Genomic DNA, 43,202 nt, shown 5'->3' on the forward strand with positions numbered 1-43,202 from the left:
GCCAGATCTGCGATTAATTGATTGTTGCTTTGCTCTAGCTGGCCAACGCGAACATTTGCCTGGTCGCGTTCGTCGGTGACTGTATCCAGCCGCCACAGCAAAACAGCCCCGGCGGCTAAAACGCCAACCGCCAGGAGCATACGAATTTTTGTTACCACCATAGGGCACCCGTTAACCATCCGTTGAAAGACACATGTCCGTTTCTTTCTGGCGGCGTGTCACCAAACCGGGCAATTTGACGCCCCCACCGTAAACCCATCGGTTTAATTGGCGGCAAGCTAAATCGTATTGACCTGTTCGAACAAAATGACCGATGCGCGTTTCGCTACCGTCTCGGTTATGTCTAAAGCGGGTACATCCCGTATTAAAAATAAAAGAGGTAAACGCATCGGTTTGGCCTTGTGAGAGCTCAGCATCACCACGCCAATCGTAAAGACAACGTTCAGCAGACTGGATATTTTTAACCCAGTCTTTCGCGATTTGCTCGTCGGTAACTGAGGTTTTAATGACACCGTGAGTATTTCCGACGCCATTGGTAATAAGCCCAGACGGGCAGCGATAAGGATCGCGGCGACACCCTTCGGCGTTACCAATCAGATCAAGTGCCCGAGGTGAGACGCGGAGTTCACCCAGCGATTGACCGGCGATTTCCACCTGGCCAACCGAATTCTGATATTCGGCATCACTTACCGTAACGCCGCCAGTGATCAGCGCGGCGACGGCCGTCACCGAGCAAAGTATTTTTTTGACTCTATTCATTACGCATCATCCTGTTCAAGAATGGCCGATACTGAACTTTGTCGATTCAGTTTCGATTCCAGCAGTCGATGATTCTTTTCTTTGTAATACCAAGTAAGACCAAAAGAACAGATACCAAGGATGATGCCGACTATGACGCCCAGTTCGTTAACTGAGAAAGCGCCAAAGAAAGCCGCAACCCCACCAAAAAAAGCAGTAAGACGATCACCTTTAAACGCAAAGAAAGCAGCGATCACCCCTGCGATGGCAGTAAACCACAATCGTTTTTTACTAAGCATTCTCGCCTCATGCGATTTGAAGGGTGTTTTTGAAACCTAAATTCAGACATCACCAAAAAGGTGACTATTCGAGAGGGGTTTAGGCATAAAAAAAGCCCACCGAAGAAATTGGCGGGCTTATAAAAGTTGGCTAGGTGAGCGATTCAGTCCGCCCTCTGGACGCACTAAAACCACGTTATATAAAACCATAAACTAATAGCTCAGGAAAAACAACATTAAGTTGTTATATCTTCGTTTGGTTGTTTGAACTTTGTCACACTAAAGCCCAAATCGAGAAAATAACCGCGTGACGGCTCACGCTTGCATTTATGTGTTGCCGTGATTCGTCACGCTCTGACTAGATGCCACTTTCTTAGGAGTAAAAAACTCCTTCATACGCTTGGCCGCTAAAGAAATCCCCTTGATACAGGCTTTCGCATTAAAAGACATCACTATCTTAGGCGGCTTGTTGGGGAAGATGGCAGCGTCGATTGTTTCATCCAGCAAGACCTGAGAAAGCCCAGTTCGAGCGCGGGCAAACAGACTCACCTTTTCGCCTGGCTGTAACAGTGGCCAACGGAATTTGATTCGATTCACCAGGCGCGGCTGGTAAGTGCCTTTTTTGTGTGCAATTTTTCGTTTGTGACTTAATCTCATAACATTAACTCTCTATATTGACGGGTGCGCCAGCAATCGCTATCACCATCGAACACACCATCACAGCCTTGCGGTAACGGTGACTTACATTTTCCACAACACCCCAGCGCGGCCACTTGCTCCTGGTATCGCTGTTCGTCTTGCTGGATCAACTCGGCGATGTATTCTTCCCTGGAATACGGTTCGCCAACGACGGCGCGGGCCTGACGCATGACATCAAGGCGATCACGGTCAGAAGAAGAAAAACTCAATTCCACTTTAGCCACGCCGAGCTGTTCTTCCTGCTTGGCTTTCTCCGCTTTCTTTCGCTCTCGATACCGTTTAGAACGGCGGCGTTCCTGCGCCCGCTTACGCTCTAGTTTGTCTTGTTCTGACATCTTGGCCACGGCATCACCCCGCTGGCCAGAACGAGTGGATAAAGGCTTCAAACTCAATCGCAGAGTTCAACCCAGCCCAACCACCAAAACCAACCGCAAAACCGCACAGGTAAAGAACAAACATGATTTTCACCATGCTTATTGCACTGTTAATCAACCAAACCAATAAGGTGAAAAGAATGGATTTCAGCGATAACACCACTGACCCCCAAGCGCGTTTTTTGATTGCATCGATGATCTGCTCCATCATTCACCCGCCTTAGCCTTCAACTGTTCGACAGGCACTTGAGAAAGCACACGTAACACCGCTACACCTCCAGCAAGGGCAGCATTCACCACCGCGTAAACCGTAACGCTCATATAATCCTGAAGCGATGGCAGAGCCGCCAAAAGCACGTTAACCAGAGCGATCGCCAGCGCACACTGAACACTCCACAACTTATAAGCTTGTTTCCAATTACCAATTAGCATGTAGCACCTTCCTATTTTTCCTTGTTACCCAAACGCGCGCGGCCAGTCGGTCCCTGGTCGGGGCCAATCTGCGACATAATGACCATTGATTCACGCTGCAAGGCTTCGATTTGCATCAATAGCCCGATGATCTGAAAGTTGTTATTCGTGACGAGTTGCGCTTCGACTGACGGGTCAGACGCAATGTTCAGTGACTTACGATTGATTTCTTCGCGTAGCTTTTCGGTGAGCGATTCCAGTTTCCAGCCGTTCGGGTTTTCTCGGGACATCAGAACCGACGGTTTGGTTTGCTCGCCAGTGATGAAAGACAGCACCACGACATAATCGTCGGAACGGTTAAATCGGTGCTCCAACAGGTCCGCGGGATGCCCCTCACCGCTCGACATCAGATCCGCATCATCTAGCAGGAACACGCGATAATTAGGCGTCGCGCTCCCTAACCGGCGAAGATAAAGGTTCAAATCATTTGGTCCCCACACATCAAAGGGTGACGCGTAACGCTTTTTAAATTCTCTTACCGCTTCCTGACTTCGCGTCACGATCACACCTGGAATATCTCGCGCGTAGTAACCCGCAGCCAAAGCCAAAAGCATCGTGGTTTTACCGGTTCGAGCTGACGAACGGATGTCCTGTTTTAATAACGGCATGTTTTCAAATCCTTATTCACCTTGCGGGTGATTAAATAACTAACTAAACAAAGCAGGGCCCACCTGGGCCATGTCATACAGATCTTCGCGCTTCTTCCCCTTCATGGCCGAGCTGACGTTCGCCGCTCGAAGCCGCTTTCGTACCGTGTCGCGACTCAGGTCGAAAGTGATGGCTATCTGGGTGATGTTCATGTATCGCATCGGCATTCATCTCACTAAAAAAGGATCGTTTCGGCACCGCTTAGCCCTTGCGGGATCTGCGATTCGTCAGGGATCTGGCGAGAGTGCTGACGGCGCATAGGAGATCCGAAAATTTCCCAAATACCGCGGGCCTCGCACCCGTGGTTGACTTTCAAACGCCCAGGGTCCCCGGTTTTTTCGTCATCACGCTCGGCGTGGTCATGCTGCTGAGTCTGTCTAACTCCTTGTTATACAAAGGACTATCAACGCTAATCCCTGCGACTCGCTTGTCATAAATCGCCAACGATACCGCCAGCGCGACGCTTGATATTTGAATGATTTTTTCCATGTTGTTTATTCCCCTGTGATAGATGGCTGCTTTTGTGGCTCAGGCCGCGCAGTCGCTTAACTGGTCGTGGTTGAATGATCCTGTCGATCTCGTCTCTGTCTCGGTGCGCAATGCTTGAAATCCTCGGGCGTCGAGCCAGGTGTGATATTGCGCCAGCGCCTCACGCATCGGTTGGTCATACAGCGCCTGATCATAGGCTTTGCGAATGCTGTCCATTGCGTGGTTGAGAATGCGTTCACTCACCGCGTCATTGATGCTTAATGCGTCGGTCATGATGGTTTTCAGCGCCTTACGGCAGTCGTGCGCACTCCAGTTCCCCTCACTCACTTGCTTAAGGAGTTTTCTTGATGTGCTGTAACTGATTGGCTTGGCGTGGCCATGACCCGGAAACAGAAACACCCCGCGATAGCCTTTCTTGGTTTGCCAGGTGCGGTACTGACTCAGGAACGCGACCATTTGCTTTGTGAGCGGCAGTTTGTGCCATTCATTGGTTTTGGTATCGCCCATCGGAATACGCCAATAGGCATCGGTTAAATCGATGTGGCTCCACTTGGCGAACAGGGTTTCTGTGATCCGAGTGCCGTGTCCGAGTAGCATCACGATCAAACATTGCGTGACACGGTCACACTCTAGGAGGCGGTCAAACAGGTTTTGCATGTCGGTCGCAAACAAACGGCCGTCTTTCTCTTTAATCGATACCGAAATGAAGTCAGAAAACACCACGCCCGCGAGGGGGTTGGACTCGATACGGCCCAACTTTTCGGCTTGCTTAAAGGCTTGTTTCAGTACCGCCATGACCGATTTAACGGTCGCCAATGAATGGTGTTCTTGCAGCGGCCAGATCAGCGCATCATCGAGGACCTGACGGGTTAGCGCATCGATGGCCAAGTCGCCCAGGTGCGGCTGTAGATGACACTTGATCGCGCTTTTGATGGTCGCTTTGCGGGTTTTAGAGCGGTGCGCGTCTTTCTCGATGCGCCCCTGATACCAGTTCAGCACATCGCCCACGCTCTCGAAATCGGTGTGTAACAGGTTGCTGTTGACGTTCACGGCCAACAAAGCCAGCTTTTCAGGTAAGACTTTCTTCACCGCCTGGACGGTCAACACAGGCCAATAACCCAGCAGATACCAACGGTCACGGCGCACCACATACCAAGATCCCGTTTCACGATTCTGGTGAAAGCGAAAGCGCAGCGGAAACGCCGGATCACGCAAGGTTCGCACGGCTCCAGATTGCTCGGCTTTGATGTTTCGCTCTGAAAAGGTGATGACTTTGGTTTTCATACTGGCCCCGGCTTAGGGTGCCAACCAACCAAACAGACCATAAACGGCCGGGAGGGTGACACCCAATAAGATAAGCTCTCTCAATTTCTTTAATTCATTAATTCTTTACAGTTCAAATTCAGCATCAAGGCGACGCTGTTCGAGAATGTCCTCGATACGGCGGCGACACTGGACCTTGCCCGGGTTCACTTTCACGATGGGAATGGTGCGAGACTGGTCACGCTGTTTGTGGTTCAAAAGATGACGTTCATCAGAGGTTCTATACATTGCCTTGGGTCCTTTTCTTGGTTAATGCCTTGATCACGTAATCGCGCGCTTTCTTCAAGCGGCGCTTATAGGTGGGCAAGCTGATCCCGACTCGGAGCGCCCGTTTAAGCTGGGTATCGTCGTTCATGTTGCCAACGGCCCCGTACTCCATGCGAAAGGTGGTTGCAGCTGCCTGATCTTCTGCCGCCAAACGTAACACCGCCGCCTCAACATCGGCCTCGATGCAATCTAAAACAGGGCCACCACCGCCACCGCCGCCGAACACCCCTTGACACTCGATCAGCTTGCCCAAAACAGATTGGCCACCGGGCACCAGTGCGCCCTGGTGAACCCAGCGCGCCCATTGGTCGAATATTTCATCCCAGTTAGCCATTAACTCGCCTTACTTCACTTCGACGATGAACATCGCTTCACCGCGTCCGTTCTTATGGGTACTGCGGCGCGCCATCGTGACCTGGCGGTTTTTGACAAACCAGGTCATACGGTGGGCAATGGTTGATCCCGTTCTGACGGGTTTAGCGCCATACAGGGCTTTTAATTGGTCCTCGGCATTCTGCTCACTGGTTGCCGCAAAACGGTTCATTGCACTCATGGGTGACTCTCCTGATCCAATGGTTCGTTGTTCATCCAACGATTGAACAAGCGAACGAGCGCCCGATAGCGGTCCGCTGCTTGGTGGTTAGTGTTTAATTCACGGCGGGAATGGACATCACAGAACGTTCTCACCGCGTTGGCCGCGTCTTTCTCATCCCTGACAGCAATCCCCATCAGATCCGACAAGAAACGGCGAAAACTGGCTTTCTGACCGAGCATCACAGCCCCGCGGGTCATGTTCATGCCACCGCCCTCTTTTTCTGGTTTCGCAACTTACGGCGGCGATCCAGCTTGCGGACGTAACATTCCGACCAGGCTTCGACCGCGCTCAACACGTGCGCCGGAGCATTCTCGGCCTCACTGACCATCAAATCGTGATGCTTGATGTCGAGACGGTCGTAAAACTCGGTCAGCGACCCGTATTGGTGACACACGAACGCCCCCAACCGGCGCAGTGCTTGCAGTTCTTCGGCGCTATTACTGCCAATGACCAAGGTGACAATGTCATCCGGCCAACGGCCCGACAGCTCCAGACGAAGACGACGTGCCCGTTCAGCCGGATCAGGCAAATAGCCCAAATACAACCGACGAACCCGACCCGCGCCGAGTTCATTCACCAACGCGAGGTATGCCGCCTCGCCGTCATCCTCTGTGCCGCCTAATAACGCCATTACAATCATGCTGCCCTCTCTGCTTGCGCTTGCTCGTACTCCAGATCGAACAGACTGAAATCGACTTTCCCGCCAGAGATGCGTCGGATCTTGTTTCTGCTTTGAGGTTTTGGCGAACGGCGAAAGTGAACCCACTCGTTCACCGTCTTCGGACTGACCCCCATCATCTGGGCCAGCCAGGTTTGCCCGCCGAAACCCTTCGATTTGATCCAGTCTTGAAACCTCATTTAGTTGTCCTTTCCGCGATTTGCGATACAGATTAACAACAAAACGTTGTTAAGACAATGATCAAGGCGTGGCATTTTCCGCAAAATGTGGTATTTTGTGGTAATATAAAGCTACGAAAGCCGTGATTAACGAATTAAAGAAATCACTAAAACGTTAACCAGGTAACAAAAAAGCCCATCAGACAGGGTGCAAAGAATGAAATCAGACATAAAAGAAATCATCGGCGACCGATTAAGAGAGCGCCGACTTTTAAAGAATTGGACCGCTCGGGAAGCCGCCGAAGCGGCGACCCGCGTTGCCCCTGAGAACATCAGTACCGGGCGGTGGCAGAACTGGGAATGTGCTCAACGTAGCCCAGGCGTCGAAATGTATCCGTATTTGGCCAAAGTGCTCGACACTACGCCGCAATACTTATCCGGTTGGTCAAACGAGCCTGGGATCGGGGTCGAAACCAATAAATACGTGGTGGCCAACGTCAACCAGGAGCAAGGCGGCAAAGATGACGAACTCGCGTTCAACGTCGAAGCGTTAAAACGCCACGGCCTGAGTGAGCATAACTTAAAGCTCATCACCGCCCCTGACGACGCGATGCACAAAGAATTTAAGCGCGGCGATTTGCTGCTCATCGATAAAGGCGCCAACGAGATCACCGGCGCGGGTATCTATGCCTTGCAAACCCAACACGGCGACCTGTATGTTCGCTATGTGCGGCGCGACATTGGGTCCGGTTACAGCGTCTACGCCGACGACGAACGCCACGCCCCAACACAGCAATTTAGTGAAGAAGACTTCGCCAGCAAACTGACCGTGATCGGCAAGTACGTCTTCAAAGGATGCTGGAATCTAGATCAGTAACACACGCTTTAAAAGCGCGGCCTTGTCGCGTTTTTTTACGGCACCATTAACAACATTTTGCAGTAACAAATAACAACGATACAGCAAAACGAACAACGTCTAAGGAATTACCATGCACGGCGAACTATCGTTGATCCACGTCAACACACCGACCGAACTGCGCATCGTACAGCGGCAGCAAAAACAAACCGTCCAATCGGCGACCGCCGACTTACTGGCGACGGCGTGTCTTTTGGAAAAAGCACTCGATGGCAATCTGGACGATGAAACCCACGCGCTGATCAATGCGGCGTATTTTCAGGTTAACCAGGTACAAACCACGTTCGACAAGCTGGTCGCCCAAATCGATAACATCCAACTGGAGGACAAATCCCGTGAGTAGTCTCGAACTGGTCCCAGGGATGGGGCTAAATCTGGATGAACTGGCCGTCTTAAAAGGCCACGCCGAAGGGAAACGCCCTTCACAACTCGGCAAAGAACTTGATCTCACCCCGCCGGAAATGAAGCTCATCGAGCAAGACATCCGGCTCAAGCTCCGCGCCAAGTCGCCCATGCACATGATCACCCGTGCGTTTGAATTGGGCATTTTACGCGTGATGTGTTTGGTCCTTTGTTTCTCCATTGTGGCCGACCTCGATGACCAGGCATTACGCCTAAGAACACGCACCCGAAACGAATACAGCCGCACCGTTCGCGGCGGCCGTAATGAAGCCACTTGCTAACAACAGGAACACAACCAATGGGAAGAAATCATCAACAACGCAGTAAAACCAATGAAGAATACCGCGATCAAACGTCCACGGTGCCGTGGCTGTTTGCCGCGCTCGATGCCGAGTTCCAATTCGGCATTGACCTCGCCGCGACCGACAAATCGGCTAAGTGCGCGGTGTACTTCACCCCAGAAACCGACTCACTGTCTCAGGACTGGCTGGCCAGTGTGCCACCCCAGGCGAACGCGACCGGATGGCTTAACCCGCCTTACAGCAACATTTTGCCTTGGGTGCAACATGCCCGCCAGGAGCAACAAAAAGGCTTTACCACCGTATTTTTAGTGCCGAACGACTGTTCCGGCGAATGGTGGCCAGAGGGTGAGCCCTGCATCATTCGCCACATTACCGGCTATTACTACGACCACACCTATAAATCGGGACCAAAAAGCCGCAAAGGCACCACCGTTAAAAAGTGGGCCTCGGGTCGTATCGAGTTCGTCAACGCGGAAACCGGCGAGATCATGAAAGACCCGCTCAATAAACCAATGTGCTTGATCATCTTTCCAGCGTTCTATTGTGGGCCGACGCTCCATCAACCGGTCACAAAAATTGAACTCATGGAAAAAGGCCAGACATGGATGGCCGAGAAACAACAGGCCGAACTGGCGGCGTAAGGGGGACACATGGACGCGATAACCCAACATGACGTGAGTTTAATGAGCGCGTTGTTACTGGATGGCATGGACCTCGACACCATCGGCGATAAATTCGAGATCCCGCCCTCTGACGTCATACAACACATTTACCCACCGAAGCAGTTTATCCCGGCATCACTGTTCGAAAGCCGGTCACGTCGAGGCACGGTTCGACTCGGTGAAGACTGCATCGAGAAACGTTGCTCGCGCTGCCGTCAATTTTTCCCTATCGCCTCCGAGTTTTGGCACAACTGCCGCAACAACCCGGACGGTTTTCTCGGTTGGTGCCGTGCTTGTGAAATCGACCGCGTCAATGCCAGACGTAAAGAATTAAAGAAATAACGAATTAAAGAGACTCACCAAATGGACCAATTACAACCGCTTGAACTCAACAACCACGCCGCTGACACCCTCGAAGCCTTTATCGGTCAATTCAATGACATGATTAAGGACTCCGACCGCATGGCGGAAACCATCAACCACCTAAACGCCAAACTGGAAGACTATCACCACCATAAGAACCGCGCCGAAGGTTATGCCAATCAAATCGTGGATATGGAAAAAGAGATCGGCGATCTCCAGGACGAACTGGAAGAATTGAAAGGCATTCTATTAACCGCCGAGAAAGTCGCCCACGCCAAAATGAAGCTGGAGAAAGACAACCAGGCGTTAAACCGTGAGCTGGAAATGTCCCGCAACCGTGCGAAAGAACTCCAGCGCCAGCTTAACGAAGTCAAAGGCGGCGACAATCCGAAGAAACTCCGCGAACAGATCAAGCGCATCAAAGAGAAAAGCAAAGAGAAAGACACAAAGAACGCGCGCCTGGAACGTGAGGCCAAACAGTACCGCCAGGAAATCCAAGGTTTGAAGGTTCAGCAGAACCAGGCGTTCGAGAAAATCAAACAGCTTAAGCTGGAAAAGCAAAACATGGACTTCACCGGCCTATTCCACAAAGACGACCACCATTTGATTTTATGGCCACAGGTGATCACCTCTCAGAACGCCGAAACCGGCGAGACTCATCAAAGCCGTGCCCTGTTACACATGCACCAATCCGGCACCGCGCGCCTGATTTCTTACGACATGGACAATAACGCCATTGTTACCCACAAAGCGCCAGCCGGTGGCGTCCGGATCCCGAAAGACGTGCAACAGTTCGCCGAGGACTGGCTATTCAATGTCAACGTTACCCAGGACGGCAATGTCACCCCACGCGACCTGGCACAAACCGACTTAAACAGCAAAGCAGCATAAGGAACGGCACCGATGAAAACTATTCCAATGATTTTTAATACTGACATGGTAAAAGCCTTGGTTAACGGTCGAAAGACCGTTACCCGACGCCCAGCTAAAGGCGTGACCTACTCGGACCGTATGGGCTTTGTTTTTAATGGTTATGCTCATGGCATTGGTTCAAATCACCGCGAGACAATGAACAACATAATAAAACGGCCCGTTAAGGCGGGCTGTCCGGCTAATGTCGGTGATTTAATTTATGTTCGCGAAACCTGGGCGGACGCTGGAGCTAACGCACCAGAACTTACCTTGTATAAAGCAAATTACCCGGAACACGTACCGGCACACTATGAGAACGTGCCGAGCCTGGCAGAAATAAAATGGACGCCATCGATCCACATGCCACGTTGGGCCAGCCGGCTAACTTTGAAAGTTACCGATGTGCGAATAGAAACAATGAAAGAGCTACGCCAAGACCACGAACAGATAAGCAGTGAAGGGTTTGGCAGCTTCCCACAGTTTCGGCACACCTGGCGCAAGATTTACGGCCAATGCGAACCCGGTGATCTTGTGTGGGTTATCGAGTTCGAAGTCATTCACCAAAACGTAGATACCTATCTAAAACAAGCGGCTTAAGGGAAAAATTAATGTCACAAAGAAATATCGAAGTGCCAACCGAGAAAGGCTTGGTTTTTGTGCCTGCAAGCAACCATTGTAACGATACTCCTTATCTGGCGGTCACGATGTGCGTGTTTGGTCAATTTGAAGTGTCTCATGTTCCGTCAGGTCGCCGCCTTGTTGGTGGCTTTGAACGAGCGGTGAATGCATTCGTGTCTATGTTTGAGTTGCAATTGGCAATCAATGAACTTGGTATCGATGCCAGTGGTGACAATGACGCCTTTCGCACTGAAATTAATGATAAAGATAAGCAATGTGAAGCGCTGGGCGGAATGACCATCAGACAATGGATAGGCATCAACACCACACTTGGCAATATTTGTTCAGAGTTCCCGTGGGAAACCGACCAAGAAGGTCCACACGCAGAGCTGGAAAAGCTCATGGCCAAGTTAAAAGCAAAGTAAGGGGTAAATTGCGATGCTTGTATCTCAGAAAGTAATAGATGGAATGGAAGCCAAAGGGTTCTATATGGCTGAAGGGGCGGCGGTTCTTAATGATGTTGTAGTCGTCGAACTTCGACACCCTTTCAGGTCAACGCGAGCTATGACACTAAAAACTCAAGAGTCAGTGAACGTATTCAATAACGAAGTTTCACCAGGGGCTTGGGCTGTTTTTCGCAAATATGATAACTAAGGATCAACACATGGAACCATTAAAAGTTAACTGGCTTAGTGCTTGCCCTCGATGTAATCACGAAGGGCCGCACAATGTTGAAACAAACAGCGCGAACCCTGACCTATTAAACGAAGGTGATGTCGTTACGTGCAGACAATGTAACCAGGGCGGAGTGATCGAGTTAGTAGAAGCCGGGATAGTTGAATGTTACTGGGCCGAAGATGATGGCCATTACTGCCAATGTGATAACCCAGATTGTGGCAACTGGTTTACGGTCTCCGAAATCGGAGCCACTTGTCAGGAATGCAATAAAGGCTCAATGCAGCCGCAAGACGTCGAACCCTACTAACCCACCTCAAAAGCGGGCCCGTCCCGCTTTCTTTCTTTATTTCTTTAATTATTTAATTCTTTCTTATTTACATTCAGGACTTTTCGTCCTATTATCTCATCACGCGTTAAAGAATTATTTAATTAACGAAAGGGATAACAACCAATGGGATACAAAATCGCAGTAGTACAACAAAAGGGTGGCGTGGGTAAATCCACTAATTGCCGCAACCTGGCAGCGGCTCACGCGGGCTTTGGCTGGGATGTAAAAATCGCCGACCTCGATGTCAATCAATCAACCAGCTTCACCTGGCATAAACGCCGCCTTGCGGCCGGAGTCGAACCGGTTGTCGCTGTAGAGATTTTCGGCAGTGCCAGCCAGGCTCTAAAGCAAGCGGATAACTACGACTTGTTTATCTTCGATGGCGCTCCAATGGCTAACCGTGCAACGCTTGAGGTTGCGCTAGTGTCTGACCTGGTTGTCATTCCAACAGGGCTAGGCTTAGACGATATGGAGCCTTGCGTCATTCTGGCCAACGACCTAGTTAAAAATGGTGTAGACCGAAGCAAAATTGTTTTCGTGTTCTGCCGAACCACTGGCAGCGATGCCGAACTCCAATACGCTATCGACTACATGGATCAAACTCCATACTTCACCGTACCGCACCCACTACCGGAAAAACCGTCTATTCGCGGCGCGCACGATCAGGGCCTTGCTGCTATTGAGTGCAAGTTCAAAGGCCCGAGAGAATCAGCCGAGCGAATGACTCAGGCAATCATCGATAGACTTAACGAATTAATGAATTAAAGATTTAAAGAGGCTTTCAGGATGGCATTAGAAGCACCTAAAAAACCCAAAGCTAACCCAAAAGGCAAGCCGCCAACAGGTAACACACCACCAAATGGCCAAGAGAACAGCAAAAAGGGAGAAACAGCTCCGCTTAACTTCAAACCTGATAAAGAGTTCGTAAAAGAGTGGAAAGTCTACTGTGTAACGAACGACATTTCTCAAATTGACCAATTCAAGAAAATGTTCGAGTTCTGGAAAGAACATCACGGCGGGTAATCCGTCAGAAGGGAACGCCGGACGGTTGAAGTATCTCACCCCTACAACCGCCGGCATCAACAACACAACCAATGGGATTTAATCATGTTGCAAGCTAATAATACCCTCTCGGGCGCTATGCGTCTATGTGACCTTATGTATCAACCAGCCGACCAGGTGATCGAGTACCTGAAAGATAAGCCCGAATTTATGGGCGAGGCTATCGCAAAATTGTGTTACCAGGAACTAGCGAGGCAAGGGGGCCATTCATGAACATAGCCAGGATGAGCCTACCCGATACGTGCTTTAGTTGTCAGCACTACAAGCAAACAGGCTGGAAACACGACCAGTTCGCGCCAAAGGTGGATAACTACGGTTTCAGCATTGATCCGAGAAAACAACGTTATGGCCAATGTACCAGGAACAACGCGGAGGTATTTTGGAATGAGAAGTGCCACTTATACACCCAAGACACCGACATCGATGTCCATCCCTGCCCGAAGCGGCCCGAACCGTTAGAGCCGCGTCAGGAATCACTGTTCTAAAAAGAAGCCCCGAAACCGGGGCTTTTCCTTACTCTCCATTCTCGACCAGTGCCGCGACATCAATCCTTAAGCCTTTGAGTAAAGCCGTCGCACAAGACATTTCATGAACGACACAGTCGCCCGTATTGGTTAGATCCTCCATTACTTCTAACAGAGCCGCCATTTGATTCAGCTTTTTGCTGATTATCGTTTTTTTCCTTTCCATTTAAAAACATACCTTTCCAACTGCAATATATGTTTTGTCATCACTATCATTGGTGCGACCAGTAGAATATGCAGTTACGCATACATGCTGTAAACAGCAATGGAAGAAACAGTCCTATACTTACTGATAAACGACAAAAATAGTCCTATCGAATGAGACGTAGGTCTAAATAATCAGGAGGGGAATCGATGTCACATGAACCACTAATCCACGCAATAAAGGAGCGCAGGGAGGCGGCGGGACTCACTCAGCTACAAACCGCCGACATGATAGGGGTATCGCTAAAAACCTATCAGCGTATCGAACGGGGCGAAACCGAAATGAAAATGTCACACTATCGAATCTTGATCGAAAAACTCAAGACAACGGATCTCGATATTTCTCTCGATATGTTGGGCCTAGACAAAACCACGCCCTGGGACGTTGCAGCGGCAGCAAGAACGCTACCGCCAGAAGTGAGAACGGTACTAGTATCCCTGCTCATGATGATCTACAGAGACAAAACATCAGAATAACTATAATTTTTCGATTTCTTTCATAACACCGATCAGTTGGCTTAACACCTCTTTATAATCTGAACCAGAATTCAACCTTTCGAACAACAGCTCGACCGACGCGCCGGCGCGATGAACATCCTCGATCACTCGCTCGACCGCAGCCACATTATTCGCCAGCTTATCCAAACGCCAAACCGCAACCACATCACCCTGTTTTAGTTTATCGATAACCAGGGGAAGATCATCACCGAACCGGATGTCATCACAACCGAAATCATTTAAAGCCTTTAGCTGCATAGCTAAATCATTATCACGAACCGCATAGCCATATTTCATATTATTCTTATTCCCTGTTAGCGTGACGCGTCACGCCGCTTAATTTTGTCACATAGTAAATCAGACACGTATCACAGGAAATGACAAAGGCGGCGTTTTTGGAATCAAGCCGCCCCATAAACCACGAACGCGGCCGAATTAACCCTTCGACCAACCGTTCAATTTTACACAATCAGCGACCAGGTAATTAATCTCACCATTGCTAACTGGCAAAGCCGAATTAATGCACCCCATTAAAACGGTGGCATTTTCTTTTAGCGCTTCGCCTTCGGTAAGGTCAGCAGCATTTAAGAACCCCTTATCCTGGAGCGACTTCAACCAATGACCAGCCGTCCCGAGCTGGGTCGGCTGATCCGCTTCGGTCCAGCCTTTACGGTCAAGCCCGACCGAATACCCCTTATTAAGCCATTCTGAATTTGGGTCACTGCACCCAACCAAGCCAACGACGGCCGCAACCGCCAACAAGGACAATTTACGCATTATTTAACCTTTTAATGATTATGGAGTTTTTCAGGGTATCCGATCCGGCTGGGCCTGGTCGAGAAGATCACCGCGAAAACGAAATCCACGCGGCACAAATTCGGTAGTCATTATGCCCATTATGTTAAATAGCTGATTTTAGATAGCATTACGCCAGTTTTGGCGGATTGAACGCACCAAGCCGCCAAAATTGACGGTTAAGCAGTGATCGAGGTGTGATTTTTGATGTTGTAAATTTGTTTCAATTTGGCGAGGTTTTCGGCTGGAAATTTGGCCGGATGATTTGGCGGCCGATTTGCGTCGAAACCGCCAAAAGATCAAGTTTTCTATTCTACGCCCATCTTATCTAAGCAATACTGTTCAAATTGATATAGCGCCTCATCATCGAAACGACCCGAATCGCGCAAGCTCATCATTTCCATGAACAGGTGACGGTTGTTAAAGTCCAGGTTCACGTAATCGTGTAGATGAGCCACGCGCGGCGTTTCTGTTCTTCGATACCAGTTGCTAAATGCAGTTGCGAAGAATAAGCCGGCGCGGCCGTCTTCTTCTATCTGTTCACGAATATCGGCTAAAACATCTTCCTGTGGTCGAGCGTTTGAGATTGTTTTAGGCTCAACCACAAGTGAGCGAACAGACTCTAAGATTTTCTGTTGTTGTAGCTTGCTGTATTGCGGGAATTGCTTCTCTAGCTGTTCGATGTACTCTTTCAGCATTGATTGTTCAAATGTCGTATTCATATACTAGCCTTACTATGTGTTATTAATCGACCTCTAGCGGCCGACTAGAGGATTTAATATTCATCAAATGATGAACCAGCAAAGTTATCAAAGCGGGAGTATTGCCCCTGGAACGTGAGCCTAACCGTTCCGATCGGGCCGTTCCTTTGCTTACCGATGATGATCTCCGCGGTGCCTTTGTCCTTGCTGTCTTCGTGATACACCTCATCACGATAAATAAACATGATGAGATCGGCGTCTTGCTCAATGGAACCGGATTCCCGCAAGTCTGAATTTATTGGCCGTTTATCTGGGCGGTTTTCCAACGTTCGGTTTAATTGGGACAACGCAACCACGGGGACATTGAGTTCTTTTGCTAACGCTTTTAATGACCGGCTTATCTCCGCAATTTCTAGCGTTCTGTTGTTCTGCAAGCCTGGCACCTGCATTAATTGAAGATAATCAACCATAATCATCGACAAGCCGCCATGTTCGCGGGCCATACGACGCGCTTTAACTCTGAGTTCAGTCGGAGTAATGCCGGAACGGTCATCAATAAAAATATTGTTCCTTTCCATTAAGTGGCCAGTAGCCGAAGCAATTCGCGCCCAATCTTCATCATCGAGCTGGCTCGTTCTTATCTTGGAAAGCTCAACACGGGATAATGACGATAGCATTCTCATCATTAATTGTTCGGACGGCATTTCCAAAGAAAAAATTAATACAGGCTTATCATTCTCCATCGACACGTTTTCACATATGTTCATGGCGAACGTTGTTTTTCCTTGAGAGGGCCGAGCCGCGACGATAATTAAATCGGAATTCTGTAAGCCGGCAGTTTTTTTATTTAAATCCATAAAACCAGTCGATAAGCCGGTCACGCCATCGATAGCGGTTTTATTTAATTCTTCCATGCGGTCGATGGTTTTCTCTAACACCGAACGCGCGCTTTGCATACTATCGACGCTCACCGAATGCTGATTCGAGATCGCCAGGACCTTACTTTCTAACTCGTCGATAATGTCCGTCGAGGTCGCGGCCTTTGAGTCGTAAGCCGAAGCGACGATTTCATTACCTACCGAAATCACATTCCTTAACACCGCTTTCTCTCTTACGATGTCAGCATAAGCGGTTATGTTTGCTGCGCTGGGCGTGTTCTTGGCCAAATCAGCCAAGTAAGCAAAGCCGCCAACATCTTCTAATGATCCTTGCTTTTCTAATAGTTCTGACAACGTAACCAGATCAAGCGGTTGACCGCCTTCAAGTAACTTTCTGGCGACCTCAAAAATAATGCGGTGATAACGTAGATAAAAATCAGGCCCCGCCACTTTGTCGGACACATCATCCCAACGGCCATTATCAAGTAGTAACCCACCTAAAACGGATTGTTCAGCTTCCATCGAGAACGGCGGCTTTTTTAAAGCTTCTTCATTTTGCATTTGTCTTTTCACAACCTTTAATCAAAAATGGTCACTTGCTCGTCATCAACGGGCATCACGTCCAGTTCTTCGCCTGTCCGTTCTCGGTAAACCTTGGCGGCCTGGTGACGGCCGGGGCGAGTAAGAGTAGCGGCCAAACTTAAATCTTTAGCGCGGGACAGTTCAACGCACCCCTTATCAGATAAGGCGTGAAGCCCCTTTCTAAAATTCGATGCATCGAGCTCACCCTCGCGAGACTGGGAAATCATGGTCCGCATTTTGGCCACTGGTATCGGCCCTGTAAATTGTTTGGTTTCCAAAAGCGCCAGGATAAAAAGGGCGTCATTCTGGTTTTTCGAAAATCGGGTTTTCTTCATTTCTTAATCACCTCAAGAGTGAATAATAACTAGCAATCATAGGGCTGGCGATTACTCTTTATTTGTTCTTTGCACTTATCCACCTTTTGAGTGGATAAGATGGGTACATCAGCCACAACCAGATCACAAAGCCGGTTAAACTCCGCTAGTGAAATCGGCTGTTCCCATCCCTTACTTAACTCGATGTGAAACGCTTCCTTTCTCATGGCCACCGCTCCAAAGGCCGCCGCAAGGGCGGCCCGTATCAATTAAAACAAGCGGGTATCTAATCCGGTAATGTCAGTAAAGACTGCTTGCAAGGTATCGCCATAAACGCCTGATTGGTTGGCCAGCTCTTTAAACTCATACTTGCGAGGCATCCACTTAAGACCGAGAACGGTGTAAGTGTCTGACGGGTTCAGCACTACCTGAACCTTATTAATTCCGTCTTTCACATAGTGACGGGTGCGAGGTAAGTCGAACTGGAGGCCGTTCTCGATAGCAACCATGTTTTTAGCGCCAGTCATAGCCATGAAACGACCGCCGCCTAGTTGTTCAAGAATGGTTTTTGCAATGATTTGATTGTTAGTCATCGTGATTTCTCTCGGTTATGGCCTTGGCACCTTGCCCGGCCTTCGAGATAAATATTAGGACTTTTCGTCCTAACTTGCAAGTGTTATTTTCTTTAATTCTTTATTTCTTTACGTTTAACAGTTCACCAGGCACAAAAAAACCGCCTCAATCGGCGGCTAACTATGAATTCAACTTGGCAAAACCCAAGGGCGCTTGTACTCCCCAGATAATAATTTATCTACCGAAGTGTTCATCGGCGCAAGGCCATTCAGAAATGCGACATAAAATCGCCAGATCTTGGCTTTTTGAATTTCCTTTATCTTAAGTTGGGCTCGCACATCAGCATCTGACATAAGACCGCCAATTTCTTCGCCCTTATCCTCATCAGGCCAATAGCGGTGTTCAAAACCCAGCCACTCAGATTCAGACATACAATACCGATGAATCAATTCATCGCGGCTCAATAACGGATGATGATCTACCGGATGGAATCCCCCGCCAGTTCTGGCGAAATAAGCACAAAAATCACGGTCATTTAATGCCTGGCGAATAAGCTCTTTCATCGATATTTACCTCGGTTTTGGCCTTGGCAACTAGCCCGGCCTTCGAGATAAATATTAGGACTTTTCGTCCTGATACGCAAGCATTACTTTCTTTATTTCGTTAATTCTTTATTTTTCCAGATACAACCAAAGCCGGCGCACTCCGCCAGAATCGCCCAGGCGGCGAACGGGATCCGCTGCATGTTCGTTTTTCTGCCTTCCTGTTTAGCCTTTTCCACCTCGACAGGATCAAACGCCGCCCATTTACGCACTGTACGGCCGTCAGAGATGCCCACTAGGGCCGCGGCTTCACTCCCGGTCAATTCACAGCGTTTAAGCATTTCACGCACTTCTGCGCCCGTTGGTTGCGCCCAATCATCACCAAACGGGACCAATGTTTCAGGGCGGATTGTTTCAAGTTCCATAATTCACCAGTTTGGGCGGACACGCCGCCCGGTTTTATCTTATGCGTTTACCAGGGCAGCAATGCCGCGCCAGCTCTTATAATTTTTCTCTACTTCTTCCAACGTCGCGAACTCTTTGATTCCCAACCCACGATACGCGCGATGGCTTGCGTTATCAGTGTGCATTTGCCAGTGAGTTCCCCACACATCGGCAACACGTGACAGTGTCATTTTGTTACCGCGACTCTCTAAATAAAAAGTAGTTTCGCCAAGTTGTTGAATAACGTTTCTCATCGTGATTTCTCTCGGTTATGGCCTTGGCATCTTGCCCGGCCTTCGAGATAAATATTAGGACTTTTCGTCCTAAATTGCAACCATTCTTTTTTGCGCCCAGAAGCGCACCCACAGAAGCTGACACGCGAAGATACTAGCCCCGCAGGGATAAGCGATGCGCTTGCGCAAGCGAAGCACCAAGCCGCTCGACGTTGTTTGATAGACCACGGAACTATATCGGCGCGGTTAGCTGCACAGGACATCGTTAAATCTCGCCTTACCCTCCTGCTAGACCTCGCGAAGCGAAAGAAGGCTAGGTGATGAGGTTGAATTGAACACAAAAGGTTAAGTATTGGGTCCACTGGATAATCGTAATTCTCGAAAGTATGACGGTCGGATGACAAAAGAAATGTTCAGCGCTGCCAGCTATAGCACTGAACGTATTATTTTTGCGTTCACTTGATGCTGGCAGTTGGGGCCCGTTAAATTGCTTAACGCTGATCTTATTGTTAGTACTGAATCTAAATAGCAATTTAATGGGATGTACCTTTATATCTGTAGCAAAGCGAAAGAGATAATAAGCCTCGCCTTTATGGCGGGCTTATATCCTTCCCTTTAGGGAAGCGGTTAGTTCAGGGCTTAGTTTCGAGGTTATTTTTTATTTAGCCGGCGATCGCGGACAATGGAGGGTGATAACGGTAGGAAATCAGACGAGAAACAGGATCCGGCGGATCATTTCTGTTTGTTTTTTGAACAACTTTAACCGCCAGGTACGGCAAAGCCTCCGCCATCAAGCGGATTCAAATAAAAAGAGGGGTTATGTTCGGGTTTCTAGGATGGCCAATAGCAAGGCGTCAAACTCAGGGCCGTTCGTTAGCCCATGCTCGGCTTTGATTTGATTTTTAGCCTGGTATACATAAACAGGCGGTAATTGTCCCTGTAACTGAATGAGGCGCTTTTCCGTATCACTACGTTGCGACTGTTCACGTTGTTCACGTTGTTCTCGTTGCTCACTTGCGCGCTTCTCAGCCTCTTTTAAGCGATGGTTTGCGTCCATCACTCGCTTAGTGTGCTTGTTCTCGCCGGTAAACTCTCGCTTGATACGGGCCAATAGATTACGCAATGAAGGGCGATCCAAAGAAGCAATACGATCAGACTCAGCCTGGCGCAATAATTCAGCTTGGCGCTTCTGCTTGGCCGTTTTAAGTAAGCCGTTTTTCTCCTGCCACTTACGAGCCATTGAAAGCATCGAACGAGTGTCGTCCATCGACAAGCCAAACCCTTTAAAAAAGTTAGGGCGGAAAAAGATCCGCTTTGCTTTGTTAGTTTTGCTTTCCTTGTCGAACTCACGAACAACGACAATCATTTCCGCCGCTTCCATGTCATCAATCGCACCATGAACGGGATCGCAAGACTTGCGGCCGTGGCGATATTGTCCGCCCTGACCGTCATAGCCTGGTTCGTATTCGTGGAGCTGGCCGATCATCTTCGCGAGTTCTTCCACGCTGGCCTTTACCTCAAACAAATAGTTTGAGTCCGGGCAATAATCGGCGCGGTAAATCATAGCTCTAACCAGTGCATCGAGGGTTTGTTCACGCTCAAGGCGGATCGAGGTTCGGCGCGGGGCAATGTGCTTGGTCTTCCAGGTGCCGTCCGACAATTTACGGCGCTTAAGAGTGGCACCGTCTTTACGCAGCTTGCGCATAAAACGGTTTCGGTTCCAGTTATGGCCAGATAGAAGGGCATCCAATCGCTTAGCGATAGGATGGTTAGCCATCGGAATGTCAAATTGTGGGGTATATCTACGCCAGCCGCTGCGGTCATCCTGCCACGCTGACGCGTTACTAAGTCCAATTACGCTCATTTTTTGATTGCTTTTTCGCTGTAAGGCTTGCAGCAACCGGGCACACGAAGTAAACTTAGTCTTGTGTTTTAGGGTTTCTTCTAAATTCTGTCGCCAAAACAAATTTAGAGAAGTGACTAGTTTACTTCCTGACCCGAATCTTGAACCCCGCTCTTGCGGGGTTTTGCTTTTTTAAGCCAGGTTAAATTTTCTTACTTGCCCGCTAAGTCGCCAAACCATAACGCACAAGCCATAAAACAACATTTCGGTGTAAGCCTACCACACGATGCGGAAAGCGTCACGCCAAAAAAGATCTGCAATTCAACTTTCGACGATCTCGCCTGTCTGGGCGGCGTCTTTTTGTTCAAGTTCTTTCGCCGTCAAACTCGCCTGTAAAATCGCCTGGTGCAATCCAGGGTCACACATATCAGGGTTTTCACTAGCCGACGCCAAAAAGCGCAGAAACTGCGCTAAGTTACTTAATGTACCGGATCGAGTCCCGTCATTTAAAGCGTTATGTGTCACTTTTTTCTCTCCTGTGATAAAAATATCACTGTATATCCATACAGTTTATTAGACCTCAAAGCCGCATAATCAGCAAGCCTATCAGTAGGATTCATAAGGAAATTTCAAACCAGGCGGTTTTGGTGGTTAATTTTTCGGGGTGATAAGCTTGGCGCTGGAGACGGAGAAACGGTCGGGTTCTATGACATGATCGACACTTTCTGCAATCCAAGTACCGTTAGCGCTGGCTTTATGGTTTTGCACAATGACACGCGCCTCGGCGGCCATTTCTGGCGTGAGCGGGCGCTCTAGTGAAAAGCTCTTTTTGCCTCGTTGTTGCTTGGCCAGCTCCGCGGCCGCGGCGTCCTGCGCTTCTTGTTCGCTGCCATATTGGCGGCGCATGGTAAACACCGGCTCACCCGAACCGGTTTGCACCGCTTTCTTTTTCTGGTCCTGTTCATCAAACCAATGCGCAATCACCGCCTGGTAGTCACTGCGCTCGGTAATGGTCACACGGCCGGAAGAATTGGCCGGATCAGAAATTACAATCTCCGTCATATCCTGACCGCTGGCGGTTTTCCCCTCCCCTTTCGGCGTGACCAGGAGCCTATCGGCGACAGGCTTTGCAATCGCGTCATATTGACGACCAAGGCGATTAAGCAAGTTCACATCTGATTCGGCTTTCTGGTCGATATGGTCAAACTCGATACTGGCCAACGCTTCACTAATCACGGGCGTCAGGCCATGTTCAGCGGCAACTTGGCCAACCAGTTCGCCATAAGTGATTTTGTCAAACGTGCGGTCTTTTGGGGCTTTGATAGTACCGCTTTTGTACGGTGCCGAGACTGCATGTATAACAAGCGCATCCTCATCGAGAGGTTCTTCTAACTCCGTAACCTGGTAGATTCCTTTAAACGTCAGGTCCTCACCAATCCCGATCCACACTTCTAACTTAGCTCCGGTTTCCGGCAATTCGACAGCCTGATCACGGTTATCGATTTCGATTGTCACCGTGTCAGACTTAACGCCTGGCGCGTCATGAACGGTTAGCCGCTCCAACCGGTCATTGATTTTTCGGGTGATGTCGTCACCATTAGCCAGGATTTTAAACGCGGGTGGTTTCATGGCTTAATCCCATAAGCTGATCCGGCTCTTGTTCTCTGCGGGTCCAAGGTCCGGTAAGTTGATGATCAGCCCAGCGGGTAACACTGGGCCATATTTGGCGAGGCCGGGATTGGCATCGAGCACAGCTTCAACCGCTTTCGGTCGCTGGCCATAATGTTGATGACAAACCCAATCGAGCATATCTCCGCGCCTGGTTTGGTACTGCACACCGTTAGAACTCATCTTTGCCATACTCCGAAATGGTCAGCGTCCCTTTAATCTCTAAAGGGATACCGTTATCCGTAAAATACTGATCGTTACGTTCCAGCGACTCGATACACCACAATCCAAGATCCGCGCCGCCGCTCGGCGTACCACCGACCAAACGACCCGGTTCGCCTTTATCTGCGAACGCTTTCATTCGGTCGAACTGATACAAGTCGGATTTTTTTTGCGGATAAATAGTGATGTTCAGCGTTTTGGTATCACTGTCTGGCCCATGAAACTGTTTAGCCGGCTTTCGGTTCAGGCGCGAACGTTTTGCCCAGCGCCATTTCATTGAGGTGCGTAGCTGCTGAAACTGAGGTCCGGAGACAGAAAAGAAAAAATCCCCGGAAGGGAAACTCAGCGCCAGCATGACGCCGTTTCTTAGTTCATCCATTGCTTAACCTATATCGTACAAAGCGCCACGGCGAGCCCTGGCTTTCTCTCGATCGCGGCGATCCAGTTCATCACGAACCTTACGCGCCACATCATCACCGCTTTCACCTGGTTGCTGCTCGATAGCAATTTGATAGCTGGACGTGTAATTCGCCGGCGCAGTATGCGAAGCGGCGATCCCCGTTCTCGCGGGCACCACACCGCCATAGCCGCCCGCATAGGCAGAGGGGCGATTGCTGTCCTGCTGTACGGTACTGCTGAGCTCTACAGCTTTGGTGACTTTGTCGTCATCGCCGAAGATGCTATCCCACCAACCTTTAACCTTGCCAACGGTATCCGTGACCCACTGCATCGCGGATTTAAACTTAGCGACAATGCCATCCCATAGATTGCTGAAAAAGTCGCCCAGCGGCTCCCAATACTTCACAATCAACGCGACCACACCAATCAGTGCCATAACAGCTAACACAATCAAACCGATAGGGTTAGCGTTAAGCGCCACATTCAGCGCCCATTGTGCCGCAGTCCACACCGCGGTCGCCGCCGCCATTGCCCGCTGCAATCCAGCCATTAACGTCATACGCTGCATTCCGGTGATCATGGCCATATTCCAGGCGACTTGCGCCATCTTGACGCCAATCATCACAGTTTTAAGCGCTATCAACGCCATCACGGCACCACCGACCAACTGAGTCAGGAACGGGAAACGTTCCGCTAAATCAGCAACGCCCATCGCTGCGCTACCGATCGTGTCCGTCACAAACATCATCATCGGCGCGAACACTTTGCCCAGCGTGGCAGTTAAGTTGCTGATCCGCTGGTTCATGCGCTCGACCGACTCATTCGGCCCCAACAAAATCGCCTGGGCCATTTCGTTCGTGGTGGCCATACCGCCCTTAAGCGCGCCGTTCATGCTGCCAATGTTCTGTTTTAGCGTGTCGATTTCCGGATAAAGCAATTTAATCATTGCCATCGCTTCATCGGTGCCAAACGCTTTTTTCAGTTCCTGTTCTTCGAGCGCGTCTATCGTGCTGCCATACTTGCCTTGCAATTCGGCAAGAATATCCGGCATCGATAACAGTTGATTGTTGGCATCAAGGAAATTCAACCCAAGCTTTTCACCCGCACCGGCGGCGCTGTTGAGAAAGGCTTTGTATTTTGTGGCGGCTTCACTGCCCGACATCGTCGCTTGGAGCTGGCCGAGGATCGATAACTGTTCAGCGAAAGAGACGTTCGCGGCCGTCGCCGTTGCGCCCAGGTTAGAGATCGCCGAGCTCATTTCCGAGCCGTTGGTTTTAAACGCTTTTACGCTCGATGCGATACCGGCTGAAAAGTATTCGCCGAACTTCATGTCCCGCTCAGCCGTGGACATGGTGTTCCAACCCTCGATCGTGGTCGCGCCGAACTGGTCAAACTGTTTTCGGTAAATACCGTAACCAGACGCAAACAAACTGGTCATCTGTTCGGTGGTTGATTTAGTTGCGCCGGCCGTCATTGCTGCAATACGGGTAAATTCTCCCACAGCGGTATCAGACAGCGACGAAATACCCGATTTGATGTCATAGCTCGCCGCTATGAATTCGGCTTGTGTGGTGCCGCTCCATTGGTTAGAGAAGTCTTTCGCCGACTTAGTGATCGCGTCGATACCTTCGGCACCGATCCCCAAGCTCTGGATCGTGCCCTGGGCGCTGGCAACCTGACCATAAGATTCGGTCAATTTAGCCAGGGCATAGGTGGCCGCACCGACTTTCGCGGTATCCATTGCCGCCGAGCCCATAAGCTGGCTGTTTTTCTCGCGTAACCCGGCGAGTTTTTTCTCTCGCTGGGCGACCGCTTCAAGCTGATTTTGTTGTTCCTTAAGCCGATCATTTAATCGAGCGGTATGCCGTTCGACTTGATTGGTCGCCTGGCGTAAGTTCTTCGTGCTGATCCCTGCCTGGTCGAGTTTATTTCTCAACTCACCCAGCTTTTGATTTTCGCGTTCATGCTGTTGGCTCAGTTGCTGCGCTTCACGCTTGGCCTTGTTGAACTCGGTCGTCATCGCGCGGGTAGGTTTTTCCGCAGCTCGCATCTGACGCGCCAGGTCTGCGACCTTTTTATTTTGCGCATCCAGGGCACGGCTGGTTTCCACGCTGTCGCGTTTCAAGCGCTTGAACGCATCGAGATCAGCCGTAGACTGAGAAAGCCTGGAGATCTGCTTTTGCGTCGCCTCGATCGCGGTGGCGGACTTTTTAGTCTGATCTGTCACTTTGGAAATTGGCGTCGTGATCTTGTCCACCATTTCCATGACAAACGATAGTTTGCTGGTCGTATCGCCCATGTATACCCCTTACAAACGAAAAAAAGCCGGGCAAGCCCCTTAGGACTGCCCGGCGTTTTCGGCTTGTTCCTGCGCCTTTTCGTGGCGCTGTAATGCGATTTCGTGCCAGCGCATTAACTCGGCCAGCGACATGCTGGCGGTGGCGCTGGGATTAAAGCCGGTGAATACCAGGAAAATATCCGCTTCGGCTTCCATCACGTCGGCCGGAACGGGGTTTATTCCGTGAAAAAACCGACCACCTCCGTTTGCACCGCAACCAGATCGGACGGCTTCAACATATCGAATTCGTTGGCGGTAATGTCACTGATACGCGGCACCAGTTGACGGTGGGTGTTGATGTCCATACGCAAGATCGAGAACATTTCTAAACCGCGGAGGCTACCAGTGTCCGGCTCACGCAAATTGATTTCAGTGATCTCATTGTCACCACGTTTAAGGGACTTTTTCAGTTCAACTTTAGCCATTGCTTTCGCTCCAAATAAAAACGCCCTGCGAACCACGCAAGGCGTAAAGAATTAAAGATTTAATGAATTAACGAGAATTGAGATTTACTGACCCAGCGCCTGGCGAATCTCTTTGTTGCGGTCTTTGCCGTTGACACGGAACACGTTGTTTAGCTTGTCAATGTGGAGGACCTCTTTACCATCAACTTCAAGCTCGAAGAACTCAACATCGATCACGAACTTGGTGGTCGCTTCCACGCCACCCGCGGCCCATTCATTGAATTCTGTTTCACGCCAAAAGCCAGCCTGACGAACCACAACGGATTTGATTTGACCACCGACATCAAGCGCGCCTTTTACGACGAACTGTTCGTCGCGCGACTCACGGGAACCAATCAGATCGAACACCTTATCCGAGTAATCAGAAACCGTAACTTCTGACTCCATTGCTTCTAGCTTACCAACATCGCGTTTCATGGTGCCACCAATGCCGGCACCGTCGAAATCAATGGTTTTGGTGACAATCTTCGGAATTGTCAGTTTGTTGGCCTGACCTGCAAAACTTTCGTTTTTCAGAAAGGCGTTAAAGTCCACAAGGACCGAGGGAATACGTCCCGCCATTGCTTACCCCTATTAATCAAAAATTGCTTCGTTGTACGTGTTGTTAACGTGTTGACGGAAAGTCACACGCTCGGCGACGTCATAGAACCCGAGGTCGTAATCAAAGAACACCTGACCCGTGCCAATCGCATCGATGTTCAGGTCCTTATCCGCCCAACAAACACCACCGCTGATCACCTTACGATTAACCAGACGGCGAAGGAACGCGTTTACACGGCCTGTTACGCTTTCGACATAGTTCTTAGTAATGTTCTGGTCTACCGCGTCAAAGTGGGCGTAAATAATGCTGTCGCCGACGATGTAGCGAACACGTTGATGCGGAAGCATGGTTCCATTGGTGAGGCGGTTGCCCCAGAAAAACCAACCACCTTGTTTGTTGACTAAGGTACACACGTTCATGCTGTTGAGCTGGTTAGCCATGCAGCTGATCGCACCAGGGCCCGCTGACACATACGGAATGTCGATCGCCGTGCCTTGAATACCGCTGATCTTGCGGTTCGATGGTGAGTTCCAGTAACCCTCCTCATTGTCAACGCGGACAATGTGACCGGCGACAATGGCCGACGCATGACGTTTCACATTGGCTTTCAGGTCAGAATCAAACAGTTCAATGCCGCCATGCACGAACAACGCTTCGGCAAACTGACGGGCACGGTTCACCACGGCGCTGTATCCGGCGTAGTGGTCCGAATCGATGATCGGTGTTGCGTTGAGGTTTTTAGCGACGCGCTCGACTTCTTCGCCAACCCCTGCCAGGTGCGAATACTCTGGCGTGATAATTAAACGTGGGCGCACACCGAGTTTACCCTCGGCCCCTTCCAGTGCTTTCAAGCCGGTTGATTGACTTGTCTCGGGATCAATAGTGCCGATCACGTTGGCTTTGGTCGTGTTCTCGTCCTGACCTTCCGCTACTCGAACCACAATCACCACCGCGCCAACCTGACTATAAATGTCTTTCAGCGCATCTTTCAGCGTGCCGCCCGTGCCCGCCTTGGCAATCATCTTGTCAGACGTGACCAGCGTCGGCACATTGAGCGGGAAGGCTTCATCCTCACCACCGGACAGGTAAGTCGGGTAAGCGTACGCCACAACACCAGAACCATCACCGCCCGCCGTTACAGATACCAGATCATTCGCTTCATCATGCGCATTCACAGCGGCAGCCACATCGGTCGAAGTTGAAGTAATAGACCCATCCGCACCGGTGGCCAAAAGTACGGTGATTTTTTCATCTTTAACCGATACCAATAACGCCGCATCATTCGCAGCCGGATCGACCAGTTCAACACTGATCCCGTTACCACGAATGCCCGTGTTAACCGCTTCGAACGTCAACGCGCTGTTGTCTTCCCCCAGGGCCAACGCTGCCGCGGTGGCTACCTGGGCATTCGGAGCCGTTGCCACCAAGCCAATGGTAGACGCGGCCAACACAGTGATCGGACGATTACCATCTTTGAGGTAAAACGTCTCGACGCCGTGGAAATAATTTCCTGACATGGGGTGTATTCTCCTTGTTTCGGATAATAAAAAGCCCAGCTCGAAAGCTGGGCGTTAATGAATTTCAATTAATAAATACTCAGCCCAGGCTAACCCAAGCTTTCCAATTTTGTCCTCTATCAACAGAGATACGCCTGTACACTGGAGAGGTATCTTTGGTTAAAATTATCTCTTGCGTTACATATAAATCAGTCGCTGTCACTTGTAACTGACCAAAAGCCCAATCCTCGGGCATACCCAAAACGGTATAATCATCCAAACCAAGTTCACCGAAATTAACTCGATACGTCATTGTTTCAACAGCGTTGTCTATCGACTCATTTTCCGCAACAAATCTCTCATTATCGAAATAATCTGCCACGTAATGGGACATCCTAATAAATTTGCTATTGACGTCAGGGCCAAAGATCACGGATTTAGACCCATCATTTCGAGTCACTTCAACCGTTGATGTGTCTTTCACATCAAAGTCTGCCAATACATCACCAAATCCATCTTGCGCTTGAACAAACTCTAACCTTGAATCTCCTTCAACATAAATAGGCCATCGAGGGGTTGCAGCCACACCTTTACGTACGTCAATCGTCGGAACGTCCCACTTAATAACTGATTTATTTTTGATAACAAACAATGAATCAGAAACATTACCTGAACCATCATCATAGTCAGAAATATCCCCAGTTCCTTTCCCATCTCTATCGCCGCCTACAAAGAAACCAGAACTTATATCAATATTAGTATTGTCCGCTCTTAAAATTCCGCCTCCGGTCGTCTCATCAATATGATGCAAGCGAGTTTCCACACCCACATTTCGTATTGTGATGCCTCGACCTTTGTATACATCAACGGCATAAGCGCCATTTAGCTGATTATCAACAGACGAATCACGAATGGTTGAGTAGTTCAAGCCAAACAACTCATAGCCATATTTGCACCTAGATATGGAGTTATCATCTAAAATCCAAGTAGTTCCAAAAGAGGTACTAGCCGACTCTTTAAATGCATTTTTTATATGATGGACACAATCGATTGAGCGAGCGCCTTTAAACAACAGGTGATAATGATTGGAGGTGTTATCAGAAAGGTTCCAAGCCTCGTAAATAGACAAAGCACCTCTAGCTGCAACGTTCATAAACTGGCTATGAGCCATGTTAGGACTAGCCACCAATGATGCTAGTTTCTCAGCAGGCGTACCTCGAAAATCAAATCCAATACCGGAGAAAAGGTGGTTCCTTGCGGCTTTGCCTGGTCGCCCATTTTCACCATCAAACTGTGTTATATGAAAAATGGCTCGCTTCGCATACTCGTCAGGCAAATTAACATCCAATGACACCAAACGATTGGTGTCCATCAGCAAGTCTGAGCCAGCCGTAAAAATAGTATTCTCTGGTCCGAACGTCTCAATGGAAAAACCGCTGCTGCCATGAATGAGCACAGGAGTAACAAAACGGAAAAGGCCATCAGGTATTTCCAGTTTTTTTCCGCCAAACTCCAAAAATTCTTGAAAGATCTGACCTACATCTCCTGTATTATCATCAGGGGCTTTTAAGTCTCCAACCAAGTTTAACTTCTGGGCTCTTAGGCGGTTTGCTATAGATACATATGGTGTTTCAATTGAGCGCCTAAAAGCTACCTGATCCGAACCATGACGTTTATCAAGCTCGTCATCAGATTCATCACCTCTCATTGCTGGAACTAAATTATCAAATGACCATGCTCTACTAGCCGTAACGACATTTGGATCCATTTCAACAATCGGGTCTGCACTGGTGATCACAAATGTCATTTCCAGCGTTACCGGATTCGACACATTACCGTTATTAATTGGCTTAGGAACGTAAACCCGAGCACAGTTACCAATGGCGTGAAAATATGTTTGACCGTTAAACGTGGCGACTGCCGCAAACTCGCGAATTACGACATCATTGATGTCATCCGGCAAAATTGCCTCAACCTTCAAAATAGGCACTGAATCCGGCGTCGGCTGTAATACATCCACCGAATTAACTGGAATTCGATGCAATTCGTTCACCAATGCCTGGGCCTTTCTATCTGGCTGAACATACGTATCGTTTGCATCACCAAAAGCAATATGAGTGAACTCAACTTGTTTATTTAACAGCTTACCGTTCTGTTCGGCGTTTTCCCCTAATACGGTCAAGATAGAACCGTATTGCTGTTCATTTTCAGGGACTAAATTTGTCATGCTTTACTCCAGAATTAACGGAAGCGGACCAGAACGGACCACAACAGCAACGCGAGATAAACACACCATTGCATTGCTGGACGAACTCACCATAGAACTGATCACCCACGGACCAGACCGAACTTGATGTCCTTGCCGGCTCATGGCGATATGTTTTTCTGGGTTTTCCACCTGGCTAGTAACGGTGATCCCGACTAGGTGGCTACGAGTGTTTTTGGCTTGATGAATTGATGGCACTAACTGTTGCAGTTCGGTTATATCTACCGGTTGATTGGTTGACTTAACATCGACGCGGAAAGTACCTTTCGCCAGATTTTGCTTATCTTCAAACCACTCAGTGAGTTTTACATCATCACCACGAATCGCTTTTAACACCCGTTCAACCGCGCCGCGAGTGCCTCTCATTCGGTTAATATCGACACTTTGCTTTATCACATCGCGCTTTCGTGCTTCTGGCCAATCACTTTGCCAACTGTCCACACGTAGCGCCCAAGCAAGATAAGGCAATAATTCAGCCGGGCATTTATCCGGGTCCCACAAGGTCGAAATCGGGATTTCTATTTCGCTGATCCGTGATAGTGCCCCCGCCAAGTCCCGCTCTAGCTGATTGAGGTTTCTTGGCAACAACGATTTATCTGATTCAGACATATGTCACCACCATGCCCGTACAGAACGGCGCTTCATTTTCAGCGGCATCGATGTCATTCCAGCCGGTTAAACGAACCTTTGACACCCCTTCAACTTTTAACGCCCAGTGAATGCCGGACACGTCAATTTCACCGCCGAAGCGGTTTTCAGTGGCCAGATAGTCAGCAAGGCGCTGTTTGGCGGTTTTAACAACCTCATCAGGGGATGGACCAGGCTTAATCGTCAGTTCGGCTGTAACGCTGTACTCGATCACCGTGCCTGGCTCGACGGTCAATTCATCGGTTAAGGGGCGGAACGGTTCAATGTAGGCGCGCGCTAAATCACATAAGCCGCGACTCGGTGTTCCGTTACCGGTTTTCGTTAACAGGTAAAGCACCACCTCTATCGGGGCCGGACTGGTCACAGCGACGTCTTTAATGTCTGGATGAGCACTTTTCGCATGGAATTTATAGGCATCATCCGGACCCGCAACACTGTAACCACCTGGTGATTCGTGTAAGCGCTGACGATAAGAATCGTCGTCTTCCTTTTCTTCACCCAACACCTTGGTTTCAGTCTTGATCAGGGTCAGTGTTGCGATACCCGTGGTGTCATCTGGCCAGCCCAACCGCTCCCAGCGCAGCACATAACTTTCCCCCTGGAGCACATAGCTATAACACTCAGCGCGATCGCCATCTGGCGATTCAACTATCCAACCGGTTCTTTCCGTGTCCGGCACTTCTAAACCACTCGTTGGGTCGCCCACAATCACCGCATAGTTACGGCCCGACTGAACCGTTATCGCCCCGGATACCGTCATCGGATAGGCGGCGGTGTCACTGACCTCGGTCACGGTTTTTTTCAACCGTTCAACCGGCTTTCCGTCAGGGGCCCGGTAGTACGTCACCCCGATATGGTCCAGTTCGGAGCCTTTACCATACGCAAGGGTTAATCCTTTAGCCTGTTCGTTCGCATCATGACGGACCATCACTTCGCGATAAGTGTTCTCAGCGGTCACACGATAACCGGGATCGCTTGGGGCCGGATTTTCAAGCCCTGCCCGTTTCACCGTGTCTTTGAGTAAGGTTTCGTGATCCACCTGCTTGACGACGTCCAGCGGTGGCAACTGAGACAAATCAATTACTTCGTTGCCCATCGAATAAAATCCCCTCTAAGGTGACAGGCTCGCCGTTGTAGGTGAGTACCCCTTCTAAATCCAGTTCTATCTGGCCATCACCGACAGGCGTGGCTTTCATTTCAGACAAGCGGAAATCTTCCAGGCCGTTGTGAGGGTTCGCGATGGCTTCGGATACCCGCACGTAACACAGCATTTCAAAACTCTGATCGAGGTTGCGGTCTACGACTTCATGCAGACGTGACCCGTATTCACGGGCACCGACCAAGCTCCCGAGAGGTGTGTTAAACGCATCGGTTAACCGCTGGCGCAGATAGTCGAGGCCGCCGATTGTTTTACCCGTTAGGGCATCGGTGCCTTGTTTCATTTCGTTAATTCTTTAATTCGTTAGTTTGCGAAAACGTTGGGGCTTCCGGCAGCGACCGCGGAGCCACAGTCCACCGGATCGCCGACACGGCCAATAGGCTGACCGTTGGCATAGACAGAAGATGAACCCGCGGCAAGTGTGCCGGCGTGGCAACTTGGAGAGGGGTCGCAGTGAACGCCCCAGGCATCACCAACGCGGTGAACCGGCTTACCATTGATAAATACGTTCGGGCTTCCAGCGGTTGATGACCTCGGCGGGAAAGCACCGTGCCCAGTACCACCGTCGCCTTGCCTAGTGACTGCTGGCATTCATGTACTCCAAAAGCTTATCTCGGCCGCTGCTGTAGTCATGAAGCACCACACAACGCCAGGACTGGCTGGCAGTGACTTCGGTTTCTGCGGCGGTAGTTGGGTCGGTTTCGGTGTATTCCACCGTCACTGTGAGCACATACTCGCGCCGGCTTATGCTACTGGGCCGAAACTCGATCAACTCTTTACCCGTTGGCAGTTCGGGCCAATCCGCAACACGAACCACCTGGTCAGCGTCGAGATAGTCGATAAATTCCGGGACAAACAATCCGGTCAGGCTATCCGATACCAGGCGAACGCCATCGGCGGCGCTGGTAATGGTGAACTGGTCCGGCTGTTCTGGTGTGATGCTCCAGGTGTAACCCGTTAGGGTTTGGTCATCACCGAGTTCAAAATAACAGTGATACGCTAATCCGGTGGCGGTGTCCGGCTGCTGAAAAAGCAGTTCCTCGCCTGGGTGCCAGGTCATTAGTTAAAGTCGATCCTCGATGCACTGAATGTCATATTCCCGCCGGCTGTCACATCCATATCGGCATCCGTGGCCAAGCTCATCGCGCCGGCAGACTTCACCGTTAAGGTTTGGTCGGTATGAACATCGATCGCCCCTTTGGCGGCCACTGAGACGTTTTTGTCACAGTTCACCGTGGCATTCCCTTTCACCGTGGCGGAGAGGTCCTTTTCAAAGGTGGCGGTGGTGGTGCCTTTTATCGTGCCGGTGACGTTGCCCTCAACGGTGGCTGTCACATCGCCTTTAATCAGCCCTGTGACATTACCCTCGATAGTGGCCTCGACATCGCCCATGTTAATTAGCTCCAGCTTATGGGTGCCGCGGTGATGAGACACTTTCGAACCGTCGCCAAACTCGACCAAGAACAAATCAGGGTCATCACTCGGCGCGGAACGTTCGCTGTAGTAACTGCCAGGGAAGACTTCACCAAATCGCAGATCGCCCGGTGAGATCACCGTGACCGCCTCGCCAACCTCTGGAAACCACCACACAATGGCCTTACCGGAACGGATAGGCTTCACGGGAAGTTTCCCGGTTTTCATTGGGCTTTCTTCTGTGCCATAGGACACCACGACCCAACGCTCGACCGGGTTACTTTCCTCAATGATCCCGCGGACGAATACTTCTTCGAGTTTGCGCTCCAGTTCGCTGACGCGTTCCTCTAAGTCCATCCATCCACCCCGACACTGTCGCTACCTTCGATTTCTACCTGACCAGGTAAAAATGTCGGCGGATTAATCAGCAAGTTGCCCAGGTGGATTTGCTGCTCAAAGGTGACAATCATCGAATCAAAGCCGAACGCTTTCTCTTTGCCTCCCTTACCCGGCTTAAACGAGCCCGGATAGAGGTTAATCGAGTCAATGGGCACCGACTCAACGCCAATATCACCCAGCCCCCAGTTTTGACGGCCCGAGACAACAAAATCCGTGATCTGGTTTTTCTCGGCATCTTCTTCGGTATAACCGACCACAAGCGCCACCATTGCCGCCAGATTACGCACGGCCAGCGGCAAATCTGGCGTTTTGCTGGATAAGATGCAGTGCAAAGCGAATTCACAGTTAAACGGGATCCGCCCGCCTGTCACTGCGCGCCCTGGTTTGGCTTCGACCATTTCAATCAGTACCGCGGGCGTGTCGATTTTAAACGACTCCCCAGGTGCGATGTCGGTCGGATCATACAGGGCCACCGTATCGAGAAGCGGCAAGCGTTTTTTAAGCTCGGCCTCGATGGCGTCATGCAATTCAGTAAAGTCTTTAAGCGCGTTCATGATTGACCACATAGTTCAGCTCCTGATCCAACTTCTTGCGAAATTCATCAGGGACCCGAGATTCCAAACGCTTTAGCGCCTGGGTCGCCGGGTCGGCAATATCAATCGCAATATGTTGCACCGGGAAACGGCCGCGTAAATGAGCCGGGAGAGAGTTAGGATTCGGTTTTCGACGCTTTGCCGTGGTTGTATAGCGGCCTTGGTTCCGGCTGGCCCGGATCCAGACTGCCGAATCATAACCGTACAGATCCGACACAAACGCGCCCTCGTATCGGTGTTTTTTTAACGATACGCCTTTTTTGGTCTGCCTCGCCTTACCGGCTTTTTCAGCCAGAACGGGCGAAATACCGATCCATAATATGGTGACGGCTTCCGCACCTTTACCGACTGTTTTCAGACTAAAGCGAAACTTAAGTACCTTTTGCGGGATACCGGTTAGCTGGGACACTTCCCGAGCGGCGCGGCTATACATCCAACGCATGGTTTTCTTTATCGCGCGTTGTCCGGCTTTTTCTAACTGCTTAGGGGTGGCGGCAATCTTGGCGCTAACCCTTTGCAGTTCTTTAGAAAAGTTAACCTTAAAATCAACACCAGGTGCGGCCACGTCCTTCACCCTCCGGGCTCTGTTTGGTCGCGTCAGGCTGATCGTTTAAAAACAGATAAGTGACACCGTCATCTTTGGCATAAGGCTTAGTGACGTAGTATTCCACCCCGTCTATTTTGACCGACCAACTTTCCGGTTCGAGCTCGATGTCTACGCAATGGCGAGACTCGATCACGACATGCGGCTGACGCATTTGCAGATCCTGACCACCTTTGCCCCCGCCGGTGATTTCCACATCCAGCATCGGCTGGTTTGGCACGGCGTCCACTTTGAGCCATTCCCCTAAAGGCGGCTTGATCAGAATTTCGTGGTGACGGCCAAGCCGCCGGAGTATCCGGCGACTGGCACGTTTAAAGGGGTCACGCTCACGCATTAAGCGCCTGGTTCAGTTTTTGGCGTGAACTTGATACGACGCACCGCCAGCGGGCTAGTACATACGTTCATTGGGTTAGATTGCGCTTCCAGATCAACGCCCTTGTTCATCTTCTTAGGCTCTGAATTGGTGTAATACGGCAGGCCGACCGTGTTCACAGTTTCGTTGTAGTTTGCTGGCGAGAAGTACGTCATGAACATTTTCGGCTTACCGACTGGCACAACCACAGCACCGTACTTGGCAGGCATTGGGTCCTTATCACCGAATTTTTCGTCGTATTCTTCCCACCAGGTGCCTTGCCAGAACACACCACGGCGAACATCTTCACGCAGGTTTTCACCATCATTTTGACGCTCAAATGATTTGTAGAAGCTCTCATTTTCCAGCATTTCATCAAAGAACTCTGGGCGACAAAATGCACGATAGCCCTTAGCCTTAATGCCTTTCTGGTGTTTTTCAGAGTCACGTTTCACCTGGATAAGCTGAGTTCGTAGCGGGGCATTGAAATCAACCGTGTTTTCACCATCGGTTTCTTTAATATCGAAGACCTTAAACAGATCAACAATCAAATTACCTTTTTTGCCGTACACCTTGCCAAAGATGGCACCAAAGCGGAAATACTCGATCGTCGCATCGATACTTTGACGAGCAATCTCCAACTTTTCATCGATCACAACCTGTAGGCTTTCGAGTTCGTCTTCTTCACCGAACGCGCGGCTGTTTTGAATATCATCGGCAAACACACTAGCCGGCACTGGCAAATGCACCGCGCGGAATGTGTAGATTTTACGGTCTGGATCATCCAGAGGCTTACCGTCTGCACCACGTTCTACATCTTCAACAAGTTGGATTTGGCCGTCTTTGTATTCAATGTCGATAGTGGTTGTACGAATGCCTTTTTCTTCGAACAATTTCAGTTCAGCCAGGCGAGTTTTAGGCACTTCCAGGTTATTGATAGCGGCCGTTAGTGGGCGGATTTCAAATTTACCTGACTCCAGCGCTGCTTGAATTTCCATGTATCTCTCTCTTTATCGAAATGGGAATGAAACGCCCTGATTAACGCAGGACGATCTGTTTTTTAGCCAAGTTGGTGACGGCATCCGCCTTTTGAACGTCGGTGATACCATCCGGCCAGGTCAGCTTGTCGTCATACACACCGCACACTCGCGCGTGAGCTACAGCAGGAACCGGACCCGCAGTTGCATCGATGTGACCATACAAAATAACTTCGGCCGTATTCGCCTCAGTTGCATCGACCGCCAGGTCTAACTGGGTAAACGTACCGTCATCTTTTTCGCCTAGCACCGTACCGGACGCATACGCGCCACCAACGACGACGATCTGATCTCTTGATACGCCAGCAACCTCACCCGCTACGTGCGCGCCAGGACGTGGCAGCATTGCATTTACTGTCATTGCCTTTCCTTACTTTTCAGGATTAAAAGAAACCGCCGGACGCTTAGCGACGTTTGGCGTAAATATCGTTCGCGTTTAAGGCCGCGGGCTTTTTATCTTTGTCGGTGATCTGACGAGTTAAGTCGCCGTTCTCATCGGTTTCGGCTTTCGCTTCGTGAATCGCCTTGCCGACCATCTTCACCGGGTCATCGATACAGCCGACAAGCGTGTCAAAACTGCCAGACAAACCCGACGCGGCTAACGTATCTTTCAAGCCCGTGGCCATCTTGATTTGGCTTTCCGCTTCTGCTTTGGTGATCCCCTCTTTCAGCACTGACGCTGAAAAAGCAGGAACGCCCGCTTTCGCACAAGCGGCGACAAGGTCCGCGGCGTGACCGATGGCCATTTCTGGCGCTGGTCCTTTAATCGCTTCAATGGCATCTGGTCGCTGCTCTGTAATAGCGGCAATTAAGTCGGCCGTGCTGAATACATCTGAGCCCGGCAAACTCAATGTCACGTTGTTGTTGCCTTCATCTGCGCCGGTGGCGTTGTTGTTTGGATCTGGCATTGTTTTTTTCTTTCCTGTTTTGAGTTCGGCGATGACGCCCTCCAGACTCCCGAGACGGTGAGCCATACCTTTATCAACAGCAGCCTGACCCACTAAGATCCCACCGCCGCCGAAATCGTTAATGACCGTGTCACGATCAACCGCCATATTTCGGGCGACACGCTGGACAAACACTTCGGCGAGATCGTCCAGGTGTTTTTGATAAGCCGCTCGACCTGTCTCCGTGCCAGGGTCCTGACGTTTATTCGGTGACTGGCTAGACACGATTTCAATGGTTTCGAAATCGTCGTCGGCCTTCTCCTTACGACGGCGCATCTGTAACACTGTGCCAATAGAGCCCGCGCTCGCCGTGGCATCGATGACCACTTCTTCACACGCGCTCGCAATCCAGTAACAAGCCGAACAGGCCATCCCGCCGACATAAGCGATAATGCGTTTTTTACCGCGGGCCTGATAAATCATTTCCGCCAGTTCATGAATGCCGTTAGCTTCACCGCCAGGCGAATCACAGTTGAACACGATGGCTTTGATTGACGGGTCATTCAGTGCCTGAGTAAAGTCCTGCGCCAATAATTGGGTGGTTGTTCCCCCGCAAATATTGGTAAACAAATTCGCATAACGACTGATCACCCCGCTCACGCTGATCAGGGCGACGCCACCTTCGCGTTTCTCCATTCCTCGCGTGATACGCTTGCCTGATTTGGTCGCCAGCGATTCGGGAACAAAGTCATCCAATGAGAGGCTGTCCACCTCTCGATTGGCGATGTCACTCATCAGCGACAGCAGTTGCTGATCCAGTGCCCACGGCTGTGACATCAGATAATTCAGGGCGAATTTATGTTTCATCTTCACCGCCTCCGGTCGTTTCTAAGGCACTAAAAAGCCCGCCTAGTTTGGCGGGCGGTTCAATACCTTCTTTTTTACAAGCCTCTTGCCATTTCTTGAGCAATCTAGCGTTAACTTGCATGTTCTTTTCAATGTCGGTGCCGTATTCCGCGGCCTCTCGCTCACCGTTGGAAATGTGAGACGCGACCGCCTTGTTACGGGCGTTAATGTCCTGCTCTGGATGTAGGTGTTTCCACGCATCCGGACGGACATCGACCGCATAATATTTCCACGGATCCGATGCAAAGCCAGGAGCCGACAATAGTCCGGTTGTGATCAGCACTTCAATCACCCAGCGCCAGATCCCAAACGCAACCTGAAAACCGGACAAATTTTCCTGATCAAAGCTGATTGAACGGCGGTATTCGTTAAGAAAGGCACGAACCAAACGGTCGTTAAGCCCTGCCCAATCACCCGTTAAAAGTGGATACGGAATATCCATCCCAGCAGAGTAAAGCAGCGACTCCCATCGAACAAAATCCGCGTAACCTTGGCCAGTATCATCGCCATCAAACGGCAATGCTTTTTCACCGGGCACCATGCGAAGCCAGGTTCCAGCGCTGATTGTCTCGCTCGTACTTGCAGCCTCGGCATCGGAATACATCGGCTTACCGGTGTTTGGGTCGAATTCCCAATCCGCCTCACCAAACGATTCACGATACAGCACCCCGGTAATGCCAGAGCGCTCACGTTTACGGATCAACTCGTTATCGTTGTATTCGTGGAACGTGCGGTCCTTAAGCAGTGCCGCGGCTGTTTCCGGTTCCGCTCGAACTTGCCCCGGACGAGTTGGCTTATAGTGATGAATCACATCACGAGCCGGAACGCGAATGCAGTCATGCAAGCTGACCGACTCGATCCCATCATCTGGGTGCGCCTTATAGAACCAGTACGCGACTTTCACCTTACCGTTAAACTCGATCCCCTGAATAATTCGGCGGGTCGGACTAATACGGCGGTTCAATTCCTGCGGACACATATCCGCCTCTAACAGTTCCACCTGGATAGGTGCAACCAGACCAGAATCAACACGACGATTTAGCCGGCGGATAAACACCTCACCCGACATGCGGCGCGACAAAGCGGCTAGGTGGCAAAGCCCTCCGAAATTTAAATCACCCCAAGGATCAAGCTGCATCGAAATAATGCGCCACAGCTTATTAGCCTTTTTACGAAAACCGTCATCCTCGCAAGTGCTCATCAGAGTAAAGCCCTTGCCGATTTCGTTGGTGGTGTTTTTGTTTATCCCCGAGCGCATCAGCAAGCTGTTGCGATAGGCGTGTCGAGTTCGATTTCTTAGCGGTTTACCTGCCGTCGCTAACGCTCGGTTTGGTCCAATTGAGGGCGCGGGCCAATTTCGGCCGCGTGGCTCTCGCGTTGCCCCCTCATAAGAATGCGAGTTCAACGGTTGGCCATCTAGTCCAACAATACGCCCCATTAGCGGATCCCTCGGTCAATATTGGTTGTGACTCCGGAAAACGCACTGATTCGAACGCCGTTTTGACGGGCAATCGTTCGCAGAATATGACGCTTAGCCTTAAGCAAATCGTTGAGGCTTCGATATGTGACTTCGCGGCCGTCAATTTTGACGGTCAGTTCGCCACTGGCGATCGCTTCGTCTAACGCGTCAATATCATCTTTTGTGAATGCCATAAGTCACCATCATAAACTTGAGCGACGGCGGCGACGCTTCGGCAGCGCCACGACTTCACCGTCACCGGTTATCAATTCGGAACTCTCATTGATTGGCACCGCCCAAGGTGGTGCATTATCCCAATCAACAATCTGATCCGCTTTTAACTTGTAAATCCCCGCCCAGTTGTAAACGAACAGGTCGAACGTTTCGTTACGGGTAGAAACCTTTTCCCATTTACCGGAGACGTTACGTTCTTCGGCTAACAACTCATCAAAGAACCATTCCGGCAACCAGTCCGGGAACCAACAATAACGACGACCCGCGGTATCGCGCTCGATGGCGTTCGATACCGTGTCTTTGATTCGGTCCGTATTGATTTGGAAAACCGGCACATCACCATAAGCCCGCGCTTTTCGGTCGCTCCGCTTGGTGTTGTCCGGGTAGGATTCTTTGATAACAGGTCCTTTGCCCTGACCTTTTACCAACATGAATTTGCGGTGAAGTCCTTCGCCTTTCAGCTTGCGATAAAAGGCGTAGGCGTTATCGGTCACGCCATCTTCACCACCGGAGTCACACGAGGTTAATAAGATCGGCATTCGGCGTTCGCTGCCATCGTCCAGTTCGTAGGACTTGTTAATCACCTTATCGATCAACAAATCCCAATCTTCGAGGTGCGTGGCCGGGTTCACCCGGACAAATTTGTCCGGGTTTTCCGGATCGGTTCGGTTGGATTTCTCAATCCTGAACCGGTCAATGACTTGGTGTTCTAGATCAGAGCCCCAAGCCAGCACCATGACATCAAAGCGAGCGGTTTTCGCACCCGCTTGAACGTCAACGGCGGCGGTGAGGAATCGCGCCCACTCAGGCACCACACGCACACCCAAATCGGTGCGGCGGTCCATTAACAACTGAACGCTTTGATCCCCCTTACGCGGCGGCGTAAATGCTTTTCCCTGGTCGGTATTGACCGTGGTTTGTAAATCGTTGAGATCGCCCGTTTTCTCGTACTGCTCTAATGCAGATAGGTACTTGTAAACGAGTTGATTCCAAGTCTGGAATGCAGCGGTTGGGCCTTTCTGCCAGAAACTGGCGACGCGAGTATCGCGGCGAGAGCCGGTGATCACGCCGTTCTGATCAGCCTGACAGCCTTCGGGGATCCAAAGACCGCTTGCATTGAGCGTCATTTTTAACGACTTGCCGCCCGTCATGCGCTTGTGTTCACTGTGCAAGCTGCCGCAATGCGGACAGCACAAAAACACTTCTTTCGAGGCTAACGACGGATCGGCGATGTCTCTATCCCATTGCAACAATGGGAAGTCCGGCTCGAACCATTCGCCACAGTCCGGACATTGCCAGTAAAACAAACGGCGGTCGCCCTGGTTGTAAAGGGACAAAATCCCATGAGTGGGGGGCGCTTCGTGGGCCGTCGCGGGGCGATAGGTCGGGTCGGTAATGTAAAAGCCTGGCGACCCTTCGGCGAGGGTCATGCCTGACGACATAAACGTTTGAGTACGTTTCGACGCCAGCAAGAACGCCGAACCCTCGCTATCTACGTTAAGCGGGATCCGGTCATAGTCGGTTATCGCAACATATTTCCAGTCGGAACTGGCGAAGATGTTTTTTGATGGCCAACCAATTTTTAAAAAGTTGCCTGCTTTGAATAACTTGTCATGAACGTTGTTGTCATGCGCCCGAGGTGATAGCTTCTCTTGAATCTCCGGACTGGCATTAAACTCACGCCCTAGACGTTTTTTTGAGTATTCCGCGGCTTTCTCTTGGCTGATTTGCACCAGGAGAAAATCGGCCGGATTGTTGACGATGGTGTCACAGATCCAGCCATCAATAAGGCTGACGGTTTTGGATGTTCGCGCAGGGCCGGCGAAGATCACCGAGCTGTATAAGCGCGACTTCAAACAATCCATTGGTTCGTGAATATAAGGGACTAAATCCCCATCCCACGGCACCATTGACCCGCCTTGCTCAACATGCAGCAAACGGCGGGCGCTTTGTGATACGGGCTCTCGATTCGGCGGTCTGATTAAACTCGCTACTTCACGCCGAATCTTACCCGGCGATGCGTAGCTATTTAACATCAGGCTCAACCTCTAACAATCCGTGATAAAGATAGGTTCGGGATTCATCGGCCCACGCTTCAATGTATTCGAGCGATTCGGGCGACATTTTGTAACGACGTTCCAGGTTATCCGGCAGCGACTCAAAGGCACTGACCAAATATTTCAGTGTGGCCGCCAGATCGAGACGATAATCACCATCAGGGATCAACTCGCCGATTTCAGTCTCATACTTCAACCGCTCCCGTTCGGACTGGAAAAAGTCTTTCCTGTCTTTCGGAACCATCTTGTTCGGGTCGTAATCGTCCTCGGACTTGTTCGATGTTTCGGCCGCAAATAAAGCCGGACCAACATCGGCCAGGGCGTAAATATCCACACCGGATTTTTTCCCGCTGGGTTTGACCCTGGCTTCTTTTAATCTTTTTCGCACCGTGTCGCGGTGCAGTCCGAACGCCTCCGCTATTCGGGTGATGTTCCAGGAAAAGGCGTCGTTTAAATGGCTGACTGATCCCACATTTCCACCTCAAGGCATAGCGACCCGATGCGTGAAGGGCGTCATTTCAGGAATATGTGGAAGTGGTCCCCTATTGCATCGGGTCGTTTTCGGTTTGGCCTGGTTGCGATTGCTGCCAGGCACGAATGAGTTTGAATCGTTTATCGCAAGACTCGATCACCGAAATCAGCGCGTCATTGTCCGCGGCTAAATCCGCCCAGGTTGACCCAGCAAACGGCGGGACAACACAATCGACCGTATAAGCCGGCGGCGGGGTACGATAAATGACTTCGGTTTTAATCACCGGTGGCGGTGGTTCGCTCACGGCGCAACCGGATAAGATCATCAGGCAAAGGCTGGACACCGCAATCTGATTGATTTGCCGTTTCATAGATCACCTTTTGACGCTCAGCGCGGCGCTGTTGCGCTTGCTCCAAATCTTTGACCAGGTTGGCCACTCGGGATTGTTCGTTCTGGTAGCTGCTTTGCAAGGCGGAAACCTCTCGGCGCTGCGCT

Annotated in this window: 67 protein-coding genes; 12 read left to right on the forward strand and 55 right to left on the reverse strand. The window is 50.3% G+C overall.

The genetic code is table 11. The features are described 5' to 3' along the window. Window positions 1-171: 171 nt before the first annotated feature. From L9Q39_RS20030 to L9Q39_RS20100, 16 genes are all read right to left on the reverse strand, one after another. On the reverse strand, window positions 172-759 hold the full coding sequence (locus L9Q39_RS20030; RefSeq protein ID WP_237487113.1) for a lysozyme: 588 nt from the start codon (window positions 757-759) through the stop codon (window positions 172-174). Continuing rightward, window positions 759-1,037 carry an HP1 family phage holin gene (locus tag L9Q39_RS20035; RefSeq protein ID WP_029858858.1) on the reverse strand — a complete coding sequence of 93 codons (279 nt, stop codon included), beginning with the start codon at window positions 1,035-1,037 and terminating at the stop codon, window positions 759-761. The genes L9Q39_RS20030 and L9Q39_RS20035 overlap by 1 nt, the downstream gene beginning before the upstream one ends. Before the next feature lie 306 nt (window positions 1,038-1,343). Further along, window positions 1,344-1,673: a hypothetical protein gene (locus L9Q39_RS20040; RefSeq protein WP_237487115.1), complete on the reverse strand. Its 330-nt coding sequence runs from the start codon at window positions 1,671-1,673 to the stop codon at window positions 1,344-1,346. Further along, complete coding sequence (locus tag L9Q39_RS20045) at window positions 1,670-2,059, reverse strand: hypothetical protein (RefSeq protein WP_237487116.1); 390 nt, start codon at window positions 2,057-2,059, stop codon at window positions 1,670-1,672. The genes L9Q39_RS20040 and L9Q39_RS20045 overlap by 4 nt, the downstream gene beginning before the upstream one ends. Before the next feature lie 4 nt (window positions 2,060-2,063). After that, complete coding sequence (locus L9Q39_RS20050) at window positions 2,064-2,300, reverse strand: hypothetical protein (RefSeq protein WP_237487118.1); 237 nt, start codon at window positions 2,298-2,300, stop codon at window positions 2,064-2,066. Continuing rightward, on the reverse strand, window positions 2,297-2,521 hold the full coding sequence (locus tag L9Q39_RS20055) for a DUF7940 domain-containing protein (RefSeq protein WP_029858967.1): 225 nt from the start codon (window positions 2,519-2,521) through the stop codon (window positions 2,297-2,299). The genes L9Q39_RS20050 and L9Q39_RS20055 overlap by 4 nt, the downstream gene beginning before the upstream one ends. Before the next feature lie 11 nt (window positions 2,522-2,532). Beyond that, the gene (locus L9Q39_RS20060) at window positions 2,533-3,168 is read right to left on the reverse strand and encodes a hypothetical protein (protein WP_237487119.1); all 636 of its coding nucleotides are present in this window, start codon (window positions 3,166-3,168) and stop codon (window positions 2,533-2,535) included. A gap of 39 nt (window positions 3,169-3,207) precedes the next feature. Continuing rightward, window positions 3,208-3,375, reverse strand: a complete 168-nt coding sequence (locus L9Q39_RS20760) for a DUF1441 family protein (RefSeq protein ID WP_494337057.1) — start codon at window positions 3,373-3,375, stop codon at window positions 3,208-3,210. A 145-nt stretch (window positions 3,376-3,520) separates the two neighbouring features. Then, entirely contained in the window at window positions 3,521-3,697 is a 177-nt protein-coding gene (locus L9Q39_RS20065) for a hypothetical protein (RefSeq protein ID WP_237487121.1), read from the reverse strand. 39 nt (window positions 3,698-3,736) lie between these two features. Next, window positions 3,737-4,981, reverse strand: a complete 1,245-nt coding sequence (locus L9Q39_RS20070) for a tyrosine-type recombinase/integrase (protein ID WP_237487123.1) — start codon at window positions 4,979-4,981, stop codon at window positions 3,737-3,739. A 105-nt stretch (window positions 4,982-5,086) separates the two neighbouring features. Further along, complete coding sequence (locus L9Q39_RS20075) at window positions 5,087-5,248, reverse strand: PA3496 family putative envelope integrity protein (protein ID WP_237487125.1); 162 nt, start codon at window positions 5,246-5,248, stop codon at window positions 5,087-5,089. Then, the gene (locus tag L9Q39_RS20080; RefSeq protein ID WP_237487127.1) at window positions 5,241-5,621 is read right to left on the reverse strand and encodes a hypothetical protein; all 381 of its coding nucleotides are present in this window, start codon (window positions 5,619-5,621) and stop codon (window positions 5,241-5,243) included. Before L9Q39_RS20080 ends, L9Q39_RS20075 begins: the two co-directional genes overlap by 8 nt. Before the next feature lie 9 nt (window positions 5,622-5,630). Continuing rightward, window positions 5,631-5,840: a hypothetical protein gene (locus tag L9Q39_RS20085; protein ID WP_237487128.1), complete on the reverse strand. Its 210-nt coding sequence runs from the start codon at window positions 5,838-5,840 to the stop codon at window positions 5,631-5,633. Beyond that, the gene (locus tag L9Q39_RS20090; protein WP_237487130.1) at window positions 5,837-6,085 is read right to left on the reverse strand and encodes a hypothetical protein; all 249 of its coding nucleotides are present in this window, start codon (window positions 6,083-6,085) and stop codon (window positions 5,837-5,839) included. The genes L9Q39_RS20085 and L9Q39_RS20090 overlap by 4 nt, the downstream gene beginning before the upstream one ends. Then, window positions 6,082-6,522 carry a hypothetical protein gene (locus L9Q39_RS20095; RefSeq protein ID WP_237487133.1) on the reverse strand — a complete coding sequence of 147 codons (441 nt, stop codon included), beginning with the start codon at window positions 6,520-6,522 and terminating at the stop codon, window positions 6,082-6,084. Before L9Q39_RS20095 ends, L9Q39_RS20090 begins: the two co-directional genes overlap by 4 nt. Further along, window positions 6,519-6,740: a helix-turn-helix domain-containing protein gene (locus L9Q39_RS20100; RefSeq protein ID WP_029858803.1), complete on the reverse strand. Its 222-nt coding sequence runs from the start codon at window positions 6,738-6,740 to the stop codon at window positions 6,519-6,521. The genes L9Q39_RS20095 and L9Q39_RS20100 overlap by 4 nt, the downstream gene beginning before the upstream one ends. A gap of 196 nt (window positions 6,741-6,936) precedes the next feature. On the opposite strand from L9Q39_RS20100, the gene L9Q39_RS20105 reads away from it, so the two are divergent. The 11 genes from L9Q39_RS20105 (at window position 6,937) to L9Q39_RS20155 (ending at window position 12,923) form a co-directional block, all read left to right on the forward strand. After that, window positions 6,937-7,596, forward strand: a complete 660-nt coding sequence (locus L9Q39_RS20105; protein ID WP_237487135.1) for an XRE family transcriptional regulator — start codon at window positions 6,937-6,939, stop codon at window positions 7,594-7,596. 112 nt (window positions 7,597-7,708) lie between these two features. Beyond that, window positions 7,709-7,978, forward strand: coding sequence for a hypothetical protein (locus L9Q39_RS20110; protein ID WP_237487141.1), 270 nt, complete (start codon window positions 7,709-7,711; stop codon window positions 7,976-7,978). Beyond that, window positions 7,971-8,318: a hypothetical protein gene (locus tag L9Q39_RS20115; RefSeq protein WP_237487143.1), complete on the forward strand. Its 348-nt coding sequence runs from the start codon at window positions 7,971-7,973 to the stop codon at window positions 8,316-8,318. The genes L9Q39_RS20110 and L9Q39_RS20115 overlap by 8 nt, the downstream gene beginning before the upstream one ends. A 17-nt stretch (window positions 8,319-8,335) precedes the next feature. Further along, a complete protein-coding gene (locus L9Q39_RS20120; RefSeq protein WP_237487145.1) occupies window positions 8,336-8,980 on the forward strand; it encodes a phage N-6-adenine-methyltransferase in 645 nt (214 codons plus the stop codon). 9 nt (window positions 8,981-8,989) lie between these two features. Next, entirely contained in the window at window positions 8,990-9,343 is a 354-nt protein-coding gene (locus tag L9Q39_RS20125) for a hypothetical protein (protein ID WP_237487147.1), read from the forward strand. 21 nt (window positions 9,344-9,364) lie between these two features. Next, window positions 9,365-10,255: a hypothetical protein gene (locus L9Q39_RS20130; protein ID WP_237487149.1), complete on the forward strand. Its 891-nt coding sequence runs from the start codon at window positions 9,365-9,367 to the stop codon at window positions 10,253-10,255. A gap of 12 nt (window positions 10,256-10,267) precedes the next feature. After that, the gene (locus L9Q39_RS20135; protein WP_237487151.1) at window positions 10,268-10,873 is read left to right on the forward strand and encodes an ASCH domain-containing protein; all 606 of its coding nucleotides are present in this window, start codon (window positions 10,268-10,270) and stop codon (window positions 10,871-10,873) included. Window positions 10,874-10,884: 11 nt separating this feature from the next. After that, window positions 10,885-11,319: a hypothetical protein gene (locus L9Q39_RS20140; protein WP_237487154.1), complete on the forward strand. Its 435-nt coding sequence runs from the start codon at window positions 10,885-10,887 to the stop codon at window positions 11,317-11,319. A 13-nt stretch (window positions 11,320-11,332) separates the two neighbouring features. After that, a complete protein-coding gene (locus L9Q39_RS20145; RefSeq protein WP_237487156.1) occupies window positions 11,333-11,548 on the forward strand; it encodes a hypothetical protein in 216 nt (71 codons plus the stop codon). A 475-nt stretch (window positions 11,549-12,023) separates the two neighbouring features. Further along, window positions 12,024-12,665 (forward strand): AAA family ATPase, encoded by a 642-nt coding sequence (locus tag L9Q39_RS20150; RefSeq protein ID WP_237487157.1) that lies wholly within the window; start codon window positions 12,024-12,026, stop codon window positions 12,663-12,665. 21 nt (window positions 12,666-12,686) lie between these two features. Further along, window positions 12,687-12,923: a hypothetical protein gene (locus L9Q39_RS20155; RefSeq protein WP_203506472.1), complete on the forward strand. Its 237-nt coding sequence runs from the start codon at window positions 12,687-12,689 to the stop codon at window positions 12,921-12,923. A 552-nt stretch (window positions 12,924-13,475) separates the two neighbouring features. On the opposite strand, the gene L9Q39_RS20160 is transcribed toward L9Q39_RS20155, so the two are convergent. After that, a complete protein-coding gene (locus L9Q39_RS20160) occupies window positions 13,476-13,652 on the reverse strand; it encodes a hypothetical protein (protein WP_203506474.1) in 177 nt (58 codons plus the stop codon). Between the two features lie 188 nt (window positions 13,653-13,840). On the opposite strand from L9Q39_RS20160, the gene L9Q39_RS20165 reads away from it, so the two are divergent. Continuing rightward, the gene (locus tag L9Q39_RS20165) at window positions 13,841-14,167 is read left to right on the forward strand and encodes a helix-turn-helix domain-containing protein (protein ID WP_237487158.1); all 327 of its coding nucleotides are present in this window, start codon (window positions 13,841-13,843) and stop codon (window positions 14,165-14,167) included. On the opposite strand, the gene L9Q39_RS20170 is transcribed toward L9Q39_RS20165, so the two are convergent. From L9Q39_RS20170 to L9Q39_RS20355, 38 genes are all read right to left on the reverse strand, one after another. Continuing rightward, window positions 14,168-14,485: a recombinase family protein gene (locus tag L9Q39_RS20170; RefSeq protein WP_237487159.1), complete on the reverse strand. Its 318-nt coding sequence runs from the start codon at window positions 14,483-14,485 to the stop codon at window positions 14,168-14,170. A 138-nt stretch (window positions 14,486-14,623) separates the two neighbouring features. Continuing rightward, window positions 14,624-14,965, reverse strand: coding sequence for a hypothetical protein (locus tag L9Q39_RS20175; RefSeq protein WP_237487160.1), 342 nt, complete (start codon window positions 14,963-14,965; stop codon window positions 14,624-14,626). A 326-nt stretch (window positions 14,966-15,291) separates the two neighbouring features. After that, window positions 15,292-15,705, reverse strand: a complete 414-nt coding sequence (locus L9Q39_RS20180; RefSeq protein ID WP_237487161.1) for a hypothetical protein — start codon at window positions 15,703-15,705, stop codon at window positions 15,292-15,294. 53 nt (window positions 15,706-15,758) lie between these two features. Further along, the gene (gene dnaB, locus L9Q39_RS20185; RefSeq protein WP_237487163.1) at window positions 15,759-17,123 is read right to left on the reverse strand and encodes a replicative DNA helicase; all 1,365 of its coding nucleotides are present in this window, start codon (window positions 17,121-17,123) and stop codon (window positions 15,759-15,761) included. A 17-nt stretch (window positions 17,124-17,140) separates the two neighbouring features. Next, window positions 17,141-17,479 carry a hypothetical protein gene (locus L9Q39_RS20190; protein WP_237487165.1) on the reverse strand — a complete coding sequence of 113 codons (339 nt, stop codon included), beginning with the start codon at window positions 17,477-17,479 and terminating at the stop codon, window positions 17,141-17,143. A gap of 248 nt (window positions 17,480-17,727) precedes the next feature. Next, window positions 17,728-18,051: a hypothetical protein gene (locus tag L9Q39_RS20195; RefSeq protein ID WP_237487167.1), complete on the reverse strand. Its 324-nt coding sequence runs from the start codon at window positions 18,049-18,051 to the stop codon at window positions 17,728-17,730. A 168-nt stretch (window positions 18,052-18,219) separates the two neighbouring features. Then, entirely contained in the window at window positions 18,220-18,594 is a 375-nt protein-coding gene (locus tag L9Q39_RS20200; RefSeq protein WP_237487169.1) for a hypothetical protein, read from the reverse strand. Between the two features lie 92 nt (window positions 18,595-18,686). Further along, window positions 18,687-18,998 carry a transcriptional regulator gene (locus tag L9Q39_RS20205; RefSeq protein ID WP_237487170.1) on the reverse strand — a complete coding sequence of 104 codons (312 nt, stop codon included), beginning with the start codon at window positions 18,996-18,998 and terminating at the stop codon, window positions 18,687-18,689. A gap of 39 nt (window positions 18,999-19,037) precedes the next feature. Continuing rightward, entirely contained in the window at window positions 19,038-19,271 is a 234-nt protein-coding gene (locus L9Q39_RS20210) for a hypothetical protein (RefSeq protein WP_237487172.1), read from the reverse strand. 796 nt (window positions 19,272-20,067) lie between these two features. Next, window positions 20,068-21,114 carry a RepA family replication protein gene (locus L9Q39_RS20215; RefSeq protein ID WP_237487174.1) on the reverse strand — a complete coding sequence of 349 codons (1,047 nt, stop codon included), beginning with the start codon at window positions 21,112-21,114 and terminating at the stop codon, window positions 20,068-20,070. A 300-nt stretch (window positions 21,115-21,414) separates the two neighbouring features. Continuing rightward, complete coding sequence (locus L9Q39_RS20220) at window positions 21,415-21,618, reverse strand: hypothetical protein (protein ID WP_029858758.1); 204 nt, start codon at window positions 21,616-21,618, stop codon at window positions 21,415-21,417. 126 nt (window positions 21,619-21,744) lie between these two features. Further along, window positions 21,745-22,722 (reverse strand): contractile injection system protein, VgrG/Pvc8 family, encoded by a 978-nt coding sequence (locus L9Q39_RS20225; protein WP_237487175.1) that lies wholly within the window; start codon window positions 22,720-22,722, stop codon window positions 21,745-21,747. Window positions 22,723-22,725: 3 nt separating this feature from the next. Then, entirely contained in the window at window positions 22,726-22,953 is a 228-nt protein-coding gene (locus L9Q39_RS20230; protein ID WP_324293804.1) for a tail protein X, read from the reverse strand. After that, the gene (locus L9Q39_RS20235; RefSeq protein ID WP_237487178.1) at window positions 22,934-23,362 is read right to left on the reverse strand and encodes a phage tail protein; all 429 of its coding nucleotides are present in this window, start codon (window positions 23,360-23,362) and stop codon (window positions 22,934-22,936) included. Before L9Q39_RS20235 ends, L9Q39_RS20230 begins: the two co-directional genes overlap by 20 nt. Window positions 23,363-23,365: 3 nt before the next feature. After that, complete coding sequence (locus L9Q39_RS20240) at window positions 23,366-25,681, reverse strand: phage tail tape measure protein (RefSeq protein WP_237487180.1); 2,316 nt, start codon at window positions 25,679-25,681, stop codon at window positions 23,366-23,368. 39 nt (window positions 25,682-25,720) lie between these two features. Further along, on the reverse strand, window positions 25,721-25,876 hold the full coding sequence (locus L9Q39_RS20245; protein WP_080258702.1) for a GpE family phage tail protein: 156 nt from the start codon (window positions 25,874-25,876) through the stop codon (window positions 25,721-25,723). Window positions 25,877-25,896: 20 nt separating this feature from the next. Beyond that, on the reverse strand, window positions 25,897-26,145 hold the full coding sequence (locus L9Q39_RS20250; RefSeq protein ID WP_237487182.1) for a phage tail assembly protein: 249 nt from the start codon (window positions 26,143-26,145) through the stop codon (window positions 25,897-25,899). An 84-nt stretch (window positions 26,146-26,229) separates the two neighbouring features. Then, window positions 26,230-26,745, reverse strand: coding sequence for a phage major tail tube protein (locus tag L9Q39_RS20255; RefSeq protein ID WP_237487184.1), 516 nt, complete (start codon window positions 26,743-26,745; stop codon window positions 26,230-26,232). Window positions 26,746-26,757: 12 nt separating this feature from the next. Then, complete coding sequence (locus L9Q39_RS20260; RefSeq protein WP_237487185.1) at window positions 26,758-28,242, reverse strand: phage tail sheath C-terminal domain-containing protein; 1,485 nt, start codon at window positions 28,240-28,242, stop codon at window positions 26,758-26,760. Between the two features lie 79 nt (window positions 28,243-28,321). Next, window positions 28,322-30,448: a phage tail-collar fiber domain-containing protein gene (locus L9Q39_RS20265; RefSeq protein ID WP_237487186.1), complete on the reverse strand. Its 2,127-nt coding sequence runs from the start codon at window positions 30,446-30,448 to the stop codon at window positions 28,322-28,324. Window positions 30,449-30,451: 3 nt separating this feature from the next. After that, window positions 30,452-31,096, reverse strand: coding sequence for a phage tail protein I (locus L9Q39_RS20270; RefSeq protein ID WP_237487187.1), 645 nt, complete (start codon window positions 31,094-31,096; stop codon window positions 30,452-30,454). Then, a complete protein-coding gene (locus L9Q39_RS20275) occupies window positions 31,089-32,231 on the reverse strand; it encodes a baseplate assembly protein (protein ID WP_237487190.1) in 1,143 nt (380 codons plus the stop codon). The genes L9Q39_RS20270 and L9Q39_RS20275 overlap by 8 nt, the downstream gene beginning before the upstream one ends. Further along, window positions 32,212-32,577, reverse strand: coding sequence for a GPW/gp25 family protein (locus tag L9Q39_RS20280; RefSeq protein WP_237487192.1), 366 nt, complete (start codon window positions 32,575-32,577; stop codon window positions 32,212-32,214). The genes L9Q39_RS20275 and L9Q39_RS20280 overlap by 20 nt, the downstream gene beginning before the upstream one ends. Before the next feature lie 20 nt (window positions 32,578-32,597). After that, the gene (locus L9Q39_RS20285) at window positions 32,598-32,885 is read right to left on the reverse strand and encodes a PAAR domain-containing protein (RefSeq protein WP_222770566.1); all 288 of its coding nucleotides are present in this window, start codon (window positions 32,883-32,885) and stop codon (window positions 32,598-32,600) included. Then, window positions 32,869-33,354 carry a hypothetical protein gene (locus L9Q39_RS20290; protein ID WP_237487194.1) on the reverse strand — a complete coding sequence of 162 codons (486 nt, stop codon included), beginning with the start codon at window positions 33,352-33,354 and terminating at the stop codon, window positions 32,869-32,871. Before L9Q39_RS20290 ends, L9Q39_RS20285 begins: the two co-directional genes overlap by 17 nt. Further along, window positions 33,354-34,064: a phage baseplate assembly protein V gene (locus L9Q39_RS20295; protein ID WP_237487196.1), complete on the reverse strand. Its 711-nt coding sequence runs from the start codon at window positions 34,062-34,064 to the stop codon at window positions 33,354-33,356. Before L9Q39_RS20295 ends, L9Q39_RS20290 begins: the two co-directional genes overlap by 1 nt. After that, complete coding sequence (locus tag L9Q39_RS20300) at window positions 34,055-34,672, reverse strand: hypothetical protein (RefSeq protein WP_237487197.1); 618 nt, start codon at window positions 34,670-34,672, stop codon at window positions 34,055-34,057. Before L9Q39_RS20300 ends, L9Q39_RS20295 begins: the two co-directional genes overlap by 10 nt. Then, the gene (locus L9Q39_RS20305) at window positions 34,647-35,264 is read right to left on the reverse strand and encodes a phage tail protein (protein WP_237487198.1); all 618 of its coding nucleotides are present in this window, start codon (window positions 35,262-35,264) and stop codon (window positions 34,647-34,649) included. Before L9Q39_RS20305 ends, L9Q39_RS20300 begins: the two co-directional genes overlap by 26 nt. After that, window positions 35,245-35,637: a hypothetical protein gene (locus tag L9Q39_RS20310; RefSeq protein ID WP_237487200.1), complete on the reverse strand. Its 393-nt coding sequence runs from the start codon at window positions 35,635-35,637 to the stop codon at window positions 35,245-35,247. Before L9Q39_RS20310 ends, L9Q39_RS20305 begins: the two co-directional genes overlap by 20 nt. Further along, on the reverse strand, window positions 35,637-36,653 hold the full coding sequence (locus L9Q39_RS20315) for a major capsid protein (RefSeq protein WP_237487202.1): 1,017 nt from the start codon (window positions 36,651-36,653) through the stop codon (window positions 35,637-35,639). Before L9Q39_RS20315 ends, L9Q39_RS20310 begins: the two co-directional genes overlap by 1 nt. A 40-nt stretch (window positions 36,654-36,693) precedes the next feature. After that, complete coding sequence (locus L9Q39_RS20320; RefSeq protein ID WP_237487203.1) at window positions 36,694-37,053, reverse strand: head decoration protein; 360 nt, start codon at window positions 37,051-37,053, stop codon at window positions 36,694-36,696. Between the two features lie 43 nt (window positions 37,054-37,096). Next, window positions 37,097-38,446, reverse strand: a complete 1,350-nt coding sequence (locus L9Q39_RS20325; protein ID WP_237487205.1) for a S49 family peptidase — start codon at window positions 38,444-38,446, stop codon at window positions 37,097-37,099. Beyond that, window positions 38,436-39,923, reverse strand: a complete 1,488-nt coding sequence (locus L9Q39_RS20330) for a phage portal protein (protein WP_237487207.1) — start codon at window positions 39,921-39,923, stop codon at window positions 38,436-38,438. Before L9Q39_RS20330 ends, L9Q39_RS20325 begins: the two co-directional genes overlap by 11 nt. Next, window positions 39,923-40,138, reverse strand: coding sequence for a phage head-tail joining protein (locus L9Q39_RS20335; RefSeq protein ID WP_237487209.1), 216 nt, complete (start codon window positions 40,136-40,138; stop codon window positions 39,923-39,925). The genes L9Q39_RS20330 and L9Q39_RS20335 overlap by 1 nt, the downstream gene beginning before the upstream one ends. Window positions 40,139-40,147: 9 nt before the next feature. Beyond that, window positions 40,148-42,214, reverse strand: coding sequence for a phage terminase large subunit family protein (locus L9Q39_RS20340; protein ID WP_237487211.1), 2,067 nt, complete (start codon window positions 42,212-42,214; stop codon window positions 40,148-40,150). Beyond that, complete coding sequence (locus tag L9Q39_RS20345; RefSeq protein WP_237487213.1) at window positions 42,204-42,707, reverse strand: DUF1441 family protein; 504 nt, start codon at window positions 42,705-42,707, stop codon at window positions 42,204-42,206. Before L9Q39_RS20345 ends, L9Q39_RS20340 begins: the two co-directional genes overlap by 11 nt. 70 nt (window positions 42,708-42,777) lie before the next feature. Next, window positions 42,778-43,011, reverse strand: coding sequence for an Rz1-like lysis system protein LysC (gene lysC, locus L9Q39_RS20350; RefSeq protein ID WP_237487215.1), 234 nt, complete (start codon window positions 43,009-43,011; stop codon window positions 42,778-42,780). Further along, on the reverse strand, window positions 42,983-43,202 hold a 220-nt coding region (locus tag L9Q39_RS20355), incomplete at its 5' end, for a hypothetical protein (protein ID WP_237487216.1). The genes lysC and L9Q39_RS20355, both read right to left, overlap by 29 nt.

This window comes from Vibrio hippocampi (genome assembly GCF_921292975.1).
Lineage (GTDB): Bacteria > Pseudomonadota > Gammaproteobacteria > Enterobacterales > Vibrionaceae > Vibrio > Vibrio hippocampi.

Bases quoted from the DNA above. Each gene is read 5' to 3' on its own strand.
- L9Q39_RS20030 (WP_237487113.1), bottom strand. From the start codon at position 759: ATGAATAGAGTCAAAAAAATACTTTGCTCGGTGACGGCCGTCGCCGCG.
- L9Q39_RS20035 (WP_029858858.1), bottom strand. From the start codon at position 1,037: ATGCTTAGTAAAAAACGATTGTGGTTTACTGCCATCGCAGGGGTGATC.
- L9Q39_RS20040 (WP_237487115.1), bottom strand. From the start codon at position 1,673: ATGAGATTAAGTCACAAACGAAAAATTGCACACAAAAAAGGCACTTAC.
- L9Q39_RS20050 (WP_237487118.1), bottom strand. From the start codon at position 2,300: ATGATGGAGCAGATCATCGATGCAATCAAAAAACGCGCTTGGGGGTCA.
- L9Q39_RS20055 (WP_029858967.1), bottom strand. From the start codon at position 2,521: ATGCTAATTGGTAATTGGAAACAAGCTTATAAGTTGTGGAGTGTTCAG.
- L9Q39_RS20060 (WP_237487119.1), bottom strand. From the start codon at position 3,168: ATGCCGTTATTAAAACAGGACATCCGTTCGTCAGCTCGAACCGGTAAA.
- L9Q39_RS20760 (WP_494337057.1), bottom strand. From the start codon at position 3,375: ATGCCGATGCGATACATGAACATCACCCAGATAGCCATCACTTTCGAC.
- L9Q39_RS20065 (WP_237487121.1), bottom strand. From the start codon at position 3,697: ATGGAAAAAATCATTCAAATATCAAGCGTCGCGCTGGCGGTATCGTTG.
- L9Q39_RS20070 (WP_237487123.1), bottom strand. From the start codon at position 4,981: ATGAAAACCAAAGTCATCACCTTTTCAGAGCGAAACATCAAAGCCGAG.
- L9Q39_RS20075 (WP_237487125.1), bottom strand. From the start codon at position 5,248: ATGTATAGAACCTCTGATGAACGTCATCTTTTGAACCACAAACAGCGT.
- L9Q39_RS20080 (WP_237487127.1), bottom strand. From the start codon at position 5,621: ATGGCTAACTGGGATGAAATATTCGACCAATGGGCGCGCTGGGTTCAC.
- L9Q39_RS20085 (WP_237487128.1), bottom strand. From the start codon at position 5,840: ATGAGTGCAATGAACCGTTTTGCGGCAACCAGTGAGCAGAATGCCGAG.
- L9Q39_RS20090 (WP_237487130.1), bottom strand. From the start codon at position 6,085: ATGAACATGACCCGCGGGGCTGTGATGCTCGGTCAGAAAGCCAGTTTT.
- L9Q39_RS20095 (WP_237487133.1), bottom strand. From the start codon at position 6,522: ATGATTGTAATGGCGTTATTAGGCGGCACAGAGGATGACGGCGAGGCG.
- L9Q39_RS20100 (WP_029858803.1), bottom strand. From the start codon at position 6,740: ATGAGGTTTCAAGACTGGATCAAATCGAAGGGTTTCGGCGGGCAAACC.
- L9Q39_RS20105 (WP_237487135.1), top strand. From the start codon at position 6,937: ATGAAATCAGACATAAAAGAAATCATCGGCGACCGATTAAGAGAGCGC.
- L9Q39_RS20110 (WP_237487141.1), top strand. From the start codon at position 7,709: ATGCACGGCGAACTATCGTTGATCCACGTCAACACACCGACCGAACTG.
- L9Q39_RS20120 (WP_237487145.1), top strand. From the start codon at position 8,336: ATGGGAAGAAATCATCAACAACGCAGTAAAACCAATGAAGAATACCGC.
- L9Q39_RS20125 (WP_237487147.1), top strand. From the start codon at position 8,990: ATGGACGCGATAACCCAACATGACGTGAGTTTAATGAGCGCGTTGTTA.
- L9Q39_RS20130 (WP_237487149.1), top strand. From the start codon at position 9,365: ATGGACCAATTACAACCGCTTGAACTCAACAACCACGCCGCTGACACC.
- L9Q39_RS20135 (WP_237487151.1), top strand. From the start codon at position 10,268: ATGAAAACTATTCCAATGATTTTTAATACTGACATGGTAAAAGCCTTG.
- L9Q39_RS20140 (WP_237487154.1), top strand. From the start codon at position 10,885: ATGTCACAAAGAAATATCGAAGTGCCAACCGAGAAAGGCTTGGTTTTT.
- L9Q39_RS20145 (WP_237487156.1), top strand. From the start codon at position 11,333: ATGCTTGTATCTCAGAAAGTAATAGATGGAATGGAAGCCAAAGGGTTC.
- L9Q39_RS20150 (WP_237487157.1), top strand. From the start codon at position 12,024: ATGGGATACAAAATCGCAGTAGTACAACAAAAGGGTGGCGTGGGTAAA.
- L9Q39_RS20155 (WP_203506472.1), top strand. From the start codon at position 12,687: ATGGCATTAGAAGCACCTAAAAAACCCAAAGCTAACCCAAAAGGCAAG.
- L9Q39_RS20160 (WP_203506474.1), bottom strand. From the start codon at position 13,652: ATGGAAAGGAAAAAAACGATAATCAGCAAAAAGCTGAATCAAATGGCG.
- L9Q39_RS20165 (WP_237487158.1), top strand. From the start codon at position 13,841: ATGTCACATGAACCACTAATCCACGCAATAAAGGAGCGCAGGGAGGCG.
- L9Q39_RS20170 (WP_237487159.1), bottom strand. From the start codon at position 14,485: ATGAAATATGGCTATGCGGTTCGTGATAATGATTTAGCTATGCAGCTA.
- L9Q39_RS20175 (WP_237487160.1), bottom strand. From the start codon at position 14,965: ATGCGTAAATTGTCCTTGTTGGCGGTTGCGGCCGTCGTTGGCTTGGTT.
- L9Q39_RS20180 (WP_237487161.1), bottom strand. From the start codon at position 15,705: ATGAATACGACATTTGAACAATCAATGCTGAAAGAGTACATCGAACAG.
- dnaB (WP_237487163.1), bottom strand. From the start codon at position 17,123: ATGCAAAATGAAGAAGCTTTAAAAAAGCCGCCGTTCTCGATGGAAGCT.
- L9Q39_RS20190 (WP_237487165.1), bottom strand. From the start codon at position 17,479: ATGAAGAAAACCCGATTTTCGAAAAACCAGAATGACGCCCTTTTTATC.
- L9Q39_RS20195 (WP_237487167.1), bottom strand. From the start codon at position 18,051: ATGACTAACAATCAAATCATTGCAAAAACCATTCTTGAACAACTAGGC.
- L9Q39_RS20200 (WP_237487169.1), bottom strand. From the start codon at position 18,594: ATGAAAGAGCTTATTCGCCAGGCATTAAATGACCGTGATTTTTGTGCT.
- L9Q39_RS20205 (WP_237487170.1), bottom strand. From the start codon at position 18,998: ATGGAACTTGAAACAATCCGCCCTGAAACATTGGTCCCGTTTGGTGAT.
- L9Q39_RS20210 (WP_237487172.1), bottom strand. From the start codon at position 19,271: ATGAGAAACGTTATTCAACAACTTGGCGAAACTACTTTTTATTTAGAG.
- L9Q39_RS20215 (WP_237487174.1), bottom strand. From the start codon at position 21,114: ATGAGCGTAATTGGACTTAGTAACGCGTCAGCGTGGCAGGATGACCGC.
- L9Q39_RS20225 (WP_237487175.1), bottom strand. From the start codon at position 22,722: ATGAAACCACCCGCGTTTAAAATCCTGGCTAATGGTGACGACATCACC.
- L9Q39_RS20230 (WP_324293804.1), bottom strand. From the start codon at position 22,953: ATGGCAAAGATGAGTTCTAACGGTGTGCAGTACCAAACCAGGCGCGGA.
- L9Q39_RS20235 (WP_237487178.1), bottom strand. From the start codon at position 23,362: ATGGATGAACTAAGAAACGGCGTCATGCTGGCGCTGAGTTTCCCTTCC.
- L9Q39_RS20240 (WP_237487180.1), bottom strand. From the start codon at position 25,681: ATGGGCGATACGACCAGCAAACTATCGTTTGTCATGGAAATGGTGGAC.
- L9Q39_RS20245 (WP_080258702.1), bottom strand. From the start codon at position 25,876: ATGGAAGCCGAAGCGGATATTTTCCTGGTATTCACCGGCTTTAATCCC.
- L9Q39_RS20250 (WP_237487182.1), bottom strand. From the start codon at position 26,145: ATGGCTAAAGTTGAACTGAAAAAGTCCCTTAAACGTGGTGACAATGAG.
- L9Q39_RS20255 (WP_237487184.1), bottom strand. From the start codon at position 26,745: ATGGCGGGACGTATTCCCTCGGTCCTTGTGGACTTTAACGCCTTTCTG.
- L9Q39_RS20260 (WP_237487185.1), bottom strand. From the start codon at position 28,242: ATGTCAGGAAATTATTTCCACGGCGTCGAGACGTTTTACCTCAAAGAT.
- L9Q39_RS20265 (WP_237487186.1), bottom strand. From the start codon at position 30,448: ATGACAAATTTAGTCCCTGAAAATGAACAGCAATACGGTTCTATCTTG.
- L9Q39_RS20270 (WP_237487187.1), bottom strand. From the start codon at position 31,096: ATGTCTGAATCAGATAAATCGTTGTTGCCAAGAAACCTCAATCAGCTA.
- L9Q39_RS20275 (WP_237487190.1), bottom strand. From the start codon at position 32,231: ATGGGCAACGAAGTAATTGATTTGTCTCAGTTGCCACCGCTGGACGTC.
- L9Q39_RS20280 (WP_237487192.1), bottom strand. From the start codon at position 32,577: ATGAAACAAGGCACCGATGCCCTAACGGGTAAAACAATCGGCGGCCTC.
- L9Q39_RS20285 (WP_222770566.1), bottom strand. From the start codon at position 32,885: ATGCCAGCAGTCACTAGGCAAGGCGACGGTGGTACTGGGCACGGTGCT.
- L9Q39_RS20290 (WP_237487194.1), bottom strand. From the start codon at position 33,354: ATGACCTGGCACCCAGGCGAGGAACTGCTTTTTCAGCAGCCGGACACC.
- L9Q39_RS20295 (WP_237487196.1), bottom strand. From the start codon at position 34,064: ATGGACTTAGAGGAACGCGTCAGCGAACTGGAGCGCAAACTCGAAGAA.
- L9Q39_RS20300 (WP_237487197.1), bottom strand. From the start codon at position 34,672: ATGTGGTCAATCATGAACGCGCTTAAAGACTTTACTGAATTGCATGAC.
- L9Q39_RS20310 (WP_237487200.1), bottom strand. From the start codon at position 35,637: ATGCGTGAGCGTGACCCCTTTAAACGTGCCAGTCGCCGGATACTCCGG.
- L9Q39_RS20315 (WP_237487202.1), bottom strand. From the start codon at position 36,653: ATGGAAATTCAAGCAGCGCTGGAGTCAGGTAAATTTGAAATCCGCCCA.
- L9Q39_RS20320 (WP_237487203.1), bottom strand. From the start codon at position 37,053: ATGACAGTAAATGCAATGCTGCCACGTCCTGGCGCGCACGTAGCGGGT.
- L9Q39_RS20325 (WP_237487205.1), bottom strand. From the start codon at position 38,446: ATGAAACATAAATTCGCCCTGAATTATCTGATGTCACAGCCGTGGGCA.
- L9Q39_RS20330 (WP_237487207.1), bottom strand. From the start codon at position 39,923: ATGGGGCGTATTGTTGGACTAGATGGCCAACCGTTGAACTCGCATTCT.
- L9Q39_RS20335 (WP_237487209.1), bottom strand. From the start codon at position 40,138: ATGGCATTCACAAAAGATGATATTGACGCGTTAGACGAAGCGATCGCC.
- L9Q39_RS20340 (WP_237487211.1), bottom strand. From the start codon at position 42,214: ATGTTAAATAGCTACGCATCGCCGGGTAAGATTCGGCGTGAAGTAGCG.